Annotated in this window: 55 protein-coding genes, 1 tRNA gene and 3 pseudogenes (2 of these 59 running past the window's edge); 19 read left to right on the top strand and 40 right to left on the bottom strand. The window is 63.8% G+C overall.

The window, feature by feature from the left end; translation table 11 throughout:
• Positions 1–1475, bottom strand: partial view of a transketolase gene (gene tkt / locus FA85_RS14025; protein ID WP_036115817.1) — the 5' portion only. The gene continues 538 nt to the left of window position 1, outside the view; 1475 of the gene's 2013 nt are visible here — the first part of the coding sequence; it begins with the start codon at positions 1473–1475; its stop codon lies beyond the left edge, outside the window.
• Between the two features lie 225 nt (positions 1476–1700).
• On the opposite strand from tkt, the gene FA85_RS14020 reads away from it, so the two are divergent.
• Both FA85_RS14020 and FA85_RS14015 read left to right on the top strand, forming a co-directional pair.
• Positions 1701–2435 (top strand): outer membrane protein, encoded by a 735-nt coding sequence (locus tag FA85_RS14020; protein WP_036115820.1) that lies wholly within the window; start codon positions 1701–1703, stop codon positions 2433–2435.
• 224 nt (positions 2436–2659) lie between these two features.
• Positions 2660–3241 (top strand): porin family protein, encoded by a 582-nt coding sequence (locus FA85_RS14015; protein ID WP_036115822.1) that lies wholly within the window; start codon positions 2660–2662, stop codon positions 3239–3241.
• A 75-nt stretch (positions 3242–3316) separates the two neighbouring features.
• On the opposite strand, the gene FA85_RS14010 is transcribed toward FA85_RS14015, so the two are convergent.
• The 4 genes from FA85_RS14010 to FA85_RS13995 all read right to left on the bottom strand — a co-directional run bounded on the left by FA85_RS14010 (position 3317) and on the right by FA85_RS13995 (position 7307).
• The gene (locus tag FA85_RS14010) at positions 3317–4333 is read right to left on the bottom strand and encodes a class I fructose-bisphosphate aldolase (RefSeq protein WP_036115824.1); all 1017 of its coding nucleotides are present in this window, start codon (positions 4331–4333) and stop codon (positions 3317–3319) included.
• Positions 4334–4412: 79 nt separating this feature from the next.
• Entirely contained in the window at positions 4413–4859 is a 447-nt protein-coding gene (locus FA85_RS14005; RefSeq protein ID WP_036115826.1) for an energy transducer TonB, read from the bottom strand.
• A gap of 112 nt (positions 4860–4971) precedes the next feature.
• A complete protein-coding gene (pyk, locus tag FA85_RS14000) occupies positions 4972–6441 on the bottom strand; it encodes a pyruvate kinase (RefSeq protein WP_036115828.1) in 1470 nt (489 codons plus the stop codon).
• A gap of 41 nt (positions 6442–6482) precedes the next feature.
• Positions 6483–7307 carry a S1/P1 nuclease gene (locus FA85_RS13995; RefSeq protein ID WP_036115830.1) on the bottom strand — a complete coding sequence of 275 codons (825 nt, stop codon included), beginning with the start codon at positions 7305–7307 and terminating at the stop codon, positions 6483–6485.
• Between the two features lie 172 nt (positions 7308–7479).
• Here FA85_RS13995 and gap point away from each other — a divergent pair, with 172 nt between their 5' ends.
• Positions 7480–8496 (top strand): type I glyceraldehyde-3-phosphate dehydrogenase, encoded by a 1017-nt coding sequence (gene gap, locus FA85_RS13990; protein ID WP_036115833.1) that lies wholly within the window; start codon positions 7480–7482, stop codon positions 8494–8496.
• A gap of 94 nt (positions 8497–8590) precedes the next feature.
• Here the strand turns inward: gap and FA85_RS21955 are convergent, their stop codons facing one another.
• From FA85_RS21955 to hppD, 6 genes and pseudogenes are all read right to left on the bottom strand, one after another.
• Positions 8591–8917, bottom strand: coding sequence for a hypothetical protein (locus FA85_RS21955; RefSeq protein ID WP_156108796.1), 327 nt, complete (start codon positions 8915–8917; stop codon positions 8591–8593).
• 426 nt (positions 8918–9343) lie between these two features.
• Positions 9344–9574, bottom strand: a pseudogene (locus FA85_RS22430) (fumarylacetoacetate hydrolase family protein); the annotation flags it as partial.
• A 79-nt stretch (positions 9575–9653) separates the two neighbouring features.
• On the bottom strand, positions 9654–10238 hold the full coding sequence (locus FA85_RS13985) for a fasciclin domain-containing protein (protein WP_036115836.1): 585 nt from the start codon (positions 10236–10238) through the stop codon (positions 9654–9656).
• A 71-nt stretch (positions 10239–10309) separates the two neighbouring features.
• Positions 10310–11290, bottom strand: a complete 981-nt coding sequence (locus FA85_RS13980) for a fumarylacetoacetate hydrolase family protein (protein WP_036115839.1) — start codon at positions 11288–11290, stop codon at positions 10310–10312.
• Between the two features lie 15 nt (positions 11291–11305).
• Entirely contained in the window at positions 11306–12616 is a 1311-nt protein-coding gene (hmgA, locus tag FA85_RS13975; RefSeq protein ID WP_036115841.1) for a homogentisate 1,2-dioxygenase, read from the bottom strand.
• Between the two features lie 48 nt (positions 12617–12664).
• Positions 12665–13753: a 4-hydroxyphenylpyruvate dioxygenase gene (gene hppD / locus FA85_RS13970; protein WP_036115843.1), complete on the bottom strand. Its 1089-nt coding sequence runs from the start codon at positions 13751–13753 to the stop codon at positions 12665–12667.
• An 89-nt stretch (positions 13754–13842) separates the two neighbouring features.
• Between hppD and FA85_RS13965 the strand changes: the two genes are divergently transcribed.
• Positions 13843–14298 carry a MarR family winged helix-turn-helix transcriptional regulator gene (locus FA85_RS13965; RefSeq protein ID WP_036115847.1) on the top strand — a complete coding sequence of 152 codons (456 nt, stop codon included), beginning with the start codon at positions 13843–13845 and terminating at the stop codon, positions 14296–14298.
• 132 nt (positions 14299–14430) lie between these two features.
• Here the strand turns inward: FA85_RS13965 and FA85_RS13960 are convergent, their stop codons facing one another.
• Both FA85_RS13960 and FA85_RS13955 read right to left on the bottom strand, forming a co-directional pair.
• Positions 14431–15939: a peptide MFS transporter gene (locus tag FA85_RS13960; protein WP_036115850.1), complete on the bottom strand. Its 1509-nt coding sequence runs from the start codon at positions 15937–15939 to the stop codon at positions 14431–14433.
• Positions 15940–16009: 70 nt separating this feature from the next.
• Entirely contained in the window at positions 16010–16858 is an 849-nt protein-coding gene (locus FA85_RS13955) for a tryptophan 2,3-dioxygenase (RefSeq protein ID WP_036115854.1), read from the bottom strand.
• 229 nt (positions 16859–17087) lie between these two features.
• Between FA85_RS13955 and pdhA the strand changes: the two genes are divergently transcribed.
• From pdhA to FA85_RS13935, 4 genes and pseudogenes are all read left to right on the top strand, one after another.
• On the top strand, positions 17088–18167 hold the full coding sequence (gene pdhA / locus FA85_RS13950; RefSeq protein ID WP_036118354.1) for a pyruvate dehydrogenase (acetyl-transferring) E1 component subunit alpha: 1080 nt from the start codon (positions 17088–17090) through the stop codon (positions 18165–18167).
• Between the two features lie 12 nt (positions 18168–18179).
• Complete coding sequence (locus FA85_RS13945; RefSeq protein ID WP_036115856.1) at positions 18180–19160, top strand: alpha-ketoacid dehydrogenase subunit beta; 981 nt, start codon at positions 18180–18182, stop codon at positions 19158–19160.
• A 13-nt stretch (positions 19161–19173) separates the two neighbouring features.
• A pseudogene (locus FA85_RS13940) lies at positions 19174–20579 on the top strand (dihydrolipoamide acetyltransferase family protein).
• Between the two features lie 121 nt (positions 20580–20700).
• Positions 20701–21165 carry a YehS family protein gene (locus FA85_RS13935; RefSeq protein ID WP_036115864.1) on the top strand — a complete coding sequence of 155 codons (465 nt, stop codon included), beginning with the start codon at positions 20701–20703 and terminating at the stop codon, positions 21163–21165.
• 24 nt (positions 21166–21189) lie between these two features.
• Here the strand turns inward: FA85_RS13935 and FA85_RS13930 are convergent, their stop codons facing one another.
• From FA85_RS13930 to FA85_RS13915, 4 genes are all read right to left on the bottom strand, one after another.
• Entirely contained in the window at positions 21190–21510 is a 321-nt protein-coding gene (locus tag FA85_RS13930) for a hypothetical protein (protein WP_036115867.1), read from the bottom strand.
• Between the two features lie 42 nt (positions 21511–21552).
• Positions 21553–22974, bottom strand: coding sequence for a tryptophan--tRNA ligase (locus FA85_RS13925; RefSeq protein ID WP_051943958.1), 1422 nt, complete (start codon positions 22972–22974; stop codon positions 21553–21555).
• A 90-nt stretch (positions 22975–23064) separates the two neighbouring features.
• The gene (rocF, locus tag FA85_RS13920) at positions 23065–23985 is read right to left on the bottom strand and encodes an arginase (protein ID WP_036115869.1); all 921 of its coding nucleotides are present in this window, start codon (positions 23983–23985) and stop codon (positions 23065–23067) included.
• Between the two features lie 93 nt (positions 23986–24078).
• Positions 24079–25011, bottom strand: a complete 933-nt coding sequence (locus tag FA85_RS13915; protein ID WP_036115871.1) for an AraC family transcriptional regulator — start codon at positions 25009–25011, stop codon at positions 24079–24081.
• Between the two features lie 136 nt (positions 25012–25147).
• On the opposite strand from FA85_RS13915, the gene FA85_RS13910 reads away from it, so the two are divergent.
• Positions 25148–25978 (top strand): oxidoreductase, encoded by an 831-nt coding sequence (locus FA85_RS13910; RefSeq protein ID WP_036115875.1) that lies wholly within the window; start codon positions 25148–25150, stop codon positions 25976–25978.
• Positions 25979–25986: 8 nt separating this feature from the next.
• Here FA85_RS13910 and FA85_RS13905 read toward each other — a convergent pair.
• The 4 genes from FA85_RS13905 to FA85_RS13890 form a co-directional block, all read right to left on the bottom strand.
• A tRNA-Thr gene (locus FA85_RS13905) sits at positions 25987–26062 on the bottom strand.
• Positions 26063–26078: 16 nt separating this feature from the next.
• Positions 26079–26978 (bottom strand): SPOR domain-containing protein, encoded by a 900-nt coding sequence (locus tag FA85_RS13900; protein WP_036115878.1) that lies wholly within the window; start codon positions 26976–26978, stop codon positions 26079–26081.
• Between the two features lie 65 nt (positions 26979–27043).
• Positions 27044–27802 carry a type III pantothenate kinase gene (locus FA85_RS13895; RefSeq protein WP_036115880.1) on the bottom strand — a complete coding sequence of 253 codons (759 nt, stop codon included), beginning with the start codon at positions 27800–27802 and terminating at the stop codon, positions 27044–27046.
• Positions 27799–28779, bottom strand: coding sequence for a biotin--[acetyl-CoA-carboxylase] ligase (locus FA85_RS13890; protein WP_036115882.1), 981 nt, complete (start codon positions 28777–28779; stop codon positions 27799–27801). The genes FA85_RS13895 and FA85_RS13890 overlap by 4 nt, the downstream gene beginning before the upstream one ends.
• Positions 28780–28979: 200 nt before the next feature.
• Between FA85_RS13890 and FA85_RS13885 the strand changes: the two genes are divergently transcribed.
• Positions 28980–29327 carry a hypothetical protein gene (locus FA85_RS13885; protein ID WP_036115884.1) on the top strand — a complete coding sequence of 116 codons (348 nt, stop codon included), beginning with the start codon at positions 28980–28982 and terminating at the stop codon, positions 29325–29327.
• Positions 29328–29345: 18 nt separating this feature from the next.
• Entirely contained in the window at positions 29346–30110 is a 765-nt protein-coding gene (locus tag FA85_RS13880; RefSeq protein ID WP_036115888.1) for a M90 family metallopeptidase, read from the top strand.
• A gap of 6 nt (positions 30111–30116) precedes the next feature.
• Here FA85_RS13880 and FA85_RS13875 read toward each other — a convergent pair whose 3' ends face one another.
• The 6 genes from FA85_RS13875 to dusA all read right to left on the bottom strand — a co-directional run bounded on the left by FA85_RS13875 (position 30117) and on the right by dusA (position 35502).
• Positions 30117–31502, bottom strand: coding sequence for an ATP-binding protein (locus tag FA85_RS13875; protein WP_036115890.1), 1386 nt, complete (start codon positions 31500–31502; stop codon positions 30117–30119).
• 56 nt (positions 31503–31558) lie between these two features.
• The gene (locus tag FA85_RS13870; RefSeq protein ID WP_036115892.1) at positions 31559–32251 is read right to left on the bottom strand and encodes a response regulator transcription factor; all 693 of its coding nucleotides are present in this window, start codon (positions 32249–32251) and stop codon (positions 31559–31561) included.
• Positions 32251–32580, bottom strand: coding sequence for a PepSY domain-containing protein (locus FA85_RS13865; protein WP_156108797.1), 330 nt, complete (start codon positions 32578–32580; stop codon positions 32251–32253). The genes FA85_RS13870 and FA85_RS13865 overlap by 1 nt, the downstream gene beginning before the upstream one ends.
• 34 nt (positions 32581–32614) lie before the next feature.
• Positions 32615–33370 (bottom strand): hypothetical protein, encoded by a 756-nt coding sequence (locus FA85_RS13860; protein WP_036115894.1) that lies wholly within the window; start codon positions 33368–33370, stop codon positions 32615–32617.
• Positions 33367–34413, bottom strand: a complete 1047-nt coding sequence (locus tag FA85_RS21950) for a hypothetical protein (protein WP_156108798.1) — start codon at positions 34411–34413, stop codon at positions 33367–33369. Before FA85_RS21950 ends, FA85_RS13860 begins: the two co-directional genes overlap by 4 nt.
• Positions 34414–34488: 75 nt before the next feature.
• Complete coding sequence (gene dusA / locus FA85_RS13850) at positions 34489–35502, bottom strand: tRNA dihydrouridine(20/20a) synthase DusA (protein WP_051943960.1); 1014 nt, start codon at positions 35500–35502, stop codon at positions 34489–34491.
• A gap of 95 nt (positions 35503–35597) precedes the next feature.
• Between dusA and FA85_RS22560 the strand changes: the two genes are divergently transcribed.
• From FA85_RS22560 to FA85_RS13835, 4 genes are all read left to right on the top strand, one after another.
• Positions 35598–35732, top strand: a complete 135-nt coding sequence (locus tag FA85_RS22560; RefSeq protein ID WP_255349730.1) for a hypothetical protein — start codon at positions 35598–35600, stop codon at positions 35730–35732.
• 63 nt (positions 35733–35795) lie between these two features.
• Positions 35796–36485: a site-specific integrase gene (locus FA85_RS13845; RefSeq protein WP_239739892.1), complete on the top strand. Its 690-nt coding sequence runs from the start codon at positions 35796–35798 to the stop codon at positions 36483–36485.
• A 1051-nt stretch (positions 36486–37536) separates the two neighbouring features.
• Complete coding sequence (locus FA85_RS13840) at positions 37537–37986, top strand: hypothetical protein (RefSeq protein ID WP_036115900.1); 450 nt, start codon at positions 37537–37539, stop codon at positions 37984–37986.
• A gap of 173 nt (positions 37987–38159) precedes the next feature.
• A complete protein-coding gene (locus tag FA85_RS13835; protein WP_036115902.1) occupies positions 38160–39695 on the top strand; it encodes a hypothetical protein in 1536 nt (511 codons plus the stop codon).
• Positions 39696–40067: 372 nt separating this feature from the next.
• Here FA85_RS13835 and FA85_RS21945 read toward each other — a convergent pair.
• The 3 genes and pseudogenes from FA85_RS21945 to FA85_RS13815 form a co-directional block, all read right to left on the bottom strand.
• A pseudogene (locus tag FA85_RS21945) lies at positions 40068–41082 on the bottom strand (IS3 family transposase).
• Between the two features lie 227 nt (positions 41083–41309).
• Positions 41310–42593 carry a M35 family metallo-endopeptidase gene (locus tag FA85_RS13820; protein ID WP_036115906.1) on the bottom strand — a complete coding sequence of 428 codons (1284 nt, stop codon included), beginning with the start codon at positions 42591–42593 and terminating at the stop codon, positions 41310–41312.
• 535 nt (positions 42594–43128) lie between these two features.
• Positions 43129–44010: an NmrA family NAD(P)-binding protein gene (locus FA85_RS13815; protein WP_036115908.1), complete on the bottom strand. Its 882-nt coding sequence runs from the start codon at positions 44008–44010 to the stop codon at positions 43129–43131.
• Between the two features lie 118 nt (positions 44011–44128).
• Here FA85_RS13815 and FA85_RS13810 point away from each other — a divergent pair, with 118 nt between their 5' ends.
• Positions 44129–44536, top strand: coding sequence for a winged helix-turn-helix transcriptional regulator (locus tag FA85_RS13810; protein ID WP_036115910.1), 408 nt, complete (start codon positions 44129–44131; stop codon positions 44534–44536).
• Between the two features lie 26 nt (positions 44537–44562).
• On the opposite strand, the gene FA85_RS13805 is transcribed toward FA85_RS13810, so the two are convergent.
• A complete protein-coding gene (locus FA85_RS13805) occupies positions 44563–44859 on the bottom strand; it encodes a hypothetical protein (RefSeq protein ID WP_036115913.1) in 297 nt (98 codons plus the stop codon).
• A 29-nt stretch (positions 44860–44888) separates the two neighbouring features.
• Complete coding sequence (locus FA85_RS13800) at positions 44889–45269, bottom strand: hypothetical protein (protein ID WP_051943962.1); 381 nt, start codon at positions 45267–45269, stop codon at positions 44889–44891.
• Positions 45270–45698: 429 nt separating this feature from the next.
• On the opposite strand from FA85_RS13800, the gene FA85_RS13795 reads away from it, so the two are divergent.
• Positions 45699–46658, top strand: a complete 960-nt coding sequence (locus FA85_RS13795) for a YVTN family beta-propeller repeat protein (protein WP_051943964.1) — start codon at positions 45699–45701, stop codon at positions 46656–46658.
• A gap of 40 nt (positions 46659–46698) precedes the next feature.
• Here the strand turns inward: FA85_RS13795 and FA85_RS13790 are convergent, their stop codons facing one another.
• The 4 genes from FA85_RS13790 to FA85_RS13775 form a co-directional block, all read right to left on the bottom strand.
• Complete coding sequence (locus FA85_RS13790; protein ID WP_036115916.1) at positions 46699–47085, bottom strand: VOC family protein; 387 nt, start codon at positions 47083–47085, stop codon at positions 46699–46701.
• A 212-nt stretch (positions 47086–47297) separates the two neighbouring features.
• Entirely contained in the window at positions 47298–47633 is a 336-nt protein-coding gene (locus FA85_RS21015) for a J domain-containing protein (protein ID WP_051943965.1), read from the bottom strand.
• Positions 47630–48343 carry a hypothetical protein gene (locus FA85_RS13780; RefSeq protein WP_036115918.1) on the bottom strand — a complete coding sequence of 238 codons (714 nt, stop codon included), beginning with the start codon at positions 48341–48343 and terminating at the stop codon, positions 47630–47632. The genes FA85_RS21015 and FA85_RS13780 overlap by 4 nt, the downstream gene beginning before the upstream one ends.
• 5 nt (positions 48344–48348) lie before the next feature.
• Entirely contained in the window at positions 48349–49185 is an 837-nt protein-coding gene (locus FA85_RS13775; protein WP_036115919.1) for a DUF2167 domain-containing protein, read from the bottom strand.
• Between the two features lie 367 nt (positions 49186–49552).
• Between FA85_RS13775 and FA85_RS13770 the strand changes: the two genes are divergently transcribed.
• Positions 49553–50377, top strand: coding sequence for a hypothetical protein (locus tag FA85_RS13770; protein WP_036115920.1), 825 nt, complete (start codon positions 49553–49555; stop codon positions 50375–50377).
• Positions 50378–50450: 73 nt separating this feature from the next.
• Positions 50451–50969 (top strand): hypothetical protein, encoded by a 519-nt coding sequence (locus FA85_RS13765; RefSeq protein ID WP_036115922.1) that lies wholly within the window; start codon positions 50451–50453, stop codon positions 50967–50969.
• Here the strand turns inward: FA85_RS13765 and FA85_RS13760 are convergent, their stop codons facing one another.
• The 4 genes from FA85_RS13760 to FA85_RS13745 form a co-directional block, all read right to left on the bottom strand.
• The gene (locus FA85_RS13760) at positions 50970–51803 is read right to left on the bottom strand and encodes a methyltransferase domain-containing protein (RefSeq protein WP_051943969.1); all 834 of its coding nucleotides are present in this window, start codon (positions 51801–51803) and stop codon (positions 50970–50972) included.
• Entirely contained in the window at positions 51800–54847 is a 3048-nt protein-coding gene (locus tag FA85_RS13755; RefSeq protein ID WP_036115923.1) for a sensor histidine kinase, read from the bottom strand. Before FA85_RS13755 ends, FA85_RS13760 begins: the two co-directional genes overlap by 4 nt.
• A gap of 81 nt (positions 54848–54928) precedes the next feature.
• Positions 54929–55786, bottom strand: a complete 858-nt coding sequence (locus FA85_RS13750) for an alpha/beta hydrolase (RefSeq protein WP_051943971.1) — start codon at positions 55784–55786, stop codon at positions 54929–54931.
• Positions 55783–56489, bottom strand: partial view of a hybrid sensor histidine kinase/response regulator gene (locus FA85_RS13745; RefSeq protein ID WP_051943973.1) — the final stretch only. It continues 1456 nt past the right edge of the window; 707 of the gene's 2163 nt are visible here — the last part of the coding sequence; the start codon falls outside the window, past its right edge; its stop codon occupies positions 55783–55785. Before FA85_RS13745 ends, FA85_RS13750 begins: the two co-directional genes overlap by 4 nt.

Genomic DNA, 56489 nt, shown 5'->3' with positions numbered 1-56489 from the left:
GGGATCAGGCGCAGCGAACCGAGGTGTTCCACCGGCTGATGGGTCGGACCATCTTCGCCCAGACCGATCGAGTCATGCGTGTACACGTGGATCGCGTGAGCCGGGATCAGGCAGGACATGCGCACCGCGTTGCGGGCGTAGTCGGAGAAGACCAGGAACGTCGCGTCGTACGGCACGAAACCACCGTGCAGCGCGATGCCGTTGGAGATCGCCGACATGCCGAACTCGCGCACGCCATAGTGGATGTAGTTGCCTTCGGCACCGCCGTCGGCGATGTTCTTGGAACCCTTCCAGATGGTGAGATTCGACGGAGCCAGATCCGCGGAGCCACCGATCAGCTCGGGAAGAAGCGGACCGAACGCGTCGAGCGCCATCTGCGATGCCTTGCGCGAAGCCACGACCGGGCCTTCGGCCTGAAGCTTGGCGATGTAGGCGTCGGAATCCTTCTTCCAGTTACCCGGCAGCTCGCCCGAGGTACGACGCTTGAACTCGGCGGCGAGTTCCGGGAAAGCCTTCGCATACGCGTCGAACTTTTCGTTCCAGGCCTGCTCGCTCTGTGCGCCCTTTTCCTTCGCCGACCACGAATCGTAGATGGTCTGCGGGATTTCGAAAGGACCGTAGTTCCAGCCCAGGCGCTCGCGCGTGAGCTTGATTTCGTCCGCACCCAGAGCGGCGCCGTGTGAGGATTCCTTGCCTTCCTTATTCGGCGAACCGAAGCCGATGATCGTCTTGCAGATGATCAGCGAGGGCTTTTCGCTCTGGCCGGTGGCCGAGGCGATGGCTTTCTTGATGGCTTCGCCATCGTGGCCGTCGACCGGCTTGTCGTCGTCACCGACCACGACGTTCCAGCCGTAGGCGCGGAAGCGCTCGGCTGTGTTGTCGGTGAACCAGTCATGGACTTCGCCGTCGATCGAGATGCCGTTGTCGTCGTAGATCGCGACGAGCTTGCCGAGCTTGAGCGTACCGGCGAGCGAGGACACTTCGTGCGAGATGCCTTCCATCAGGCAACCGTCGCCGACGAACACGAAGGTGTGGTGATCGACGATGTCGTGGCCCGGGCGGTTGAAGCGCGCGGCGAGGACTTCCTCGGCGATCGCGAAACCGACAGCGTTAGCCAGACCCTGGCCGAGTGGACCGGTGGTGGTCTCGACGCCCGGGGTGTGGTGGTACTCAGGGTGGCCGGCCGTGCGATAGCCCAGCTGGCGGAAGTGCTTGAGGTCTTCGATGCCGAGGTCATAGCCCGTCAGGTGCAGCAGGGCGTACTGGAGCATCGAGCCGTGACCGTTCGACAGAACGAAGCGGTCGCGATTGGGCCAGTGCGGGTTCGTCGGGTTGTGATGAAGGAAATCTCCCCACAGAACCTCGGCGATGTCGGCCATGCCCATGGGCATGCCCGGATGACCGGAATTGGCGGCTTGGACACCATCCATGGCCAGGGCGCGGATCGCGTTTGCGCGTTCGCGGCGTGTCGTCATCGGCATTCTCCAGTTAACAGGCGGCGGAAAAACCACGATTGTCGCGCATCCGGCATGAGCTTGTCGTGGATGTTCATGCCGCGGCAGGGAAGTTAACCAAGCCTTAATCTTTTAGTTCTGCTTTTTGAATCTCTTCAGGTACGAAGGCCTCTAATCGTACAAGGCCAGCATCACTCCCCCTTCCCCCTGGGTGTTGGCCGCCCCGAAAATAAGAGGAACAGTCCCATGAAAAAGGCAGCCCTTGCCCTTGCAGTCTCTTGCGCCTCGTTTGCGGCCATTCCGGCCTTCGCACAGGATTCCAACCCGGCAGTGACCGGCAACTATCAGCCCAGCCAGGCCGTCGGTAGCGGTAACTGGTTCATCGGCGCCCAGGTCGGCCGCACCAATGGCAGCGACAATGGCGGCTTCGGTGACGGCAACAACGGCGGTTTCAATTTCCTCAAGGGAAACAAGGACCGTCGCACCGGCTACGGCCTGCTCGGCGGCTATCGCTGGAAGGTCGGCCCGGATCTCGGCCTGGGCCTTGAAGCCGGCTATGCGGATCTCGGCAACTACCGCGTCAAGAACGTCTTCGAAGACGGCCAGGACGTCGATCAGAAGGGCACGCGCAACGCGCTGCGCGGCTGGATGGTCGGTGTGAACGGTAAGGTCAACCTGGTTCAGGGCTGGTACCTCAGCGCGCATGGCGGCTACTTCCGCGCCAACGACAACAACCAGAACTACAACAACAGCGTTAGCCAGGATCTGGGCTTCTCCAACGGCGGCAAGGCCGACCGTGGCAGCTGGTACGGCGGAGTCGGCACCGGTTGGGATATCAACGAGCACTTCAGCGTTGGCGCCAACTACGACTACTTCCACGCTGACGCGGGCAAGGTCAAGAACAACGCTACCGGCGAAATCTCGCGCGGCATCAAGCGCTCGACCGGTATCGTCTCGCTGGCGGGTGAATACCGCTTCTAAGCGACACGTTCGCCACGTAACAACGTTTTACGCTCAACCTTTAAGCCGCGACGCCACCCCGTCGCGGCTTAAATTTTTATTAATACTGCACTGATCGGTATTGAATCTCGAAGGCCTGTCCTTATCTAATTTTTCACGCGAGGCACCCCGGCCCCGCGCCGTTGTCGATGGCACTCCCCCATGGCCGTCGCAGCGAACAAGAAGAAAAGCAGGAGAGATCCACCATGAAGAAGACCCTCATCGCGCTCGCCCTCGTCGCCGCCGGTTCCGTTGCGGCTCCGGCCTTTGCGCAAGACGCCAACGGCGCTGGCTGGTTCGTCAACGGCAACGTCGGTCGCACATCCGTGGACAAGGGCCGTTATGACGGCCACGACACCGGTTACGCGGTCAACGGCGGCTACCGCTGGGCCGTGAGCCCGTGGGCTGCCCTGGGTGTCGAGGCCGGTTACAACGACCTGGGCAACATCCACGCCAAGAATGTCTTCAACAGCGATCGCGTCGTCGATCGTCGCAAGTCCGAGCTGCACGGCTGGACCGCCGGCGTGAATGGCCACTTCAATATCGATCCGAAGTGGTACATCAGCGGCCGCGCAGGTATCTACTCGTGGAAGGGTCACGGCACCAGCAACGACGACATCAACCGCCACGATCTGGACAAGACCAGCTGGTATGCGGGTGCGGGCGTGGGCTATGACTTCAACAGAAACTGGAGCATGGGCATCAACTACGATCACTACGATGCCAAGAAGGATGGTCTGGATCTGTCGACCAACATGACGTCGGTGTCGGCGGAATATCGCTTCTAACCACGCCGCGACACGGGAAATAAAAAAAGGCGCCGGTTACCCGGCGCCTTTTTCATGTTCCGAAGCAGTCAAGGCTCAGCGCTTCTTCCACTGCCCCAGCGCAGCCTCGCCGTTTTCCTTGGCGCGCTCGTGCACCACGGCCTGGGCCTTGGCGACGTTGCCCTTCCGATCCTTCGACCAGACGTTCAGCGCCTCGGCGACGAGGGCGCGACCGTAGGAGAAGCTGACCGGCCACGGATGCGGGCCCAGCTTGTTGATCAGGTCCAGATGCTCGGTCGCCTGCGCGTCGGACTGGCCGCCGGACAGGAACACGATGCCCGGCAGCGACGCAGGCACGGTGGCCTTCAGCACGCGGACGGTGGCTTCGGCGACTTCCTCGGGCGAGGCCTGTTCCGGCGAATGCTTGCCGGCGATGACCATGCTGACCTTGAGGATCGTGCCCTCGAGCATGACGTTCTGCTCGTACAGCGCGTTGAACAGGCTGCGCAGGACGGCCTCGTGCACGTCGTAGCTGACGTCGATGTCGTGCGTGCTGTCCGGGCTGTCCATGACGACTTCGGGCTCGACCATCGGCACCAGGCCGGCTTCCTGGCAAAGCGCGGCGTAGCGGGCCAGCGCGTGCATATTGGCCTCGATGGCGGTCGAGCTCGGGTTGTCTTCGGTGATGTTGATCACCGCGCGCCACTTGGCGAACTGGGCACCGAGCTGGGCGTATTCCTTGAGGCGGTCGCGCAGGCCGTCGAGGCCTTCGGTCACGACGTCGCCCGGGAAGCCGGCCAGCGGCACTGGGCCCTTGTCCACCTTGATGCCTGGGATGATGCCGGCCTTCTTCATGGCGTCGACGAGCGGGGTGCCGTCGCCGGTCTTCTGACGGATGGTCTCGTCGAAGAGGATCGCGCCGGAGATGTGATCGCCCAGGCCCGGTGCGGTGAGGAGCAGCTCGCGGTAGGCCCGACGGTTTTCCTCGGTGTTCTCGACGCCGGCGGCTTCGAAACGCTTCCGGATGGTGTTGGTCGACTCGTCGACGGCAATGATGCCCTTGCCGGTGGCGACCATCGCCTGCGCGATTTCTTCGAGGTTTTCGATGCTCATGAGGACTCCATGGATTTAGTGGTATGCAAAGCCGACGGAGTATAAACGGCTACCCCGCGAATCATGTTGTGCGATGCGATCAAGTGGTCTGGTCGTAGCCGGGCAGTTTGCACTTATCGAGGAGGGCCGTCTTGGCGGCGGGGTCCTCGGGCAGGTTGAAGCCCGTGACGTAGTAGGTCTGCACGGGAACGGCGGTGCCGTTCTGGTTGCCCTTCACGTAGACCAGCTGGTTGACGATGCTCACGCCGACCTGACCGAGATCGCCGGCGGGGACCACTTTCTCGATCTTCGCGTTCTGGGTGCGACCGTCCGAGCCGATCATGTAGCTGACGGCGACGCAGGTCGGCTGATTGAGGTTCTTGCCGGTGTTCGGCACGTCCGGGCTGACGGACTTGTTGGTGAGGTACCAGTAGCCGGTCAGACGCTCGGGGGCGACACGGCGGAGGTTCTGCGCCTGCGCGGAGCCCGCGGCAAGGAGGAGGACGGCGGCGGCGATGGCGCCGGTGCGGGAAGAAATGCGGATCATGACGCCCTCGGTGGTTTACCAGGGCGTTGAGTTTAACCCTGTGGGCGTTTGCGTTGCGTGTGAAATCACACCCTGACGTGGGGGCGCGCGCGAGGCGCGCCCCCACGCGGTCTTACAGGTCGCGCAGGCTATCCGCGATACCGTCGTCCCCGATCACCAGCAACTTCAGAGTGTTGGTACCGCCGCCACGGCCGATGTGGTCACCGTGGGTCAGGATCACGCGATCGCCCTTGGTCAGCTTGCCCAGCGAGAACAGGTGCTGGAGCGCGGCGCGCGCGGTGTGCGCCGGATCGAGGTTGCCCTGGGCGAAGTCGACCGGCTGCACGTCGCGGAGCATCAGCATGCGGCGGCGGGCCATGTCGGACGGCGACATCGCATAGATGGGCACCGCGAAGCGATAGCGCGACAGCCACTGGGCGGTTGCACCCGACTCGGTCAGCGCCACGATGGCGCGCACGCCGACCTGAGCGGCCAGCGACATGGCGGCGAGCGCGATGGCCTGGTCGCTGCGGTCGAGCGACTGCACGTCCGGGCGCAGGTCGCCGCGCGGCTCGAACTGACGCTCGGCGCCGAGGCAGATGCGGCGCATGGCGGCCACGGCCTTGTCCGGGTGCGCACCGGCCGCGGTCTCTTCCGAAAGCATGACGGCGTCGGTGCCGTCGATCACGGCGTTGGCCACGTCGAGCACTTCGGCGCGGGTCGGAATCGGCGCGCGGACCATCGACTGCAGCATCTGCGTCGCGGTGATCACCGAGCGGTTGCGCTGCACGGACTCGCGAATGATCTTCTTCTGCAGGCCCGGGAGCTCGGCGTCACCGATTTCCACGCCCAGATCGCCACGTGCGACCATGACGACGTCGGACGCGTCGATGATTTCGCCGAGCACGGGGATGGCGTCGGCGCGCTCGATCTTGGAAACGATGGCGGCGTCGCCACCAGCCTCGCGGATCAGGCGGCGGGCTTCGTGCAGGTCTTCGGCGCAACGGACGAAGGAGACGGCGAGAAAGTCGGCGCCCATCTCGGCGGCCAGCTTGATGTCGTTACGGTCCTTGTCGGACAGCGCGGACACGCTGAGGCCACCGCCCTGGCGGTTGAGACCCTTACGCGCCGACAGGCGGCCACCGATGATGACGCGGGTGCGGATTTCGGTACCCGAAATTTCCAGCACCGACAGCGCGATGAGGCCGTCGTCCAGCAGCAGCACGTCGCCCGGGACGACGTCCTTGGGCAGGTCGTAGTAGCTGACGCCCACGTGGGTCTGGGTGCCGGCCGGTGCGTCCGGACGGCAGTCGAGGGTGAAGTTGTCACCGGCCATCAGGTCGATCGGACCGTCGGCGAACTTCTCGATGCGGATCTTCGGACCCTGCAGATCGGCCAGGATGCCGACTTCGCGACCGACCTTCAGCGCGGCGGCGCGCACGGCATTGGCGCGGGCGCGGTGGTCGTCAGGCACGCCATGCGAGAGGTTGAGGCGAACGATATCCACGCCCTCCTCCAGAATTTTCTCAAGCATGCCCGGCACGTCGGTGGCGGGTCCGAGGGTGGCGACGATCTTGGTACGGCGAACCTGGATATCGGTCATCTGTGTCTACCTTGTCTTCGAATGCGAATTCGGGGCGCGGGTCAGTCCAGCGTCTTGTTGAGCAGGTCGGCGAGACGCTTGCCCGCTTCACGCAGGCGGGTCTCGGCGACCGGGAGGTTTCTGGCGATGTAGGCGTCGTCGACCTTGTGCGAGTCCGGGTAGAAGCCGTCCTTCGCCACGATCTCGCAGGATTCCTCAGCCCACTGGGCGTAGGGGTTATCCAGCGGCGCGTGGGGCTTCGGGAGCGTGACCGGGCCTTCGGCGGCCAGGCGGTCGGCGTAGGCCTGCCACTTGAGGTCGCGGGTGTAGAGCATTTTCGAGTCCCACACGCTGTGCAGGTTGGTGCCCTTGCCGTCGAACTGGACCTGGTAGTCGTTGCCGCCCTTGTCGTCACGGTTGCCGGCATGCAGCGGCTGGTGCACGTCGCCCACGAAGTGGACCACGAACTTCAGCGCTTCGGCCCGCTCGGCGTTGGACTTGTGGCGGTCGCCCAGGATGGCGACGTACTTCTCGAGGCCGCCCACCACGCACTTGCCACCGGCGCACTGCCGGGCCGGCACGTAATGGCATTTACCGTCGACGAAGTCCATGTAATGCAGGGGGCCGGTGGCCTTCCCCAGTTCCTTCGTCTCCGGGTTGTCGCGCAGGCGGTCCGGCCAGCTGGCGACGTCGGGCAGGGAATCGTCCCCGTCGGCCTTGAGCAGGCGCTCCACCTCGGCTTTGGCCGAGGGGTCCAGCTGGCGGAAGGCCAGCTCGGCGACGATACGGTGGCCGATGTCGCCCCAGGCCTGAACGGTGGTGGCGAAGGCGGGGACGGCGAGGGCCAGCAGGGCGGCAATGGTGCGGCGCTTGAGAACGGCGTTCATGAGCCTGTAAACGATTCCGGACGGGGCGAACGGGCAAGTGTGCCACAGCCGGACTGAGACTCGGATGACAGATCGCGGCGGTGCAGCAAGCAGGCCCCTGCGACGTTCCGCTACCATGGAGGTTTACGCACCTGCCCTTACCTCGTTAGCAAATCCCACCCGGAGGCTGCACATGACCATCAAGGTCGCCATCAACGGTTACGGTCGCATCGGTCGCAACATCCTGCGCTCGCTCTATGAGTCGAAGAAGAACGGCCAGGACATCCAGATCGTCGCGATCAACGATCTCGGCAACGCGGAAACCAACGCCCACCTCACCCAGTACGACACGGCTCACGGCCGTTTCCCGGGTGAGGTCTCGGTCGACAATGGCGACCTGATCGTCAACGGCGACCGCATCAAGGTCTTTGCCGAGCGCGATCCGGCCAAGCTCCCCTGGGGCGAGCACGGCGTGGACGTGGTGCTGGAGTCCACCGGCTTCTTCACCTCCAAGGCCAAGGCCAGCGCCCACATCGCCGGCGGCGCCAAGAAGGTCATCATCTCCGCCCCGGGCGACAAGGACGTGGACGGCACCTTCGTCATGGGCGTCAACGACGACAAGCTGACCTCGAAGCTCGAGGTCATCTCCAACGCGTCCTGCACCACCAACTGCCTCGCGCCGCTGGCCAAGGTGCTGCACTCGAAGATCGGCATCGTGCACGGCCTGATGACCACGATCCACGCGTACACCAACGACCAGGTGCTGACCGACGTCTACCACTCGGATCTGCGCCGCGCCCGTAGCGCCACCCACAGCCAGATCCCGACCAAGACCGGCGCCGCCGCCGCGGTCGGCCTGGTTCTGCCGGAGCTCAACGGCAAGCTCGATGGTTTCGCCATGCGCGTGCCGACGATCAACGTGTCCGTGGTCGACCTCACCTTCACCGCCGCCCGCGCGACGACCAAGGAAGAGATCGATGCCGCCATCAACGAAGCCGCCAACGGCGCCCTCAAGGGCATCCTGGCCGTCAACACCGCCCCGCTGGTGTCGATCGACTTCAACCACAACCCGCACTCGTCGATCTATGACTCGACGCAGACGCGCGTGATGGAAGGCACCCTGGTCAAGGTCCTCTCGTGGTACGACAACGAGTGGGGCTTCTCGAACCGCATGCTCGACATGACCGAGGCGTTGATGGCTGCAAAATAAAAGCACCCGCGCAACGCGCACTTCCCCTGTAGGAGCGCGCCCCGCGCGCGATGCATTTAAAGAGAAGCCCCGCACGGCAACGTGCGGGGCTTTTTCATTCGTAGCGTTGGGATACGCCGATGACAAGCGTCTGCGCAAGCTGGAACAGTCCCGCAAGTGGCTTGGTGAACGGTCCTTTTGGATTGCCCGGTGCGACGCGAAACACGTAGGTGTCCATTCCGACCCAACGCACACTTGTTTCGTGATTACGGCCCGGAGCACCGCAATCCACGAGATGCACCTCGCTCTCCTTGCCTACACTCACCCAGAGACAGCCGTGCTGGCTAACCTCCTGCGTGGAAGATTGATCCCATCGCCAGTGGACAGTCACATTGCCGAGGGCGCCGACCGGCACGCTCACGACCTGAGGCGACGCGGTCACGCTACCTACCGGCGGCGGACAATTGTGGTAACACCGGACACCGCGGCCCCTCGTTGCTCGAATTCCACTTTCGCCAGATCTCAAAGACAGAGCATAAGCGAGCTCATCCCTTTGCTGCGGAAGAGGGTCGTAAGCGCGCGGCTCTCCGTCGACGCGTTTCCTGGTAAGCGAGAGGGCGTCGGCGATCGCATCATCACGCTCGCCGTCCTCCGGCCTTGTCGGTCCGCAAAACACAATGACCAGTGCGAACGCGGCACATCCGACGATCCAGCACACCGTCTTCATGAGTTGATCCAATGAAAGGATCGGCACACGGTACCGCGCCAAGCTTACTTCTGCTGTAGGAATTCCCTGCTTCGGAGCTAGGCATGTTCTCCTGTCATCAGGGAACAGTACTTCCTTCGCGCACAGCGAGTGATCGAGCGATTATGCTTTCTGGACCACTTGCTCGATCAAACTGAAGATCGATACGCCACGCTTGTCGGTGACCTCGATTTTCACCGTATGGCCAGAGGACAGGAACGGCGTCGCCCGCTTACCGTCGCGGAAGGTTTCGACCATGTACTGCTCGACCAGGCAGGACGCGCCCTTACCGGTGTGTTCGTTGGCGATGGTGCTTGAGCCGACCAGCGTGCCGGCGGTGAGCGGAGGGGTCTTTCTGTAGAAGCGCGCTCCGCGCGCGATGCTCTAAAAGTAAGCCCCGCACGGAAACGTGCGGGGCTTTTTCATACCTGACTTACGGCATCAGAACCTTGTCGACAACGTGGATCACGCCGTTCGATTGCAGCACGTCGCCAATGGTCACGTGCGCAACACCGCCCTTGGCGTCGGTCACTTCGAGTGTCTTGCCAGACTGCATCACCGTGAGCGGCTCGCCCTGAACCGTGGTCAGGCTCGCCTTGCCATTACCCTTGGTAATCAGTGCCATAAGGTCGGACGCAGTGTAGCGACCCGATACCACGTGATAGGTAAGAATCTTGGTCAGCGTCGCCTTGTTCTCGGGCTTGACCAACGTATCGACCGTACCGGCCGGTAGCGCATTGAACGCTTCGTTGGTTGGGGCGAACACAGTGAAGGGACCCGGTCCCGACAGCGTATCGACGAGCCCGGCAGCCTTCACGGCAGCAACCAGCGTGGTGTGGTCTTTCGAGTTGACGGCGTTCTGGACGATGTTCTTCGTCGGATACATCGCGGCGCCACCGACCATGACCGTCTTCTGCGCCCCCATGGCGTCGTCGGCGAAAGCAACATTGATCACGCCGCAAACGGCCGTGAGGGCAAACGCGACGTGAAGCGTGCGAGCAAGCATGCGACTTTTCATGGCGGATCCTCTGTCCCCGTGATTGGGGTACCAATAGATACGCACGCATGAGTCGCCCGGATGCGGGGCCGTCAGTTTTTTTGAATGCGCTGTTCGATCGAGCCGAAAATGCTCAAACCCTTCTCATCCGTGATGTCGATCTTCACGGTATCGCCGAAGGAAAGAAACGGCGTCGTCGGCTTGCCATCGCGCAACGTCTCAACGGTACGCTGCTCGGCAAGGCACGAAGCGCCCTTACCCGTGTCCTCATTCGCAATCGTGCCCGAGCCCACCAGCGTGCCGGCGGTCAACGGGCGCGTCTTTGCCACATGAGCAACGAGCTGAGAGAAGTCGAACTGCATATCGACACCGCACTCGGCCTCACCAAACCATTGGCCGTTGATCCACGTCCGCATCGGCAGGTGCAGCTTCTCGTCTTTCCACACGTCGCCCAGCTCGTCGGGCGTGACGAACACTGGCGACAGCGCGGAACGCGGCTTGGACTGCAGAAAGCCGAAGCCCTTCGCCAGCTCGCCGGGAATCAGGCCACGCAACGAAACGTCGTTGACCAGTCCGATCAGCTGAATGTGGCCAGCCGCCTGTGCGGGTGTCACGCCCATCGGCACGTCATCGGTGACGACCAGCACTTCGGCCTCAAGGTCAATGCCGAAGTCCTCGCTGGGCACGACGACCGGATCGCGGGGCCCAAGAAAGCCGGCGCTGGTCGCCTGATACATCAGCGGGTCGGTGTAGAACGACGCGGGCACCTCGGCACCACGGGCACGACGGACGCGCTCGACGTGAGGCAGATAGGCACTGCCGTCGACGAATTCATAGGCACGCGGCAGCGGCGCGGCGAGCTTCGTCACGTCGAGATCGAAAGCACCAGTCGCCCTGCCCTCGTTGAGATCTTCCGACAAGGCATTGAGACGCGGCGCGATGGCATTCCAGTCGTCGAGCGCGGCCTGCAACGTCGGCGCGATGCCCGCCGCTTTCACGGCGCGGGTTAGGTCACGACTGACGACGACCAGCGTGCCGTCACGGCCGCCTTCCTTCAGTGAAGCGAGTTTCATGGATGTCCTTTGCGATCAGACCGTCGGCGGCGTGAAGTGTTTCTTCAGGCCGCGCCAGCATTCGTAATAATCGCCCTGCAGCGCTTTGGATGCCAGCGCCTGGCGGGTGGGGCGGATGACCTTGCGGGTCTCGAACATGAAGGCCATCGTGCCCGTGATGTGATCGGGGCGCGAGACATCGGCGTTGGAGGCCTTCTCGAAACTCGCCGCGTCCGGACCGTGGCCGCTCATGCAGTTGTGCAGGCTCGACCCACCCGGCACGAAACCACCGGCCTTCGCGTCGTACGCGCCATCGATCAGGCCCATGAACTCGCTGGCCACGTTGCGATGGAAATACGGCGGGCGGAATGTGTGCTCGGCCACCAGCCAGCGCGGCGGAAAGATCACGAAATCCATGTTCGCCGTGCCCGGCGTGTCGCTGGCCGAGGTCAGCACCGTGAAGATCGACGGATCCGGGTGATCCACCGCGATCGAGCCGATCGTGTTGAAGCGGCGCAGGTCGTATTTGTAGGGCGCGTAGTTGCCATGCCACGCGACCACGTCGAGCGGCGAGTGGTCGATGGTGGCCGACCACAGCGCGCCCTGAAACTTCGCGATCAGTGCGAAATCACCGTCGAGATCTTCGTAGGACGCCACCGGCGTGAGGAAGTCACGCGGGTGGGCAAGTCCGTTCGCGCCGATCGGACCGAGGTCGGGAAGGTGCAGCTGCGCCCCGAAGTTCTCGGCGACATAGCCACGCGCTTCGCCGTCCGGCAGCTCGACCAGGAAACGCACGCCACGCGGGACCACCGCGATCTCGAGCGGGGCGACGTCGAGCACGCCCAGCTCGGTGCGAATGCGCAACCGGCCCTGTTGCGGCACGATCAGCAGCTCGCCATCGGCATCGTAGAAGTAACGACCTTCCATCGAGCGATTGGCGCAGTAAAGGTGGATACCGATACCCGCCTGCTCTTCCGCGCCGCCGTTGCCACCCATGGTGACGAGACCGTCGAGGAAATCCGTCGGGGTGGAAGGCATCGGCAACGGATCCCAACGCATCTGGTTGGGTGTCGCCGACGCTTCCTGAAACCGGTTATGGAAGGTCTCGTGGCCCAGCGCCGAGAACGGTGAGTGCTGCGCGGCGGGACGGATCCGGTACAGCCAGCTGCGCCGGTTGCGGTGACGCGGCGCGGTGAACGCGCTGCCGGACAACTGCTCGGCGTACAGGCCTTGAGCGACCTGTTGCGGCGAGTTCTGTCCGGTCGGCAACACGCCGGCGACCGCTTCGGTGGCGAACTCGTTGCCGAAGCCGGTCTGGTAGGCGCGGGTGTCTTCGATGTGGCTCATCGGGGTCCTGTCGCGCGCGAGGCGCGCTCCTACGTGTCGACGGTGATCTTAGAGTACGCCGCGACGCATCTGGTCGCGCTCGATGGACTCGAACAGCGCCTTGAAGTTGCCGTTGCCGAAGCCTTCGTTGCCCTTGCGCTGGATGATCTCGAAAAAGATCGGCCCGATGTTGTTCTGGGTGAAGATCTGCAGCAGCAGCTTCTTCTTGGTCTCGTCGTCGGCGTCGATCAGCAGCTTGTTCTTCTGCAGGCGCGGGATGTCTTCACCGTGGTCCGGCACGCGGATGTCGATCACTTCGTAATACGTGTCCGGGGTCTCGAGGAAAGCCACGTCCTGCGCACGCATCGCTTCCACCGACTCGTAGATGTTATCGGTGAACAGCGCGATGTGCTGGATGCCTTCGCCGTTGTATTCGCGGATGTACTCGTTGATCTGCGACTTTTCGTCCGACGACTCGTTGAGCGGGATACGGACCATGCCGTCCGGCGCGGTCATCGCCTTGGACACCAGGCCGGTCTTGGCGCCTTTGATGTCGAAATAACGGATCTCGCGGAAGTTGAACAGGCGCTCGTAGTAATCCGACCACTTCTGCATGTTGCCGAAGTGCAGGTTGTGGGTCAGGTGATCGATGAACGTGAGGCCGAAACCCTTCGGGTGCCGGTCGACGCCCGGAATCCACTCGAACTCCGAATCGAACACATCGCCCTTGGCGCCATAGGTGTCGATGAGATACAGCGCGCAGCCACCGATGCCCTGGATCGTCGGGACATTCAGCGCCAGCGTGTCGGCTTTGTCCGCGATCTTCTCAGCGCCGTTCGACAGCGCGGTGGCCTGCACGTCGGTCGCCGGACGGTTGAAACGGATCGCGAAGCCGCAGGCGCTCGGACCGTGCGCGGCTGCGAAATCGGACGCGAAGGAGTTCGGCTCTTCGTTGACCAGGAAATTGCAGTCGCCCTGGCGATACAGAGTGATAGCCTTGGTCTTGTGCTTCGCCACGGCCGTAAAGCCAAGCTTCGGAAACAGCGTGTGCAGCAGCGCGCTGTCGGGCGCGGCGAACTCGACGAACTCGAAGCCATCGACACCCTGCGGGTTTTCGAAGGTGGTGACTTCCATACCGATATTGGGCTGGGCGCTCATGGGCGATACTCCTGGCTTGGGCACGGCTTACGCCGTCGACTCGCACCTTATAGTTTCACTTGTAACCATTTGCAAGGATCAGCGCAGCAATGACCTTTGAACCCGTGCCCGCCCATGCCCCCCTGGAACTGGAGCACTTCCTGCCCTACCGCCTGTCGATCCTGTCGAACACGGTGAGCCAGTCGATCGCCGCGGAGTACGAGGACCGGTTCCAGCTCAGCATGACCGAATGGCGCGTGATGACGATTCTGGCCCGGTTCCCCGAGATTTCGGCGCGGGAGGTGGTCGAGCGGACGGCCATGGACAAGGTCGCCGTAAGCCGGGCCGTGGCGCGGCTGGTCGAGAAGGGGCGCGTGGATCGGGGCACCCATGACGGGGACAAGCGCCGGTCCGTGCTGCAGCTGTCCGAGGCCGGATGGGCGATTCATGACGAGGTCGCGCCGATGGCGCGGGCGCATGAGCGGGAGTTGCTCGCGAAGCTGGACGAGGGCGAGAGGGCCCAGCTCAACAGCATTCTGGACAAGCTTCTCGACACGGCGCGGTAAAACCACACCGCGACCGCTTACGTAGGAGCGCGCCCCGCGCGCGATTCGGTGATGCGAGGTGGCGGCATTACCGAATCGCGCGCAAGGCGCGCTCCTACAGTGACACGAGGCGTCGTGAAACGACGCCTCGTGTCATTTCACCCCGTGCATCAACCGGTTGATCAGCGGTGCGATCACGAACAACACGATGCCCGCCCCGATCAAGAGCTCGAAGCTGAAGGTGAACCCGCTCAGCGCGGAGCCCACGGTCATCCCTGTCTCGCCGCTGATATGACCCGCCAGCAGGCCGGACAGGTTGTTGCCGATCGCCGTGGACAGGAACCACCCACCCATCGCCAGGCCGACCACGCGCAGCGGCGCCAGCTTGGTCACCATCGACAGGCCGATCGGTGAAAGGCACAGCTCGCCGATGGTCTGCATGACGTAGCACAGCGCCAGCGGCCAGAACGGGATCAGGTTGTCCGCACCGACGAGCGCGCTCAGCGCGTACATCAGCACCAGGAAACCCAGTGCGTTGAACATGAGGCCGAGGCCGAACTTGCGCGGGATCGACGGTTCCTTGCGGTGCCGTGCCGACCAGCCCCAGGCCAGCGCCACGATGGGCGCAAAGACCAGGATCGCCGCCGAGTTCACCGACTGGAACCAGCCGGTGGGAAATTCCCAGCCGCCGAACATGTGACGATCGACGATGTTCTGCGCGAGGAAGTTGAACGAGCTGCCGGCCTGTTCGAAGAACATCCAGAACAGCACGTTGAAGGCGAACAGCAGCAGCATGGCGATGACGCGGTGGATCTGGATGCGGTCGTGCCGGACGGCCTCGACGACCAGCATCGCGGCCACGCCGATGAAGAGCACGCCGAGCAGCCACGCGATGAAGATCGCGCCCGCCTTGGCCATCAGCAGGTAGACCAGCGGAATGGCGACGAGGATGCCGACGATCACGGCGATCAGGCTCTTGCCCTCGTGGCGCTCCGGCGGCGGCACGCCGACGCCCTTGAGCTGTTTCTTGCCGATGAGGAACCAGATAAAGCAGATCACCATGCCGACGCCGGTGGAGGCGAAGACGGCGCGGTAGTTGTCCTGCAACGGCGTGTTGCTCATCACCGAGGCGATCCAGCCGGTGATCAGCGGGGCGAGGAAGCCGCCCATGTTGATGCCCATGTAGAAGATGGTGAAGCCGCGATCGCGGCGGTCATCGCCCTGCGGGTAGATCTGGCCGACCAGCGAAGAAATGTTCGGTTTGAACAGACCGTTGCCCACGATCACCGTGGCCAGACCGGCGAGGAACACCTGCTGGTTCGGCACCATCACCATGAACAGGCCCGCGCCCATCACGGCGGCGCCGACGAGGATCGAGCGCTGGTAACCGAGGATGCGGTCGGCGACCCAGCCGCCGAAGATGGCCGACGCGTAGACCAGCGCGAGGTACGCGCCGTAGGTTCGGCTGGCGTAGCCCTGCCCCGATGCATCGCCCTTGAAGAATTCGGCCACGATGTACAGCGTCAGCGCCCAGCGCATGCCGTAGAAAGCGAAGCGCTCCCAGAATTCGGTCATGAACAGCATCCACAAGGGGCGCGGATGCCCCAGGGTCTGCGGATAGTCGGGCACGGGCCGTGTCTGGCTTGGGGCGGTCGGTGTCATGGCTTCCCTTGGCGATGGATCGGTCGATCGATCAAGGGTGTTTAGCTGGACCGGGCGGGAACGTCAAATGTCAGGTGCCCAGGATGGTGCGTACTTCGATCAGCTCGGGGAAGAAGCTCTGCTCGAGCGCCTTGCGCAGGAAAGCCACGCCGGAGGAACCGCCGGTGCCGGTGCGGAAGCCGATGATGCGCTCCACGGTTTTCATGTGGCGGAAGCGCCAGAGCTGGAACGATTCCTCGATATCCACGAGTTGCTCACTGAGATGGTACTCAGGCCAGTGGCTGGCGGTGTTTTCGTAGATGCGCTTGAAGACCGGCAGCAAGGCGGGTTCGCGCTGCCACGGCTGGCTGGTATCGCGTTGCAGCACGCTCGACGGCACCGCGTGCCCGCGGCGTGCGAGGAACCGCAGGTATTCGTCGTAAAGCCCAGGTGCTTCGAAAGTGGCCCTGAGGCGCTCGTGGGCAAGCGGATCGTGCTCGAACACGCGCAGCATGTCGGCGTGTTTGTTGCCCAGCACGAATTCGACGATGCGGTACTGCAGCGACTGGAATCCGGAGGACGGACCGAGCACGTCGCGGAACTGCAGATACTCCGTGGGTGTCAGTGTTTCGAGCACGCCCCACTGCTCGTAGAGCTGGTGCTGGATATGTTTGACACGGGCAAGGATTTTCAACGCGCGGTCGACGTCGTCCATGCGGAGATGCACCAGCGCCGCGTCCAGCTCGTGGATCAGCAGTTTCAGCCAGAGCTCCGAGGTCTGGTGCTGGATGATGAAGAGCATCTCGTCATGCTGGGGCGGGTTGCTGCGGGGCTCCTGCGCGGACAGCACCTTGTCCAGTCGCAGGTAGTCGCCATACGTGAGGCGCCCGTCGAGGTCGGTGCGGATGCCCGGTTCGAGGTCGCGCTGAGGATTGGTCATGGGTGAGTCGATTCGCAAAAAGGGGTTTGGAAGCCCTGAAACCCGCGCCGCGCCGCCATTCCGGGGCTGCGACGGCCGGTCTCATGCTGCGCCGTGCCTTGCCGGGTGATAATACCCCTGATATCTAGTCCGGCTCGCAATGATCGAAAAGCCGCTCGTGCCCCGCTGGATGGGCCGTCCGCTTCCCCACTCGTGCGTGTCGTTTCTAACCTTCCCCTGGGAGCGAGTCGTGTCCGTCGCCGCCAAGTTCGAAATCGAATACCTGCAGTACCTTGACCAGGATGGCAAGGAAACCGGTAAGGAACTCCCTGAATTCGCAAAGGATCTCGACCATATGGTCGAGCTCTACAAGCTGATGGTCTCCACACGCGTCTTCGACGCCAAGTCGATCGCGCTGCAGCGCACCGGCAAGCTCGGTACCTACGCGTCGTGCCTCGGTCACGAGGCCGCGCACGTCGGTATCGGCAGCGCCATGCGCCGCGAAGACTCCCTCGCGGTGTCCTACCGCGAATACGGCGCGCAGCTGTATCGCGGCGTCAAGCCGCGCGAGGTCTACACCTACTGGGGTGGCGACGAGCGTGGCAACGACTTCGCCGATGCCCCCGCGCACGACTTCGCCTGGTGCGTGCCCATCGGTACGCAGTGCCTGCACGCCGCCGGTTCGGCGCTCGCCTTCAAGATCCGCAAGGAACCGCGCGTGGCGGTCTGCACGATCGGTGACGGCGGTTCGTCCAAGGGCGACTTCTACGGCGCGATCAACGTCACCGGTGCGCAGAACCTGCCGCTGGTCGCCGTCATCGTGAACAACCAGTGGGCCATCTCGGTCCCGCGCCGCATCCAGAGCGGTTCCGGCACACTGGCCCAGAAGGGCATCGCGGCCGGCCTGTTCTGCATCCAGGTGGACGGGAACGACATCATCGCCGTGCGCAAGGCGATGGAAGACGCGCTCGAGCGCGCCCGTTCCGGCCAGGGTGGCAGCGTGATCGAAGCGGTGACCTACCGCCTCGGCGACCACACCACCGCCGACGACGCCCGTCGCTACCGCGGCGAGCAGGAAGTGAAGGACGCCTGGGAGCGCGACCCCGTGCCGCGCCTGCGCAAGTGGCTCGAAGCCAAGGGCAAGTGGGACGACGCGAAGGAAGAGGCCTGGAAGGCCGAGTGCGATGACTGGATGGACAACGAGGTCAACGCGTACCTGGAGACGAAGAACCAGCCGGCCACGGCGATGTTCGACTATCTGTACGCCGAAGTCCCGGCCGACCTCGAAGCGCAGCGTGACTACGTCGCTTCCCTCGATCGCAAGTCGTAAGGATCTCTTCCCATGGCACAAATCACTCTGATCGAAGCAGTGACCCAGGCGCTCGCCTACGAAATGCGCAACGACGAAAGCGTCGTGGTGCTCGGTGAGGACGTCGGCGTCAACGGCGGCGTGTTCCGCGCCACCCAGGGCCTGCAGGAACAGTTCGGCGAAGAGCGCGTCATCGACACGCCGCTGGACGAAGGCACCATTGCCGGCCTGACCATCGGCCTGGCCGTGCAGGGCATGAAGCCGGTCGCCGAGGCGCAGTTCGAAGGCTTCATCTACCCGATGATGGAGCACATCGCCTGCCACGCCGCGCGCATGCGCAACCGCACCCGCGGTCGCATGACCGTGCCGGCTGTGTGGCGCGCCCCCTGGGGCGGCGGCATTCGTGCGCCGGAGCATCACTCCGAGGCCAACGAGCACCTGTTCACCAACATCCCCGGCCTGCGCGTAGTCATGCCGTCGTCCCCGGCGCGTGCCTACGGCCTGCTGCTCGCCGCCATCCGCGATCCGGATCCGGTGATCTTCTTCGAGCCCAAGCGCATCTATCGCCAGTACAAGGAAGAAGTGCCCGATGACGGCGAAGCGCTGCCGCTCGACGTGTGCTTCGTGCTGCGTGACGGCACCGACGTCACGCTGGTCACCTGGGGCGCGCAGGTCAAGGAATGCCTCGAGGCCGCCGACGAACTCGCGCAGCAGGGCATCAGCGCCGAAGTCATCGACGTCGCCACGCTGACCCCGCTGGACTTCGACACGATTGCCGAGTCGGTCGGCAGGACCGGCCGCTGCGTCATCGTGCACGAGGCTCCGAAGACGGCCGGTTTCGGTGCGGAGATCGCCGCCCGTCTGTCCGAGGAATGCCTGTACAGCCTGCTCGCGCCGGTCGAACGCGTCACCGGCTTCGATACCCACATCCCGCTGTTCCGCCTGGAAATGAAGTACCTGCCCAGCGTCGAACGCATCGTCGAAGCCGCCCAGCGCACGCTCGCCGCCTCCTGAGGAAACGATAGACATGGCCGACATCAAGACCTTTTACCTGCCGGACCTCGGCGAAGGCCTGCCCGACGCGACCGTCGTCGAGTGGCACGTCAAGGAAGGCGACACCATCAAGCTCGACGCCCCGCTGGTGTCGATGGAAACCGCGAAGGCCGTCGTCGACGTGCCGTCGCCGTTCTCCGGCACCGTGAAGAAACTGCACGGCGGCGTCGGTGACATCATCGAAACCGGCGCGTCGCTGGCTGACTTCGAAATCGATCCGAACGCCCGCCAGCGTGCCGAAGCCGAATCCACGGGTCACCACCACGGCCCGAAGAAGAGCGTCGGCAGCCCGGCACCGGATGATGCGTCCAAGGTCGTCGCCTCCGACGACGGCGGCGAGATCGAATCCGACGGCAAGGCCCCGGCACAGCGCGAAGACGAAGGCACCGTCGTCGGCGCCATGGTCAGCGGCAACGCCGTGCACACCGAGCAGGTCTCGAGCGCCGGTGGCGTCAAGGCCGTACCGGCCGTGCGCGCGCTGGCGAAGAAGATGAAGATCGACCTCACCCGCGTGTCGCCCACGGGCGCCGGTGGCGTGATCACCATGGCCGACGTGAAGAACGCCGCCGCCAACGGGGGCGCCGCGCTCGGGCATCCGGCTCGCAGCCTGCCGCACCCACGCGCCCCGCCTCGGCCCAGCACCTGGCACCCACGTTGCCCGAGCCGGGTCCCGCCCCCTCGCGTACGCCGGTGTCGCTCGCGGGCAAGGCCGTGCGCACGGCGCCTCCGGGCAAGGACGCGATGGGCCAGCCGGAACAGCTCAAGGGTGTCCGCCGCAACATGGCGCGCGTCATGGCCGATGCGCATGCCCAGGTCGTCCCGACCACGATCGTCGACGATGCCGATCTGCATGCCTGGATCGGCAAGCAGGACATCACCGCGCGTCTGATCCGCGCCATCGTCGTGGCCTGCAAGGCCGTGCCGGCGCTCAACGCCTGGTTCAACGGCAAGGACCTGACCCGCACGCTGCATCCGCACGTGGACATCGGCATCGCCGTGGACACCGAAGACGGCCTGTTCGTGCCCGCGCTGCGTAACGCCGACGTGCTCGACGGTGCCGGTGTCCGCGCCGCGATCAAGCGACTGCGTTCGTCGGTCGAGGATCGCAGCATCCCGGCATCGGAACTCTCCGGCTACACCATCAGCCTGTCCAATTTCGGCATGTTTGCCGGTCGTTACGCTACGCCGGTGGTGGTGCCGCCGACCGTTGCGATCATCGGTGCGGGCAAGCTGAGCCACGACGTGGTCGCCGTGATGGGCGGTATCGAAGTGCATCGCCGCATGCCGCTCTCGCTGACCTTCGACCACCGCGCCGCCACCGGCGGCGAAGCGGCGCGCTTCCTCAAGGCGATGATCGACGACCTCGGTCTGCCGCAGTAAGTCGCGGCGATCCTGTGGGTCCATTCGCGCGCGGGGCGCGCTCTTACACGATGGTGTAGGAGCGCGCCCCGCGCGCGATGCCTTCAGCCCTGCCGACCCCGCATCGCGCTATCCTAGGCCGATGCTCAATAACGACACCCTCCGCAGCATCCGCTACATGCTCGACCTCGGCGAGGTTCATGTGGTCGAGATCCTCAAGCTCACCGGCTTCGACGCCACCCGCGAACAGGTCGCTCCCTGGCTGCGCAAGGAAGACGAACCCGGCTTCGTCGAGATGCCGGACATCGCGCTGGCGCACTTTCTCGACGGCCTGATCATTCATCGCCGCGGCCGCGACGAGAGCCAGCCTCCCCGCCCGGTCGAGGCGCGCATCAACAACAACCTCGTGCTGAAGAAGCTGCGCGTCGCCTTCGAACTGAAGGAGGACGACATTCTGGCGCTGATGGCGAACGTGGGTTTCCGCGTGTCGCGCGGCGAGATCAATGCGCTGTTCCGCCAGCCTAAACACAGCAATTTTCGTCTGTGCGGCGATCAGTTCCTGCGGAATTTTCTCAAAGGCCTGACGGCGCAGGTACGCGGGGCGTGAGAGGGACGCATGGCGGCGAGCGCCTCAGCGCCGCCGCCATACCAGCTGCCGCACGATGAGCGCCACGACCAGCACGGCGACGAACGCTCCGTACGCCCAGAGCGCCGGCACCACCTGCTGCCAGATGGCGCCGCTCTTCGGACCGAACTGATCGGCCGCGGGCAATTGCACCGCGTCGAAGGCGATCAACGCCGACTGGATCGCCGCGGTCACGGCGGCTAGCAACGCCAGCACATCGAAGCTGCGCCGCGTGCCGTTGGTCAGCAGCGACTTCGGATAGCGCCAGTACGCCCAGCCCAGGACGATCAGCCAGGGCGCCAGCAGCATGAGCGCGAGATAGCGCATGCGTCAGGCGCCTTGCCCGATGTCGCCGGGATGGACCATGCCTCAGCCCGCCGCCTTGTTCGCGGCTTTAGCCGCCGCTTCGTCCGCCGTCACGGCGGCAAGCACGTCGAGTGCCGTACGCAGGCGAAGGACGAGGGCGGCGCGAGCCGCCTCATCCGGATACGACTGGCCTTCGGCGACGACCGCGCCGTCGACCAGCAGAACGATACGGTCGCCCTGCGACTCGAGCGCGGCCTGGGCGCCACCCAGCGTAGCGAGCGTCTGGCGCAGCGTCCCCGCGGCTTTGGGATCGGCGAAGGACCGTGACAACAACAGCTCTTCGCCGTCCGCGCCGAACAGGCGGAAACGGAAGCTGCCGTCATCCTCCCGGAAGCTGGCGAAACGCGGCGGCTTCGCTTTCGGCGCGGCAGCCGGCGCAGCCGCAGCGGCCGGCTCATCAGCCACCTTCCGACGATGCCGCGCGTTACGCAGGCCGACGGCCTCGCGCAGCGTCTCCACCAGCGGACCGGCGATGGCGCGTGCTTTGGCCGCACCGGCAAGAAGGATGTCCTCCATGTCGTCAGGGCGGGCCATCAGGTCTTCGTAACGCGCGCGCATCGGCGCGACGTCGGCCTCGACGCGCTCGAACAGCACCGTCTTGGCCTCACCCCAGCCGATACCGCCGTGCAGGGCTTCTTCGAAGGCCTGCGTCTCCGCCGGTGTGGCGAACGCCTTGAAGATGGTGAACAGCGCGGAGTTGGCGCTGTCCTTCGGCTCACCCGGCGCACGCGAATCGGTGACGATTTTCATGATCGCCTCGCGCATGCCCTTCGTGCCGCCCTCGAACAGCGGAATGGTGTTGTCGTAGCTCTTGGACATCTTGCGACCATCCAGGCCCGGCAGGGTCGCCACCTGCTCTTCGATGTGCGCCTCGGGCATCACGAAAAACTCGCGCCCGTAGGTATGGTTGAAGCGCTGCGCGATGTCGCGCGCCATTTCGATGTGCTGGATCTGATCGCGGCCGACCGGCACCTTGTTCGCGTTGAACGCGAGGATGTCCGCCGCCATCAGCACGGGGTACATGTAGAGGCCCGCGGTGACGCCGGCGTCCGCGTCTTCCCGCTGCTCGATGTTGCGGTCCACGGCGGCCTTATAAGCATGCGCACGGTTGAGCAGACCCTTGCTCGTCACGCAGGTCAGCAGCCACATCAGCTCCGGAACTTCAGGAATGTCGGACTGCCGGTAGAACGTGGCGACATCCGGATCCAGACCCGCGGCCAGGAACGACGCGGCAATCTGCAGACGGGACGCCTCGACGCGGTTGGCGTCGTCGCTCTTGATCAGAGCGTGGTAGTCGGCCATGAAGTAGAACGCATCGACGTTCGGATCCTTGCTGGCCAGCACGGCCGGGCGGATCGCACCGACGAAGTTGCCGAGATGCGGCGTGCCAGTGGTGGTAATGCCGGTGAGGACGCGGGTGTGCATAGGAACCTTATGAGCTACAGACGATAACCGTCCGAGTGTAGCCCGCGAGGCGGCCCGGGGGCGACCCGGGCCTGCGACGCGTCGCCGCGATCAGCGCATCAGGGTGGATTTACCGAACAGCGATTCCACCAGGTCCACCGCCAGCTTTGCGGTCTGGTTGCGCTTGTCGAAGGCCGGATTCAGTTCGACGATGTCCAGAGAACCTACCCGGCCGGTGTCGGCGATCATTTCCATCACCAGCTGGGCTTCGCGGTAGTTGGGTCCTCCGCGGACCGTCGTTCCTACACCCGGGGCGATCGACGGATCGAGGAAGTCGACATCGAAGCTCACGTGCAGATGGGTGTCTTCGTCGACGCCCGACAGAGCTTCTTCCATCGCGGCCTTGATACCGATCTCGTCGATGTAACGCATGTCGTAGATGTCGATGCCCACCTCGTGGACGAAACGCTTTTCGCCCTCGTCCACGGAGCGGATGCCGATCTGGCGGAAGACGTCCGGCGAGGTGGCCGGCACCGTGCCGCCGATATGGGTCAGGACGTCTGGGCCGTAGCCGCACAGGCAGGCCACGGGCATGCCGTGGATGTTGCCGGACGGGGTGATCTGGCTGGTGTTGAAGTCCGCGTGGGCGTCGAGCCAGAGCACGCGAAGCTTCTTGCCCGTGTCACGGCAGTGACGCGCCACGGCGGAAATTGAGCCGATCGCCAGGCAATGGTCACCGCCGAGCATGATCGGCAGGTGCCCCTCGGTGAGCGCGGCATGGATCGCGTCGTGCACCGCGGTGTTCCAGGCCACGACGGCATCGAGGTGGCGATAACCGTCCACCGGGGGCTCCCACGGATTCAGGGGGCCGACCAGATTGCCGCGATCGACGACATGCATGCCGCGCCTGGCCAGGCGCTCGGCCAGACGGGCGACGCGCAGGGCCTCGGGGCCCATGGAGCTGCCGCGGTGGCCGGCGCCGATATCGGTGGGGGCGCCCACGAGGGCAACCGAACGGGTGGTGGGACTCATCGGGATGTACTCAGCATCCGGTAAGTTTACACGGGCCTTTAAAACACCCACGTTGCAGCGCGTCAGGGCATGTGAAGACCGACAGGCCTCCGGTCAGTGCGATGAGACGTAGGGCGACGGCGTCATGGCCGCGGGCAGCGCGAAGTTCCGCTTCATGCGCTCGACCTCTTCGACCGGTGGCCTGCCGAACAGGCGCTTGAACTCGCGACTGAACTGCGACGCGCTTTCATAACCTACCGCCGTTGCCGCCGCCGCTGCTGTCGCGTGCTGGCGAAGCATGAGCAGACGTGCCTGATGCAGCCGTGTGGACTGCACGTAGCGCATGGGCGACGTCCCGGTCATCGCGCGGAAGTGGGCATGAAACGTCGGCGCGCTCATGGCCGCTTCGTCAGCCAGTTCATCGACGCTCAGCGCATCGCGGTAGCGGCTGTGGATCATCCGTATCGCTCTCGCCACCATGCCGAACTTGCCTTGCTGCGCGAGCGCGGCGCGCAGCGACCCCCCCTGCGCACCGGACAGTATCCGGTAGTAGATTTCGCGCACGAGCGCCGGGCCCAGAACGTCAGCTTCCGGCGGCCTGGCCAACGCTTCGAGCAGGCGAAGCACGGATACCGCGAGTGCGTCCTCCATCGGCGAGGCATAAAGCCCTCGCGGAGACGCGGTGGACGATCCCTGTCGTTCGTCGATCCGCATGCACAGGTCGGCCGCCATCCCGTGATCGAGGCGAAAGTAGATCGCCAGCAACGGCTCGTCGGCGGACGCATCGGTCTCCATCGTGAAGGGCACGGGCACCGAAACCACGAGGTAATGCTCGGCGTCGTAGACGAAGACCTCATCACCGAGAAGCCCCCGCTTGCGCCCCTGCACCACCACGACGATGCCGGGTTCGTAGAGCACGGGCGTACGACTCAGCGGCCGGTCGGACCGCAGGAGACGCACGTCGGACAGCGGCGTCAGGGTGTAACCCTCCGCGGGTGCGAGCTCGCGAAGCAGGTCGATCATGCGGCGTCGGAGGTGGGAATCCATGACGACATGGTCCGCCTTATCGCCTGTCCCGGCAATCGCCACTCATAGGATCAGGCAAGCACGCCACACCCCAGGCCATGGGAGGCAAGGGGTACGGAGCCTAGCATGGCTCCCCTACCTGACCAGGAGACCATCCATGTCCAGCAAGACCTTTTTCATCACGGGTGTCAGCAGCGGTTTCGGCGAGGCCCTTGCCCGCGAGGCCCTCGCTGCCGGCCATCGCGTGATCGGCACCGTGCGCAACGACGAGGCGCGCCGCGCGTTCGAAGGGCTCGACGAGACGCGCGCCCACGGCATGCTTCTCGACGTCACCGATATCGACGCGATTCCCGCTGTCGTATCCGACGCGGAAGCGCGCTTCGGACCGGTCGATGTTCTCGTCAACAACGCCGGTTACGGGCACGAAGGGATCTTCGAAGAATCGCCTCTCGATGAGATGCGCCGACAGTTCGAGGTCAACGTGTTCGGTGCCGTGGCGGTCACGCAGGCCTTCGTGCCACGGTTTCGCGAACGTCGCCGCGGCCACATCGTGAACATCACCTCGATGGGCGGCTTTATCACGATGCCGGGCATCGCCTACTACTGCGGCAGCAAGTTCGCTCTCGAAGGCATCAGCGAAGTGCTGGGCAAGGAACTGAGCCCCTTCGGCGTCCATGTCACCGCCGTGGCACCCGGCAGCTTCCGTACCGACTGGGCGGGCCGGTCGATGCAGCGTTCACCGCGCAGCATTCCGGACTACGACGCGACGTTCGATCCGATCAGGCAGGCACGCCAGGAGAAAAGCGGCAAGCAGCTCGGCGATCCGGCAAAGGCGGCGAAGGCGATGCTCGCGCTTGTCGAGTTGCCCGCTCCGCCAGCGCATCTCCTGCTCGGCAGCGATGCATTGGCTCTGGTCCGCGACAAGCTCAAGGCGATGGCGGACGACATGACGAGGTGGGAAACACTGACGCGCTCGACGGATGGTTGATCATCCGATGGTGCCGACACCCGGATTCGAACTGGGGACCTACCGCTTACAAGGCGGTTGCTCTACCAACTGAGCTATGCCGGCGAAGTCGCGAAGTTTATCAGAAGCAGCCCGTCGGTCGAGCACTCACCGCCGGATTGCGCAGGTTGCGGCGAAGGTCGGCGCCACCGTCATCCGGGACAACCACATCCAGCCACCAGACCGGCGTCGTCTCCGTACGCTCACTCATCCGTGCGGGAAACCCGGCGGCAACGACTTCGTCGCGGCGCTTGCGGGCGTTGGCGGGATCATGGAACAGGCCCAGCGCAACCGAGTTCTGCAACTCCCCCTGGGCCGTCACGACGAAATAATCCTTGATGCCCTTCGCTTCGAGCCGACGGGCCTGGGCCAGCGCCAGTTCGCGTGTCGACTGTGAAGGAAGGAAGACGCGCCAGCCGCGGGATTCGCTGGTCGTCTCCTGGCGCTGGCGGCTGCGGACCGTGCGCGGCGCGATGGCGGTACGCGCGGTCCGCAGGTCGACCTGATTGGCGAAGGGACCGATGGCCAGGCATTTGTAGCTGCGGCGGGAACTGGTCGGCGCGTCGGGCTGTGTCGGCGCGGTATCCACCGCCGCCCTGGGCGCCGTGGGTGCCGGTTTCGCCGCGGCGGCAGCCAGCGCCGCCGTCGCTGAGCTGCCGGAGACCGGCGTCACGGGCGACGACATGCCCGGCGTGCTCTTTGCAGCCGTCGCGGGTGGCGTTGGCGCTGCTACCGGTGCCGGTGCCGGTGCCGGTGCCGGTGCCGCCATGCTGGACGTGATCGTGCCGGCCGCAACCGGGCGCCCGGCAGCGGTCGCGGGCGCCGTGCTCGCGGCGGCGGGCACTTCGGCCAGCAATTTCAGTCGGGGCACGCCGCTGTCAGTGGGATCCACCGCGTGCTTACCGGTATCGCCCAGCAGCAGCCACGCGGCTACCGCGATATTTAGGGCGATCAGCAAGACGAAGAACAAACGCAGCAGCATGGTGGCCTTGGGCTTACGGTGGGGCCTGCTCGCGTTCCCCTGTAAGAACCGGCGGCGTCCGGATTCTAGGCGATCTTGGCGGTTACGGTGTGTGCTTTGGCCCAGACGGCCAGACCCCGAAGGACGGTGTCGGGCACGAGCAGCACCTCGCGCTCGAGCAATGGCGCCAGTACGGCCGCATCGCCGCCACCGAGGGTCACCGTGGGGTGGCCGCCAAGCAGGGGTGCCGAACGCTCGACAAAGCGGTCGACCAACGCGGCGCAGGCCTGCCAGCAGCCCGATGCCAGACCGTCGGCGGTGTTATCGGCAAGGTCGCGTACCGCACCTGCGCCACCGGGGCGTACCTGCACGGTCGCGCCCAGTACGGATTGCTGCATCAGCAACGGCCCCGGCGCGATCCATCCGCCGAGGTGCCTGCCGTCGGCATCCAGCGCATCGAGCGTCAGGGCCGTGCCGACGCTGGCGAGGACGCAGGGCGAGCGACCCGCCGCATGCGCATCGACGAGGGCGAGGAAGCGATCCACGCCGAGACGATGAGGTTCGGCATACGCATTGGTGACGCCGCAGGCTTGCGCGGGCGTACGGACCCAGACCGGCGGGAGGCCGAACGCCTTCTGCGCCGCCACGGCGACCGCGGTCTCACGGGCGGGATCCACCACCGACGCACCGACGACCCGAACCGGCGCCGGCCAGGACGCCCACAACGTCGCCAGTTCGTGCGCGATATCCGCGTCCCAGCCAAGGGCCCCGCGATGACTGAATTCGGCGCCATCGATCAGCGCGAATTTCAGTCGGGTGTTGCCGAGGTCGAGCAGAAGAATCACGCGCCACTCCTGCGGACGGAGACATCCGCACTATCGACGGTCACGGACTGGCCGTCGGCACGACGCACACGCAAGGCACCGCGCTCGTCGACACCCTCTCCGGTGGCGTTGTACTCGCCGCGAGGATCGATGACGCGCAGTGGCTGGTCGCGCAACAGGTCGTTGGCCGCGTATTCGTCGGCGAAGGCCGCGAAGCCATGTCGCTCGAAGGCGAGCAGCCCCTCCGCAAGCGCGGACACGACCGCCGTGGCGACGCGATTCCGTCCCGGCGGCTGGCCGCCGGTGAGTTCCGCCAGGTCGGTGATCGGTTGTCCCGCCCGCTCGTGCAGCGTGTCCGGGAGCCGGATGTTGAGACCGACACCGATGATCGCCGCGCAGGGACCGGAGTACTCGCCGGACAGCTCCACCAGGATGCCGGCCAGTTTGGCCTGGCCCGCCAGCACATCGTTGGGCCACTTGAGCCCGGCCGTGCGGACGCCGAGGTCGTCCAGCGCGCGGATCAGCATGACACCCACCGCCAGCGAGAGGCCCGACAACGACGCGAACCCCGAGTCGAAACGCTTCAGCACCGACAGGTAGAGATTCATGCCCGGCGGCGAGAGCCAGGTCCGGCCACGCCGCCCGCGCCCTGCCGACTGGGCTTCGGCCATGACGAAAGCCAGGTCGTCCAGCGTAGGAATACGCCGCGCCAGCTCGCTGGACGTGGAGTCGATATCCCAGTGCACCTCGAGCATGCCCACGTGCGACGAAAGCGCAGGCTCGAGCGCCGTGCGGATGCGCTGACCGTCAAGCAGTTCGGTCGCCCACGGAAGCCGGTAGCCGCCGCCCACCTTCGCTTCGACGGGCACGCCTTTCAGACGTAGCGACTCGATCTGTTTCCAGACGGCGGCACGGGTCACACCGGCCTGACGGGCCAGAGTGGCGCCGGACACGGCATCGCCGCCGGCAAGGGCTTCCAGGAGGTCGCGTGCGAGCATGGGCTGCCGTGAGGCCGTCAGGCGGCCGGTGTCAGGGGGAGGGAGAGCCGGGGCATCGGGTAATTCTAGGGCAGCCGCGAGGATTTCGCCCGCATGGCGCCGCAGAGCCCGATGACACACCTCCAGCACTGGCACCGTTTCGAAATATCTGAGAGGATCGGTCGGTCCCCCGGCACGTCCGGGGCCCACGGGGTATACCGATGAACGCCAGACCCTACATCTTCGGATGTCTGTGCCTCGTCGGTGCCATCGGCACCGCCGCCGCTTCCGACGTCAGCGTGACCAACAGCCTGCTTTCGCTGGGCCGGTCGGTGTCGTCGTCGTTCGATGCCGGATCCACCTCGCGCTCCAGTTCCAGCCAGAGCAGCCGCGACAGCGGCAGTGGCGACGTGACCACCGCGAGGCAGGTCAATAACGCGCAGGCCAGCCCGGGTCAGGCGCCCATGCCACCCCCCGTCGAGGCCGACGCCGATATGCATGATGGCTCTTCGAGCGGTCACGGCGCGGGGCCGACCTGGCAGTCCATGCTTCCCGGGTCGATCTTCTAAGAATCCGCCGGCCGTCGTGTGAGCGTTTTCCAGTCGTTGCTCGCGCGTTTTCGCGCCCCCGTCCCGCCCATCGACGACACACTCTGGGCACACGCGCTGACCCGCGTTCCGCTGGCGAACGCGCTGGACGCGCCGCGAGCCCACTACCTGCGCCAACTCGCTGCGTCTTTTCTCCACACCAAGCGATTCCACGCGCTGGGCGACGCCTCGCTGGATGATTTCTGGCGTCTGGCTATCGCCATGCAGGCCAGCCTCCCTGCCCTGCCGCACGGCCCGAAGGTCTTCAAAGGCTGGACCAATATCCTGGTCTACCCCGGCGAATTCAACGTCCGTCGCAGTCACCATGACGCACCCACCGGCGTGATCACCGAGAGCGACGACACGCTGATCGGCGAAGCGTGGGAGCGCGGGCCGATGATCCTTTCGCTGGCTGACGTAGCGCTGGATCTCGAAGCACCGTGGGATGGCGTCAACGTGGTGATCCACGAAATGGCCCATAAGCTGGACATGCTCGCCGGCCCCGCCAATGGCGTGCCGCCGCTACCAGGCGGCATCAACCGGCGCGAATGGATCGGCAGCATGCAACAGGGCTTCGAACGACTGTCGAAGGCGGTGGGTCGTCGACGCAAGACGGCGATCGATCCCTATGCGGCGGAAGCGCCCGAGGAATATTTCGCGGTGACAAGCGAAATGCATTTCTCGCAGCCCGCCTTGCTGCGTGAGGCGGAGCCGGACGTGGCGCGCCTGCTCGATGCCTATTACGGACCTTCGCCCGCCGACTGACGATCCTCAGGCGGGCGGAATACGCACGCTGAAACGTGCGCCACCGAGCTCTTCCGAGTGATCGACGTGCAGCTCGCCCTGGTACGCCTTGACGATGTCCTGCACGATCGACAGCCCGATGCCGTGGCCCTGCACGCGCTCATCGCCGCGCACGCCACGTTGCAGGATCTTCTCGATCTTTTCGTCCGGAATGCCCGGGCCGTCGTCTTCGACAATGAGTTCGAGACCCGCGCGCCCGCGCACCTTCGCCACGGAACGCGCGGTGAGCAGGACGCGATGCGAGGCCCACTTGAAGGCGTTCTCGACCAGGTTACCCATCAGTTCCAGCAGGTCGCCCTGCTCGCCCGGGAACGAGACACCGTCTTCGATCTCGAACTCGCACAGCACGTTCTTTGCGGCGTAGACCTTTTCCAGACTCTGCACCAGATCTTCCGCATGACCGGCGATCGGCTCGACCGAGGCGATGGTGCGACGACCGGAGGTGGCCGCGCGAGACAGCTGGTATGCGACCAGCTCGTCCATCTTGCGCACTTGCTCGAGGATGTCGCCACGCAGCGAACGTGCGTCGGCTTCGTTTTCCAGTTGCGAGCGCACGACGGCCAGCGGGGTTTTCAGGCTGTGCGCCAGATCGGCCAGGGTGTCGCGATAACGCGTACGCTGCTCGCGCTCGCTGTCGATGAAGGCATTGAGGCGCTTGGTGAGCACCGTCAGCTCCATCGGATACGGACCGTCGAGGTGGTCGCGCGTGCCGCGCTCGATGTGCGCGAGATCGCTCGATACACGGCGCAACGGCAGCAGGCTCCAGCGCAGCAGGAACAGCTGCAGCAGCATGAGCATCATGCCGAGCATGGCCAGCCAGAGGAACTGCGTCCGACGGTAGGTCGCCACCTGCCGCTCGAACTGATCTTCCGTCTGCGCGACGGCGAAGGTCAGCGGCACACTGCGTTTATCGGTACTGTCCAGCGACACGCCGTAGCTGAAGACATAGAGCTTGCCGCTGCGCGTTTCCACCGGCTCGAACGCCGTCTCGCCGGGCGACAGCATGCGCACGAAATCGAAATCGCGACCCAGTGCCGACGACGACTCCCAGCGGAAACCGTCGTTGCCGACGATGATCGCGTAGAGCCCCGAGCCCGGCCGCGAGAAATCGGGATTGGGCTGACTGTCGGGCGTGGTGACCTTTCCGGCGCGGGTGATGTCGGTGCCGGTGATATAGGCGATGGCGTAGTTGTGCAGCCGGTCGTGCATGGCCGACAGCTCGGACGCGTAGTTGGCCTTGTTCTGCGCCAGGCCCGTCAGGCCCAGAAAGGCGGCCAGCGCGAAGCCCGTCGCCAACGCCGCGCGCGCGGCCAGCGACAGCGGCCGGCGTTTGGTCGGTGGAGCGTTATCCATGCGTCCAGCTTACCTCGGGACGGTGCAGCGACTTTGCTGCACCGTCCACGGTTCGCTCAGTCTTCGTCCGCTTCGTTACGCGGAATCGCGAAACGATAGCCGCGACCGCGGACGGTCTCGATCGGCTTGAGCGCGCTTTCGGGATCCAGCTTACGGCGCAGGCGGCCGATGAAGACCTCCAGCACGTTGGAGTCGCGGTCGAAATCCTGCTGGTAGATGTGCTCGGTCAGGTCGGCCTTGGAGACCAGCTCGCCCGCATGCAGCATCAGGTATTCGAGCACCTTGTACTCGTAGCTGGTCAGGTCGACCTGACGGCCTTCGACGGTGACCGTCTGCGCCGTGGTGTCGAGCTTGATCGGGCCGCAGGCGAGGACCGGCTTGGACCAGCCGCTCGCACGACGAACCAGCGCATTGATACGGGCCAGCAGTTCCTCAACGTGGAAGGGCTTGACCAGGTAGTCGTCGGCGCCGTGCTTGAGGCCTTCGACCTTGTCCTGCCAGCTGCCACGCGCCGTGAGGATGAGGATGGGATAGCGCTGGCCGTGCTCGCGCAGGGCTTTGACCAGATCCATGCCCGAGAGCTTGGGCAGGCCCAGATCGATGATGGCCAGGTCGAAGGGGACCTCGCGACCGAGGTACAGGCCCTCTTCGCCGTCCTGGGCGGCATCGACGGCAAAGCCGTCACGTTTCAGCCGCGCGGCGAGGGTCTCGCGAAGCGGGGCCTCGTCCTCAACGAGCAGGATGCGCATCAATGTTTCTCCTTGTTGTCCCCGGCACTGACGTCCAGGGGCTTGGCGGTTTCGGTTCGGACGGGCACCACGCGGACGTGACCGTCCAGCGTAAGGACCTTGACCCGGTATTCGGTGATCCGGCCGCGCTCGACGAGTCGCGTATCCGCCGACAGCACTTTTCCCCCGGTGTCCTTCTGGACCTTGCTCACGGCCTGCTCCAGCGTCAGCGACTGGTCCGCCTGGGCGGCCACGGGCAAACTGATGCAGAGCGCGGCGAAAAGTAGCGGACGAAACGTGATTTTCATGTCTGGCGCGGGCAGCACGACGGGCAGTAGTCGACCGATCATGCCGAGGGGCGCCCCGCCTGAAGCTGAACGAAACCTAGGCTAACGCAACCTGGAGGCCGCAAAGTCGGCCGATACGGGCCAGCATCACCTCGAGGGGTTCGCCGAAATCTCTGGTCGGCGGCTCAATAAGGGCCGCCTGCAGGAACCGCCGCACGTCCTTACGAACTGATTCGGGCAGATCGATCGAAGCGTTTGCCGGGATGACCTGGGATAGCGCCAGCACGTCGAAAAGGTGCTTTCGTACTCTTTTCGAGTCGACCGAGGACGCATCCGCAGCCCTTCTTTCCCTGAGATCGAGCCAGGCCTTTGCCTTCAGCACGATCAGCCCCCTGGCATCCAACCAGCTCAGACCCTCCTTGGTCCGCGCCGCATCCCGAATCACGTTGTAGTAGGCATCGTCGAGGAGCAACCCGGACAAACTTTTGAGATCGCCGCCCAAGGTGACCGGGATGGCACGCTGACCGTGGTGAAGAACCAGGCCGTCCGGCGCGCGGGAGAAGATCTCCAGCATAGCCGGGGCGTCGCCTGCACATGGATCACTGAAACGGTAGAACTGCGGTCGACCGCCGACCTCTCGCCTTTTGTAGCCAGCCCGTTCAACGAACTCCATGAGTGCAGCTCCGAAACCTTCAGTCCGCGCTTCTATGAGAAGGACGAGGTCAAGGTCGTGTGTTGCCCGGAAAGATTCACCCACTTGCGCCATTTCCAGCATGGCCGCGGACCCGCCGATGAGTACGTACTGGTCATCGAATGATCGGAAGTGCTCCCTGAAAACATCGAGTCCTTTCATAGCCAATCCAACCGCTCCATGAGTTGTTCGAGGGCGCTTTCGAGGCGTGGGTCATCAACCGCCGCGTCACGCAAACTCAACCATACAGAGAGCGGATCGGCTCGCCCACCGGCAGCACGCGCCGTGGCGGGATAGGCCCATGATTCCAGCCTCCACGCATCGGCCTTCTCTATGTCGTCGTGATTGAGGCGTGCAGACAGGCTACGGAAGTTCGTAACGCGATACGCCGCGAATAGCTCTTTCTGCCCGGCGGGCCCCAGCGCGCGGACGGGAATCCGAGGGGGATTCAGCGACGACCATTCCGCAAGTGCGGACTCCCCCGACCACGGAAGGGACGACTCTAACGACACATGCCCCGCTACAGTGAGCGAAGCGCGCACCGGACTTTTTAACAAAGGCATCGCTCGAAACCATACGTCGCGAGAGCTCCCCACGGAAGTGAGCAAGAGCGACGTACCCCGCCGTTGTGGCTCGAACAAACCCGCTTCGATCAAGGAACGACAGGCCCGCCCGACCGTCATGCGCGTGTAGCCGAGTTCAAGCCCCCTGTCGTAAGGGGAGAACGATTTCTCGGGTGTATTCAGGAGACCCGCGATGAGGAGCGCCTGCGCGCTAGCCTCCAGCATCCCGCGCCCGGAAGCATGAGCCGCCGCCGCACGTTTTTGTCGGGCGTGTTTTCGCCAGTCGACGCCCACATCCGGGAGATGCACATATCGCCCCGGAACGACAAACGGGACGCCCTGGGCGATTAACGCCGAACGGCGGTGGGCGGGCAAAGCGTTGGCGACATATACAACCGGCGCACCCGCGGCTTCGGCAACTCGAGCAAGTCGCGAAAGGACATCACCAGAGGAACGAAGGTCATCACCGACGGACCGCATGAAGACGACCGCGAGCCCGCGGATATTCGCTTCTGCGAATTCCGTTTCCTTTCTTAGTACGACGGGAAGCGACGCCGCACCTGACCATGCCGTCATTCTTACTTCAACACCGAGGCTGGATCGAAGGGTGTCAGCCAATTGGCGATGAAAGGAGACATCCATGCGTCACTATATAACATTCATGTTAAACATAACAACATGGATGTTATGTTTAAGAAATAGTTGCTCTTCGCGGACTCATGCAGCTTGCCGCAGCGGTGCCATGGCGGACTCGATCAACCGCCAGTCGGCTCCCGGCAGGTGCGATCCCTCGCTCAGCTGGCGACGGAACCCGCGCGCTCCCGGCTCCCCCTGGAACAGGCCGAGGATGTGCCGGGCGATGTGCTTGAGCTGGGTGCCACGGGCCAGTTCGGCCTCTATATAGATGCGCATGCGATCGAGCACATCGGCCCGGTCGGGCAGCGCCGTGCCGTAGAGGTCCGACTCCAGTCGGGCGAGCACGAACGGATCATGGTAGGCGGCACGGCCAAGCATGACCCCGTCCACATGAGCAAGGTGCTCACGCACCGCCTCGACCGTGGTGATGCCACCGTTGATGACGATGGTCAGGTCGGGGAATTCGCGCTTCAGCCGGTAGACCCGCTCGTAGTCCAGCGGCGGAATTTCCCGGTTTTCCTTCGGGCTCAGGCCTTCCAGCCAGGCCTTGCGCGCGTGCACCAAGAGAATGCCGACGCCAGCCTCGACCATCGTGGTGGTGAAACGCTGAAGGTCGGCGTATTCGTCCTGGTCGTCCACGCCGATGCGGCATTTGACGGTGACCGGGACATCCACGACCTCCGCCATGGCCCGGACGCATTCGCCGACCAGGTCCGGCTCGCGCATGAGGCACGCCCCGAACTTGCCGGACTGGACCCGATCCGAGGGGCAACCGACGTTGAGGTTGATCTCGTCATACCCCGCCTGCGCGCCGAGGACCGCCGCCTTCGCCAGCTCGACCGGGTCGCTGCCACCGAGCTGGAGCGCCACGGGGTGCTCTTCGTGACTGTGCTCCAGGAGACGCAGCTGGTTGCCGCGTACCAGGGCCGCGCTGGTGACCATCTCGGTGTACAAGCGGGCATGGGGAGACAGGAGACGATGAAAGTACCGGCAGTGACGGTCCGTCCAGTCCATCATTGGCGCAACCGTCACCCTCCACGCGTCGTTTTGTTGCGCTTTAGCGCTATCTGACGCGGTTTTTAAGGAGTTTTCCATGTTGCACTTTCTCGGCAATAGACAGGGTTTTTTTTTGGGGGGGGGGCGTGAGCTCGGTGCTACACTCAGTGCTACACAGAGGGAAATGTAGCACCGTGGGCACCATCACTTCGCGCCGTCGCAAGGACGGCACCAGCGGGTATACCGCACAGATCCGACTAAAGCGGGCTGGCCAGGTCATCCATAACGAGACCGAAACCTTCGATCGTAAGCAGCACGCGCAGGAGTGAATACGCCGGCGAGAAGCCGAGCTCGATGCACTGAAAGCACGCGGTCACTTAAAGGGCGTCCGCATGACAATTGGCCAGGCTATCGAATGGTACATCGAGGAAGTCGGCAAGACCGCCGCCTGGGGCCGAACTAAGGCAGCTGACCTGCGCAAACTACTCAAGGACAAGATTACCGACACGCCCGTCAATGAGCTAACTGCAGCGCACTTCATCGCCCATGTCGTGGAGCGTCGCGAAGATGGCGCGGGCCCTGCCACTGTGTTGAACGACCTGGTGTGGTTCGGCCAAGTGCTCCGCTTCGCGCGCCCCTCGCTCGGAGTGCACGTCGACTTGACCGCGATCGAGGATGCCAGGCAGGAGCTCGCTAATCGCCGCCTCGTGGGTAAGAGCAAGGCGCTCACCAGGCGAGTGACGCCAACGGAGGAGGAGAAGCTCCTTCGGCACTTCGCCTCGCGTGATATGCGAGCCGTCATACCGATGCAGGACATCGTGAAGTTCGCCCTGCTTACGTCGCGGCGCCAGGAAGAAATCTGCCGCCTCAAGTGGTGCGATCTCGATCGCGAGAAAGGCGTAGGCTGGCTTGATGATGTTAAACACCCGAGACACAAGGTGGGAAATCGCCAAGCGTTTCGCATGCTCGAGAGCGCTTGGGAAATCATCGACAGAAGTCAATCAGCGCAGCCTTTACACGCGCAACACGCGTGCTTGATATCGAGGATCTCCACTTCCACGACCTCCGCCACGAGGCTGTAACCGACTGTTCGAACGTGGATATCAGATCTAAGAGGTAGCGCAGTTGTCGCTGCATCAGTCTTGGGAAACGTTGAAACGCTGTACGCATCTAAGGCCCGAAAATGTGGCCGTCAGATAAACGCCGTTCCTGCCGATAACCGTTTATCGGATGCCGCCGGCATGAGCTGCTGCGGCGCGCCCTTCAACTTTGGGCCGCGCACGCGGCCAAAAACCGTGGCGCACGAATCACGGAGTGGAATCATGACCCTAAACATTCTCAATGACCTTGACGAGCTCGGCGCACGCATCGATGCGCTGGGCGGACTTGGAGCAGCGATCGCCGCAGCCTTGGACACCGAGGTACTTAAGCACGGCGACGTCCACAACATGCTGGCCACCTACGCCGGCGGACTACTCGTGCTGCAGCGGAAAATCCGAAGCGCCGTAGACGCAGAGGCGCAGACAGTCGACGCAACTGCATCACCACCAGCGGTTGCACGGGTACCGCGGCCTCGAGCGGACTGCGTAACGCCCTGCCCTGCGATGAGCGCTAAGCGAGCTGCAGCAGCATGAGCGGATAGGGCCGCTACCGGCCAGACAGTCTCCCTCCCGCCATCCCCTTCCCAAAGTTCTTTATGTAGCACCTCAAAGGGAAGGCACCATCGGAAAGGTGTCATATGTATAACGTAGCCATCGATCCTTCGGCAAACGATTGATTGATGGTCATTTTCGAGCAATCCAAAGGTGTAACGAATAGCGTCGTTTGTTGCTGTGTTCCTACACCTATTATCTGTAATGAGAAGGCACCAAAAATCAATGACATAACAGCGAATGACACGGGAATACACCGATATGACATTTTTGCTTATGCTTACCGATCAACCACTTAACCCCTTTTTCCGGGACAATTTTTGGCGACATTACACGTTTGCGACGGCCTCCCCTTCGAACACTCGAAGGCGCTATTCTGAACCCGCCAAAAAATAGTTTTTACTTGAGAATTACTCTCAAGAAAAAACTAGATTACCGCGCTGTGGACGCCAGACCACGTGCGCCCAATGGAGAGCGAAGAATGTCCGCGACATACAACAACCAGATCTTTCGCACCAGGCTCGAGGCACGGTGGGCCGCATTCTTCGACCTCGCTGGATGGAAGTGGTCACTCACTCCGGCTCCTGTTGGTAATTGGGCACCAGAGTTTCGTGTGGAGTTCCCGTGTGGCCACTCTGAGTGCGCTCCGTCGCACGTGCTCCTGGTTGCCGTGCTACCGGTTGATGACTCTGAGGCCTTTGCAGCCCACCCGTCGCAGAAGCACGTCTACGGCATCAACACCGAGGGGCTAGACGAAAAACCATCGCTTGACCTCCACTCCGACGTTGATGCCGGCGCGGGATTTGGCAGCTTTCCAGAAGCCACGGTGTGGCAATTTGCACACGGCGCCGGCGGCGGCATATTCAGCGTAGCGGAGTGGGTCGATGACCCAATGAGGCTGTGGAAGAAAACGGAAGACTTGGTTTCCTAGTGCCCTCTACGCGTACGGCTGCGGATCGCGAACCGGACCCGCGATGCCGGTCTCAGTCGTGAGCACACCCACCTCGGCTGGGCGGACCAAAAATAATAGGAAATGTAGGGGTTCCCTTACAGAAACCAGCCAAGCCTCGATGTAGCATCCGCAGACGACCTTAGGGGGACGCTATGAACGATGCAAAAAAGCTGGAAAAGCTGCGCGAGATAATTGTCGAAAATCTTCGAGTGCAGACGGGCACCGAATCCGACTACATTGCCGTGGGCAGTGCGATGCAGGACGCCCGCATGAAGCAAAATCACACCATATTCGCGCGGCGCGGGTGCGGAAAGACTTTGCTCCTGCACAGCTCGGCACGAAACCTTCCTGACGGATACGTGGCCATCTACCTGAACTGCGAGGATTTCAAACGCCACTCCTTCCCTAATGTGCTAATCGAAATTTTGGTCTCGATATTCCGCGAGTTGGAGCGAAACCTCACTGCTTGGTTCGGCCCCAAGCGACGCGCAAGGGAAACGGTGCGACAGATCATCCACAGGCTGGGCGAACTGCGCGTCGCCGCAGATATTCACGATGAAGATGTCAGGCGAAAGCGAACCGAGGAATTCGCTTCCGAACTCGGCGGCCATATTGGCGCAGGACCCGCAAAGGTCGACGCCGCGCTTAAAGGCAAGGAGGTTGACGAGGTAGAACGTTCATTTAAGGTGCATCGCGAGAAGTTGGAGCTGCTAGATCGCTGGCTGCCTGATCTCAAACAGATGGTCCGCCAAGTGTTCGATCTGTCTAGCAAAGTTAAGACGCTGCTGATCCAGATAGACGATCTCTACCACTTGAAGCGCGCGGATCAGGCTTTTGTGGTGGATTACATCCATCGTCTATGCAAGGACCTGCCGCTTTACTTTAAGATTGCGACACTCCGCCATGCGTCAACTCTTTATCTCGATCGCGACGGTCAGCCTATTGGCGCTCAAGAGCGGCACGATTATCAGCCCATAAATATTGACTACACCTTTGACGATTTTAGCAAGACGTCTAAGCAAAACCTCGCAATCCTGGAGCACTTTGGTTCACGAATTAAAATGAGCAAGGCCGAGATCAGCGGCCTGTTTAAAGGGGAAGGATTCGAACGCTTAGTTATGGCGGGAGGCGGCGTTCCTCGCGACGTCTTGTCGCTTTTCTTGGAACTACTGAATGCTGTAGTTGTTGAAGGCAAAGCAAAAATAGGCAAGGACGAGGTACGTCAACTTTCCCGAACGAATTTTGAACAGAAGATTCAAGAGTTAAAGCAAGATAGCAAGGATGATGAGCAGGACGAACTAATTAAGGGCATATACGTGATCCGTCACTTCTGCCTAGAAAAACGCAGTAACATTTTTCTCATTGAAGAACGGCAGCTTCAGCAGCGTGACTCGTGGCGTGCGCTCGTATACCGCCTGTTGGACTACAGGATTATTCACAGCTGTGCGACAGCGCTCACGCACAAATCTACCAACGGCAATTATCACGCTTTTGCGGTAGACCTGGGCTGTTATGCGCACATGCGCAAGTTGGAGGGGCGCTTCAGTGAGATTGATGTCTCAGATAAGAACGCGAAAGACCTCATGCGATCCGCTCCCATATTGGAGTACGGCACACTGGAAAAGCTGCTCGCGGCCGTGCCGGCAAATGCCGAAGCCCTTCTTCTCTCGCACGACGAGGCAGCATAACGGTCCTCAGCTGCATCAAACTGCATCGCTCAAACTAGTTTGAGCGATGCCGGCGTCCGTTGGCGCGCTTAGGGTCCGGACACGCATCAGCCGCATCAAAAACGGAGAGGGAAGCGCGCAGGCGAGGAGGGGGGACTACCGCGCGCTGCGAGGTGCAGACCGCCTCCCCGGACTGGCCTCCGCGCCCCGGCGATCGACCAGCCCAGCGCCTGTGCCACTGCGCACCGGTCGCGGCCTCCCGCCTCCCCTGCCCGGCCCTATTGCTCAGGTCCGAGTCGCGCACACGACCACAGAGCACTTCTGACGGGAAGGCCTCTCTGGCGCTTGCGACGTCCCCCCGCCTTGAGTAGCGGTCCGATCTTGAGTTCAGGATTAATGTAACTGTTTCGCGTAAGCGGCGGGAGTCAACCCGCCGAGTGCCTTCTTGGGTCGCTCTTCGTTGTATTCCCGTCGCCATTTTTCGATCTCGGTTCGGGCATGCAGCAGGCTGGGAAAGCAGTGTTCGTTGAGGCATTCATCGCGAAGCCGTCCATTGAATGATTCGATGTAGGCGTTCTGATTCGGCTTGCCGGGCTCGATCAGGCGCAGCTGTACGCCGCGTTCGTGTGCCCATGCGACCATGGCCTTGCCACAGAACTCCTTTCCGTTATCGCTGCGAATGATCTTCGGCAGGCCTCGTGTGACGGCCAGGCGGTCCATGACGCGCGTTACGCCGACGCCTGAGATCGCCCGCTCAATCTCGATGGCGACTGCCTCATGCGTGGCGTCATCGACGATCGTCAGGCACTTCAAGACATGCCCTTCGGCGGTGCGGTCGAAGACGAAATCGATGGACCAAACCTCGTTCGCGGCCGCCGGCCGGAGCAGTGGCTGCCTGTCGGCCGGAGGCACCTTTTTCCGTTTGCGCCGGCGCACCTGCAGGTTCGCCTCCTAGTAAAGGCGCTCGACTCGCTTGTGATTGACCATCTGTCCGGCCTGGCGGAGTTTCAGGTAGATCATGCCGACGCCGTAGCGTTTATGGCGATTCGCCAGTGCGCAGATCATCTCGCGCAGCTCGACATTGGAGTCGGGTCGCGCTTCGTATCGGTAAGCGCTTGCGCTCATGCCAGCGATCGCCAGCGACCGGCGCTCACTCAGCTCCCGGCCGATCAGATAGCGCACCAGCTCGCGCCGGCCGGTGCGCTCACCATTTTTTTCGCAGCGCTTCCTTGATGACCTCATTTTCCAGAAGCTGTTCGGCCAGCAGTTTTTTGAGGCGGCCGTTCTCCGACTCCAGGTCCTTCAGCCGCTTGGCCTCGGGCACGCTCATGCCGCCGAACTTGCTTCGCCACAGGTAGTACGAGGCTTCGCTGAAGCCGTGCTTACGGCATAAGTGCTTGACCGGCATGCCGGCCTCGGCCTCACGCAGGAAACCGATGATCTGTTCTTCGGAAAAACGCTTCTTCACGTCCAATCTCCTTCTCGTGGGGGATTGAACTCGAAACCGGGGCGCTACTCAAATCTGGGCGGACGTCGCTACTTTAGCCCACCCGTTTCATCGAAGACGGCTTTCGTTACTGACCCGATCATGCGACGTCAGCCGCAAATCTGAAGACGTTCATTCTGTGAAATGCGTTACCACCCGGAGACTCCGTAATAGCGCATGACATCCAGTCCGAACTTCTCGTAGCTATCGGCATTGTTCACAGCTTGCGCCGGCTGCGTCTTTGCTAACGACTGATCGAAACTGGCGCCGTAGCCGTAATCCCAGGTTTGGCGCACTTGAGTTGTCCCGCCTCGCCCGTCGGCGATGGCAGACTTGAAATGCGTTAGCTCGTGGTAAAGCGTCAGAGCACGAGAGTCGTCGCCTCCGGTTGCTTTTAGGTTGAAAAAAGCTTCACATAGGAGAATTTGATAATTCCCTCGGGCTTTGGCCGCGACCTCAGGTAGCGTTCCCGCCGGGCACTGACACTCAGTCAAAGGCACGTATGATTGCCCGCCAGTATGCGTACTGCTTGCGTAGAGCGCTGACCGCATCGTAGCGACGACAACACCAGCACGACCAGCATAGTAATTACCGCCCTCTCCGGGCATCTTCCCGTCTCCGTCGTATTCTCCGAACCATTTCACGTAAGAGACAGATGCAGGCTTCGTTGCGTCAAAACCTGTTGTACCGAACATCGAGTTCACGTAGCCGAGTGAATTATTGATTACAGACTTAGCGTCCGAGAAAGCCGCAATAATTGCTGCTGTCTGAGGGACATTGCACGTATGGTTAGGATCATTAATTTCGCCAGCTGCGAGCTGACGAAATTCTAAAAGGGAAGCAGGGACGAACGCTGACGGCTCTGCGCTCGCTACAGCTGGATCAAGCGGAGAAGTGGCGTCGATATTGAGCGGAAGAACATTACTAGTTATGACTCTTATGCGATTTGGATCTACGGAATAGCTCGGCGAATTCTCATCTGGTTCAGTGCCTTCTTCAACAATACCGAGAGGAAGTGAGTATTGAACCGTGAAGTGATTACTGACTTGGGTGTCAAACCTGTAGGAATACCGAAGTTCCACGGTACCGGTAAGCGTCTGATGCGCACCGAGATGCACAAAGCTACTCGCCGGCCTACCGACCACCTTGTCCCAGCTACCGCTGTACTCTTGCTTCTGTCCCTGAAAATCAATGACGTCGAACTGTCTGTTTGGTAAGGGCCCGTGCCAGTCGAATGGCAGTTGGAACTTGCTGATTGTGACAGCCTGGTCACCGTCGTTCCTAATGGTGACGATTATGCTTGTCTTCCCAGTGGCTATCTGATCAGCCGACTGAGAAAGCACCACCGATACGGGCTCGGTCTCGGCCTCGGCGACTAGTGGCGCGATCATGTAAATGAGACCGAAAAAGCGAAAGATCCATCGGCTGTTCACTGGGGGTGCTCCGTCCATGCCTTTTGGGGCGAAGGCGCATATGTAGCAGGGCATCTGATCCGCGTCTGTAAGGTTCGGCCTACATCTGTGGAATTTGTGACTGCGGTCCCGGACAAGGTACCGTCTCGCCGGTTGGCACTCCACCGACGATGGACATGCCAACCGTGCTCCAAATGCCTCGCCCGGCGGCGGTCGCTCAGTACGCTGACTGGGCGAGCGCGCCGTGTCACTTCGAGCCCTCCAGCCTTACCGGCGACCTCCGGCGAATTTACGTGCTACGAAAGTGCAACATGCCCGATTAAAGAGAAAGAAATTGTCCCAAAAATCATGACGATAGATCAACCAACGATCCAGTCCATCATGGGAGCGACGGTGAGGCGGAAGGCTGAGGGATCAATGCGTTGCATACGGCCATTTTAGCAATCGCAGGTGGAGTGCGCTTGCCCGCCAATGTCACATGACGGGCAAACGCCTTCGTGCTTCGGCCGATGCTCCCCGTCGGAGTCATCCGATGATCCTTGCGCTGGCACGCCGCTTAGCTCCGCAGCGCCGCACTTCCTTCGATAAATGCTGCGAGAGACTTGCCCGGTCGACCGATCAGAAACCCCAGATCGCCCGTAACCGTAGCCAGAGTGCCCGACCGCGCGGCCGCTTCGACTGACACGAGCAGTTTGACGATCGCTTGCGGCACGTTGGCGGCGGCAAGGCCCTGCGCGAGATGCTCGTCGGTCACGTTGACGACTTCCAGCGGGCGCCCTGTGGCATCGCGGACCAACGATGCGATCGCATCCACGGAAAGTGCCTCCGATCCCGTCAGCGTGTAGGTCTTACTGCCGGCAGGTGGATTGGCAAGGGCGGCCGCGATGGCCTCGGCCATCTCATCGCGCGCGGCATAGGCCGTTTTCGCCCCTTCGGACGCCGTATACCAGTGCCCGCTCTGCAGAGCGGAAGGAAGTCCCATGAGCAAGTTTTCGTGATACCAGCCGTTCCGGAAAACCAGCGACGGCAATCCCGTTTCGGCGATAGCCTGCTCGGTCAGGGCGTGATCGGGTGCGAAGCTCAGCGGAGATGCCGTCGGATTCGGCAGCGAGGTGTAGGCGATGCGCTGAACACCCGCGACGACAGCTGCCTCTACCGCGTTGCGGTGCTGTCGGAGCCGGCGCCCGTCGGCCGTCAATTCATCGGTCGAAATAATCAGGACTGTATCGGCACCCTTGAAGGTCGAGACAAGCCCCTGCGCATCGTCAAAGTCTGCGCGCTGGACAGCAACGCCACTTTCCGTCAGATGCTGCAGCTTCTCCGGGTTGCGACTTCCCGCCACGATGCGTTCAGCTGCCACGCCGCGTGCCAGCAAATGCTTGATCACCGCGCCGCCCAGGTGCCCGGACGCACCGGTGATGAAGATGGTTTCGGACATGTTCCGCTATTCCTTTCGAGTGATACTCTCTTTTTGAGAGCATCTCTAAGATCGAGGTAGCAGCCGCTTCCGTAAAGGAGGCAGTTTCGCGGCACATAGGCACAAAAGGGTAACCACCATGTCGACAACAGGCACGCTCACCGAACGACTCACTCACGAGCGACTGAAGAACGACGGGAACATCCATAACTGCTCGGTCAGGGATGTCCTGGACGCCGTCAACGGACGGTGGAGCACACTTCTGCTTGTGGCGCTTGCCGAGCGGCCCTACCGGTTCGGCGAGTTACGCCGCCTGGTACCCGACATCTCTCAGCGCATGCTCACGCAGACGCTCCAAGAGCTTCAGCGCGAGGGCTACGTCCATCGTGAGGTGTTCCCCACACGGCCGCCTGCGGTGGAGTACAGCATGACCGACTTGGGAAGGTCGATATTCGAGCCCATCAGCCAGCTGATCGAGTGGGCCGACAAGAATCATGCGGCGGTACGTGACGCGCGACGTTCATTCGACGACGAACATGCGGCGTGATTTGCAACGGTTTGATACCCCGCGCTTTAGCGGCGGCCGGTGGGTCCGGTTAGCGGCGGATCGAGCGCCCAGGCCAGCCCCAACAGTCCGATCTCAGCCGGCACCATCCACAGCAGGATATGGCTAACGGGCGCATCGACCCCGTGATCCATCGCGTTGAAGGGATTGATATAACCCACGGGAAGCACGAAAGCAGCCAGTAAACAAAGGGCAGCAGCAAACCGTCGCGCATACCTGCACATCCCGAACAGGCCGACACGCAGAAGACACAGCGCCGCCGTCAACCATGCAGCTGCCCGGCGGACAAGCTCGATACGAGACATTCGTCCTCCGGGCGGCCGATCAAGCCCTGTTAGTGGATGTAGCCGCTTTCGGCCGGATTCGCTTCGATGCGAATCAGCTTCAGCGAGCCCATCTCACCCATGCCACCGCCGGAGAAGGTCAGCACGCCTTCGCCCTTGTAGTGGAATTCGGTGCGGTAGTTGTCGCTGCCGAAATGGAAAGGAATGAATGCCTTACCCGTCTGGTACGACTTCTGATCGGTCGGCGGTCCGATCAGGTCCATGATCTCTTTCGAGTACATGCCATCGTGGACCTTGGCGAACTTGCTGTCCGGCGCCGGCGTGCCGATGCGTTCGACCGCGTCGTCGGAACGGCCCGCGCTGAGCGAGATCGGGGCGTATACAGCGAGCACGGCGAGCGAAACCATCGCGACGAGTGATTTGAATTTCATGACGAACGACCTCTCCTTGAGTCTTGACAAAGCGACAGACAAAAGGGGAAGACGGCCGTCGGCGACGTGCCTGACCTGTGAGTGGCTCCCCCTTTAGGAAGAACGAAAAAAAGCCCCCTGAGGCCGCTTCGTTCTTCGACGCGATGGTAAGTTGTCGGGGCGGCAAAGGCAAAGATTGGCACGGCAAACGTGCCGTGTAGGATTTCCCCTACAAGCAAACGAGACGTACGTCTCACTCGACGCGTCACCGCCCTGGGACGGACGCTGCGTCTCTCGTACATGGACGGAACGGTACCCCTAGCCGCCCTATGGCGATTTGTCGGCGCCTCGGCTAACGTCGATGCCTGCATGGCCGGGGAGGCCATCCAAGGAGAAGGTTTCGCCACCCGCGCGGGATCACCGAAAGTAATCGTCTACAAGGACTTATCGATGACATTCGCTTCGACCGGCCTGCGCCGTCTGCTTGCCCTCGCCTTGGCCTGCACGGCCTTTCCCGCACTCGCCCGCAACGACAACGTGTACGTCGCCAGTCAATCGTCGGATACGGTTTCCGTGATCGATGCGGTATCCCATACGGTTACCGCCACGATTCCTGTCGGCAAAGCCCCGATCAGCCTCGCCGTCAGCCCGGATGGGTCGACGGTTTACGTCGCCAACGCCAATAGCGACAGCGTAAGCGTCATCGACGCCGCGACCAACACGGTGACCGCGACCATACCCGTCGGAAACACGCCGAACGCGCTCGCGGTCAGCCCCAACGGCGCGGAGCTGTATGTTGCCAACGCGAATGAAAGCAGCGTGTCGATCGTCGACACCTCCACCCACACCACGATGGCGACGGTGGCCGTAGGAAGCCTGCCCCTGACGATTGGCGCCAATGCCAGCGGCACGCGTGTCTACACCGGCAACGTGGGCGACTTTACGGTGTCCGTCATCGACACCGCCACTCACACGGTGACGGAGAACATGCCGGTAACGGCAAGTCCGGACTCTCTGGTCGTTGGTCCGCTGGGAGCACGGGTATACGTCGCCAGCTACAACGAGAACGTCGTATCCGTCATCGATACATTCAAGAATACGGTGACAGGCGTACTGAAGGCCGGTAAAGGCCCCGATGCCGTGGCAACGAGCCCGATCGGCATTCCGCTGTATGTCGCCAACGCGGATGACAACACCGTATCCGTGATCAATCCCGTTACGAAGACCGTCATCAGCACGATACCCGTCGGCACGTCACCCGCGGCGATCGCTTTCAACCGCCGCACGGGTCGTATCTACACCAGCGACTTCGGTTCCGACACCGTCACGGTGATCGACGCACGGACTAACACGGTCATAGCAACCGTTGGCACGGCCCACCATCCCTCGTTCGTGGCGGTTCAGCCGTAAGCCACCGCCGACGCGCATTACCGCCACGAAAATCGTCGAATCAGGCCTCGTGGCCGAGAGGATTTCCGATATTCTGCGCGATCCGCCACAAGACGCCGCTGGGATCGGTCAACGTAAAGTCCCGCATCCGCCACGGGCGATCTGCCGGTGGCTCTGACCGGACGCCGTAGCGACCGACGAGATCCTGCGCCTCCACATGCTGCCACCACGTATCCACATCGGCCACGAGCAAGTGCATCACGAAATTCGTGGCATGTTCCTCGACGTAGAAGCCTTGCAGAAGAAAGCTGCAGTTACCCGCATGGAGATACGCAAGGCCGTCGGATGACGATGCAACGGTGAAACCCAGGTCCCGGTAAAAACGCAGCGATAACTCGAAATCCTTCGCGGGGACGAAGGCCTTGATCTCCACCGTATCCAGCGTCACGACTCAACCTCGGCAGTCAGCGGATAGCTGATGGCCGTCAAAATGCTGCTTGCACCCAGGTAGCGAAGAACCAGCGCGAACCATTGCCGTGGCGTCATAACCTAACCCCTTCCTTATCAGTCATCCGATGTCTATCGACCGAAGATAGCCTAAGCAGGCATCGGACGCCACGCAACCAGGCGCTCGACTCAACCCCGGCTCGCGGTGCGTTTTCAGTCCGGTCGCAACGAGCAACCCAGGTAGTAAGCCGCGTTCAGTTCCTTGGCGCGCTTCTGTGCGATCTCCCGGATCTCATCACCGTGCTGGGTGAACTTGTCCGGGTGGTACTGGATGATCAGGGCCTGGTAGGCCGCATTGATCTCCGCGCGCGTGGCCTCGGGCGACACGCCGAGCACGTCGTACCACGGGCGGCGGGTATCGAGTTGCAAGGGCGGCTTCGTGCCCGTCGCATCCGGCGTATCGTCCCTGGGGGTCGCCATCATCGCGGAGACGAATTTGTAGCCGATCGCCAGGCAGATCCCGACGACGACGATCTCCATCACGTTCATGCCAGAGCGCCTTCGATCTGTTGTAGGTAAGTCTGAAGCTGCTGGTGTCTATCACTGCCCGCCTCTTCGATGTCGAGCTGGCGTTGCAGTCGCGTGCGGATGGCATCGCCGAGACACCCCCGCTCATCGGCGTCCAGCAGCGCATGGGCGACGGCGAAAAGGTCGAACCGCTCGGCGGCACGCGCGCCCTGTTTACGAACGAGGTTGAGCGCGTACGGTGCGCAGAGCAGCGCGTCGGACGCCATGCCCGAGAACGCCTTCCCGGCGAGGCCGGTGATCCTGCGCATGCGCCAGACACGCCACACCGCCGCGCCGATCGCCGCGTACAGGGCGATCATCCAGCCGAGCAGGCCATAGACGTTGCCCGCAAGTACCGCGGGCATCGCGGCGAACAGCAGCGCGACGACAAGCACGGGAAGCGCGGTGGCGGTCACACCGGCTCGCCACGCTCGCAGTCCGTGCAGCGGCGCCGGGTTGCCGGGCTCCTTCTGCGACGACCAGCGCAGACGGAGCAACGCACGTGTCGGTGCAAAAAGGGGGGGCACGTAAACATGCCGCCCCGCCAGTTCGAACTCCGTGCCGACGGAAAACGACCAGCGTCCGTCGCGGCGTTCGAAGAACACCACTTCGTTGTGATAGAGCAGCAGCGTGGCGTCGTAGACATACATGCCCACGACGCCCAGCAAAAGCCACTCCGTGTTCGGCAACATCGCGATCAGGAGCTCTTGCGCGTGAACAGACGCTTGATCGCTCCGCCCACCGCCGCGAAGCCGATGAGGATGAACTTCCACGCCGCCGCCAGGAACGTGCCGATGATGGCGAAGAAGCCCTTCTTGGCGGCGACGGCGGCGACACCGCCGGTGATCAGTGCGGCGAGGCCGTATTCGGCGACGCGGTCACCCGTGTGGAAATCGCTGTACGACTGACCCGGCGCGAATGCGAAGCCGCCCAGCGTGCCCTTGAAGTCGGTCACCGCCTGGTTGAGGACCTGGGGGTCGGACACCAGCACGACGTTCATGACGCCGCTGCGCCCCAGGATGCGCGCGTTGTAGTTCACCACGTCGCTGTGCGATTTATCGCTGCGCGCGAGGAACGACCAGGTCAGCGACTTGAACTGGGTGTCGTACTGCGGCTTGTTCTGCCAGCCCACGAGGGTGAGCGTTTCCCAGCCTCGTGAACGACGCTCCTTGTTGCTCTCCTCGGTGCCCTGCTTCACGGACGCCAGAATGTCGTCGGGATCGAGTTTCTCGTCATCCTTGACGTAGCCGACATCGTCGTAGTCGAAGAACGCGGTCCATTTCATGTCCGTCGGCGCAAGCGTGTACGTGTCCGCTTCGTCCGGCGGATTTTCCATCAGTTCGTTCAGGCGCCTGGTACCCGCGGGATCGAGGAAGGCATAGCCGTCGGGTACATCGAGCGTGGCCTGCGCGCCGAGCTGCACCTTGGTCGGGCCGACTTTCCACGGCAGGTCGGACAATTCGTTGGCGCTGGCAAGCGCGCTGACGAGGGACAGCGCGAGCGCGACTGCCAACTTCCTTGCAAATCCAGTCATGCGGGCTCTCCAGCGAGCTCAGAATGCCGAGGTAAAAGATAGAGGCGGACCACGAGAAGCTCCTTCCGGTGAGCAGGCGCAAGCGCGACGAAACTCGCGCCCCTGGCGCGAATTCATGATTCCAGTGAAAGTCGCGCGAGCCCCCGGCACGACGTGCGAGAGTTTGCGACCAGGGCAACGGGAGCGTCAAGGCGATGTTCCGGCACCGGCCTTTTGCCGGATTCCGACCGTCCTCCGACGTGTGCAGCCAGACGCTCCAGCAAAGTCAACCGGATCAACGGCTTTGCGCATGTGAACGACGGGACGAGCAGCGAAGCCGCGCACCCACTAGAATGCGCCCCCTCGTCTTCACCGCCCTGCCCTCCCCATGCATATCGTCGTCAACGAAGAACTCAAGGCTTACATCGACCCGCTGTCGGCGGACGAATACGAGGCACTGGAGCGCAGCTTGCTCGCCGAGGGTTGCCGCGATGCGCTGGTGCTCTGGGGCGACACGCTGGTGGACGGGCACAACCGCTACGGCATCTGCCGCAAGCACGATATTCCTTTCAACACCGTGCAGAACGAGCGCTTTCAGTCGATCGACGACGTGCACCTGTGGATGATCGAGCAGCACCTGGGCCGGCGCAGCGTGTCCGATTTTCAGCGCGGCGTGCTGGCCCTGCGCAAGCGCGAAATCCTCGCCGAGCGACGCGCACGCATCGAGGCGAACGGCGGTGAAGAGAGGTCCGAGGTGCCCTTCGACACCGAAGGCGCTCAGCCAGCGGCCGCGAAGCCCGCCCGCGTCAACCCGAACGAGAGCCGCAAGGAAATCGCCCGCGAGGCAAGGATCAGCAGCAATCAGGTCGGCATGATCGAGAAGATCCGCAAGGAGGCCGCGCCGGAGGTGGTCGCGGCGGTCAAGTCGGGCACGCTGTCGATCAGCGCCGCCGCGGCGGTCGCCACCTTGCCCGAAGAAGAACAACGCGCGGCCGCGACCGGCGGCGATGCCGAGCTGAAGCAGGCCGCCAAACGGGTGCGCGAGTCGAAGCGCAAGCCGCGCGAGAAACCGAGTGACGACGTGCTGGCCTTGCGCGAACAGATCGCCGACCTGGAAGCGGAAAACCGGAACCTGCGCCGCGAAATCGAGACATTGCGGGTCCGTCTGGGCGAAAGCGTACCCGAGGACGCCGATGAGGCCATGGCGGAGTAAGGTGGATGCAAGGGGCCGGGAACTAGCATGGCCCCTCAGCGATCCAAGGCGTAGTCCCCGGAGTTTGCCCCACATGAAACCGATCGTCGTCCTCGCCACCCTGTTCCTCGCCGCCTCGACCGCGATGGCGCAGGACGCTACGAAGCCGCTGAACCTGCGTTTGCCCGCCGACTACACGCCGGCTCCCGCCAGCAGCGCCCCCGCGCCTGCCCCGGCCGCCGACGCCAGGGTCTCCGCCGATCCCAAGGCCCCCACGGTGGCGCCCAAAAACGGCGGCGAGAACATCGCGGTCACGAAGTCCCGCCCGCTGGATCCTCCCGGTACCTACTACGGCGACACCACTGGCCGTATGGACGGTGTGGAAGCCGACGATGGCACGCCGCGCTGCGACGACGCCACCTACAACAAGCCCCAGGTGCATGGCAGCGTCACCACCGGCGTCGTCAGCGCCAGCCATGGCGGCAGCGGCAACTACCAGGCCGGGGCGGTCAACCTCAGCCAGGCCTTCGGCAGCTGTGAGCATCCCACCGGCGGCGTCAGCATCTCCGTCGGTGCCGGCCAGGGCCACTTCGGCGGCGGCCGCATCCGCTGATCAGACCGAGCGGAACAGCACGATCCGCTCCGCTGCCTCAGGGTCCGGGTCGTCACTGACCAGCCACGGCTGCCGCGCGAACGTACGCGTACACGGGCCCAGAGCCACCACACGCACGGCACGCCGGGCCGCCTCGGCTTCGATCCTGGCGACGACGTCGCGCAGGACGGTGCCGATGAACGGCGTGAACAGATAGAAGACGTCGACGCCGGAAAAATCCGCCTCGCGTGCATCGCCTTCGACGAACCGCACTCCCGTCAGCCCAAGTGACGTCGCCGCACGCGTCGCGACATCGACATAGCCCCCGTCGCGCTCGATGCCGATGCATCGCGCGCCCGTCAGGATGTGTACCAGCAAGGGGACGTGACCCAGTCCCGAGCCAAGATCCAGTACGACGTCGCCTGCCGTGATTCCGCCTCTGGCCAGGCCGTCGACGATATGCCGGGCGGGTGTGGGCTGGTAGAAGACCATCTCGGGCGGCAGCGGCCTGGCATCCGGAAGCGGCTCGTCCAGGGCCAGCACGCCTGCCAGGAGCGCGTCGAGCGGATCGTAATGCTGACCCGAGGGGATTCCGACGTCGAGCCAGGGCGCGAGCGCCTGCCTGCCTTCACCCGCGCGGATTCGTTCGCGCAGCGCGTCGTACAACTGACGATCCACGGCATCGAGCGCGTCGAGGAGACGCACCACCCGACGAGTCAGCGTCGCATCGCGCAGACCGACCTGCCCGAGGTCGAGCCGGTCCGCCGCATCGGCTCTTACGAGGAAGGCATCGGGCCGGTGCCAGTCCGTGCGTTCATCGAGTTCATCGAGGTAGGCCACCAGTCGCTCGTTCAATAATGTCTCTCCGGAAAACGGCGCCACCATCGACGCAGCCAGCTCATGCGCGACGGAAAGGCCCGATCCATCGGCACGCGCACGGCTACTTCGGTACCTCCCTGGAGACAGGCCGCAATGGTGGCGATGCCACCCATCGCATGCGCGCGCTCGCGTATACCGCGCAGCCCCCAGTGACCCGCACGACCGTCGCGGGAAACGGCATCCTCGATGCCGCGTCCGTCGTCGCGCACGTAAAAGAGCAGCATACCGTCATCTTCCTCGAGGACGACGTCGATGCGACTGGCCCCGGCATGCGTCACCGCGTTGTGCACGGCTTCGCGTGCGATGCCGTGCAGTTCGTCGCGCGCCAGCGGATCCAGATCGAGCACGTCGAGCCGCACACTGACGATGACCGGCACCGTGTGATCGGACGCGTACAAGCGCGCCATCGCTTCCAGAACGTCATTCAGCGGCATGTCGTCCGTGCCGTGCGCACGCAGGTCGCGGACGCGGTCACGCGCTTCGACAAGCGCTTCCTCCGCCCGGTCGAGCGCGCCTTCCATCGCCGTGCGTACCGGATCGTCCGGCGCGACACGATTTGCGATCGCCTGGAAGCGCATGGTCAGACCGTGAATGCTCTGTAGCAGCGTGTCGTGTAGTTCGCGCGCGATGCGTTCGCGCTCCGCATGGCGCTCGTCCAGGCGCCCCCGCACGAGCGCCGCGACGCGCCGGCCCCTGAGCAGCAGTGCGATCCAGATGGCGAGGAGCAAGGCGGCGGTACAGACCAGCGCGAACCACAGCGTCTGATAGAACGCCGGCGACACCGTGACCGCAATCGAGGTGCCCTGCTCGTTCCAGACACCGTCCTCGTTGGACGCGGTCACGCGAAACACGTAATGGCCTGGCAGCGGATCGGTGTACACGGCTTCGCGATCCGTACCCGCTTCACGCCAGCGCGTATCCAGACCATCCATCCGGTAGCGGAAGCGCACGCGCTCGGGCATCGACAGGCTGGTCGCGGTATAGGCGATGCGCAGACGCTCGGTGTTCGCCGGAAGCGTGACGCTGGACGATGCCGGCCAGGTTCCCGCATCCGTGGAAATTTCCCGGACCATCACCGGCGGCGCGACCGGGTTGCGCCGTATGGCCGACGGATCGATCGACACGACGCCGCTGGTCGTCGCGAACCACAACCGTCCATCGTCGGCCGCCACCGCGGTGGGCAAGGGACGAAACTGCGCCGGCGTACCTGGCAATCCATCGAGCGAATCGAACAGCATGACCGGCGGACGGTAGCCCGGCTCGTCGAGGGCCTGGCGCATGTCGGCCGAGGCGATCCGCGCGACGCCTTGCGCGGCGTTCATCCAGAAATCCCCGCGACGGTCGCGCACCAGTCCGGACACGCCGCGCAGCGGCTCGCCAGCCGTCGGAATGCTGCGGACGCTGCCGCCGCGAATGGCGGCGATACCCAGCTCGCCGCCCACCCATACGGTGTCGTCGTCGTCCAGCAGCGCGGTGACGTTGCCCACCTGCAGACCATCGGCCGCGCCGATCACCTTGTCCCGGCCCCCGTCGCGGACGATGAGCACGTTGCGCGCGAAACCCATCCACAGCCGCTGCCGGGCGTCACGGAGCAACACCAGCGGCGAGGGGTCGTTGGACACGCTGGGCAGTGTGTCGTGAATCCAGCCCTCGCCCGTGTAGTGGTAGATGCCGGGGCGATTGATCGACAACCAGGCGCCGCCGTGGCCGTCGCCGACGATGGCCTGGACGCCCGTGTAATCGTCCGCGGGGAGCGATGCGAACGGCCGCGGGACGCCATCCACCATATGCCACAGACCGCGCGGTCCACCGAGCCAGGTCGCGTCGCCGTCGCGGGCCGCCGCGGTGATCGCTTCCGGGAAGGCCGTGCCGGTTATGTTGGTCGCGTCGACATGCGTCAGCGGACGGTTCTTCGTGCCTACCCACACGCCATGCCCGGGCGCTGGGACCAGCGCGAAGTCGGTGGCGCCGGGTGACAGCGGCGCGGGAAGCAGGCGTCCACGGCGGAAGCGGTCGAGGCCGCGGCTCCCGCCCATCCAGATGTTGCCCTCGCGATCCTGGATCACCGCGCTGAAATAATCGGAGCTGAGACCGTTACGTTCAACGAAACGCTCGGCCGCCGCGCTGTCCGCTTCGATCGTCTGGCTGGCGAGCCAGTCGATGTGCGGAACGCGACGGATACCTTCGCCGAGCGTCGGCACCCAGAGCGCGCCGTCGCGATCGAACAGGAGGCCCGCCGACGACATGTGCAGCTTCGGTCCTGACAGCGCCGGGTCGCGTCCGCCGTTCCATGCCGGCCGTACGCCATCGTCGGCCTCGGCGACCCAGATGCTGCCGTCGGGGGCCTCGGCGATGCGGTTGATCCGGCCGACCGATCGCGTGGCGACCTCGAAACGCTGAGCACCCGGTGCCAGCCACGCCAGCGCCTGCTCCGTCGCGACCCAGAGGCGACCCGCGCGATCGACCGCGAGGTTACGCGCGCGCACCCCGGGCAGCCCCATGGCGGGACCGATCACCCGCCACCGATTGCCCGCGAGCGTAACCAGCCCGTTGAAGGTCGCCGCCCAGACCCGCCCATCGGGCGTGCTGGCCATCGCGTAGATCGTCGCGGTCGGCAGGCCGGAGCCCGCGGCGTAGTGCGTGGCACGGTCGTGATCGATGAAGCTGGCCACACCGTAACGGAAGCCCACCCACAAGCCGCCTGACGGGGGTGCGTACAAAGAGGCCACACTGGACGCAAGGAAGTCACCGCCTTCGCGTGGGCGGTAGCGTTCGAAGCGCACGCCATCGAACCGGTACAGCCCCGTCTGCGTGCCCAGCCACAGGTAGCCGTCGGCCGTCTGCGCCAGCGCCGTGACCTGTCCGGGCGCACCTTCGCGCACCGTCCAGGCGGTGTGATAGAACTGCTCGATACGACGGTCGCGGCTGTCCCTCGCGACGGCGTCCGAGGTGGGCCACCACCCGACCATGACGCCGAGCAACAGCGATATGCACGCGGCGAGCGCGCGTCCGGAAACCACCCCTGATCACCCCTCTCCGACCCGGTGGCAACGATACCTCTTAAGAGGTACCCGCGTCGCCCGGGCCGGAGGTGAGACGTCTTAGCCGGCGAATCCCAGCTCGCCGACAAAGGCGACGGCGTCGGCCAGCACCCGGGCCGCCGCGGGGGAACGCTGCGGGGAAGCAAGCACGTGCGCCGCGTGATCGTAGGCGATCAGGCGGCGGCCTGGCTCGGGCGAGCCCAGCCAGTCGAACGCCTCGCGCATGGCGGCGACCGACGTCAGCGTGTCATGGTCATCGGCACCGCCGTCCCACACGCCGAACAGGACCGGGCAGACGACATCGCGCAGGTGCCCGGGCTGCATCGTGCCGAGGAAGAGTTCGGCGACGGCGCGGTATCCGTCGGAGTGAATCACGGACGACCAGTACCGCCGTTGAAACGGCGTGCGCTCACCCGGCACGTCCACCGCCCCGCGCAGGAGCACCGCGGCATTGAGTTGTACGGGATCGTAAACGCGGATGCCGGGAGACCAGGCCACCACGCCCGCGATCTGAGACGCGTGTCGCGCGGCGAGGTCGAGCGCCAGCGACGCGCCCATGGAGGTGCCGACGAGCAATACCCGCTCACCGAGTTCCAGACCGATGCGCAGGGCCTCGTCGGCGTCCGCGCGCCAGCGCTCCGCCGAAGCGCCGGCCATCGCGGAGGGCAGATCGCTGCCGTGGTCACTGAGTCGGTTGAGGAACAGATGGGCGCCACACGCCTCGGCGATGGCCCGGTGCGCGGGATCCCCCTCCGCCTGACTGGCGGTGAATCCGTGCAGATAAACCACCGCGAGCGGCAGCCGGCTACGGGGTTTCTGCGGGTGAAACACGATGCGTGCCTCGTTGTCCGGCTTGAGGCCGGGCGTCGAGCGCTCGCGCCCGGCGACGTCCTCGGCCAGTGCCTCCAGATCGTTCACGCGCTGGCGGCCGCCTCGGCGTAACGCCGCTGCACGTCGACGAAACGGTGTACCGACCGGGAGAGCGTGTCCAGCTCTTCGGTGACGCGCTGTACATCCGCACCGGCATCGATCAGCAAGGCAATGTCGCCGCAGACGTGGTCGGCTCCTGGTACCCCCAGATTGCCCAGGACGTTGCGCAATGCATGGATGGCCTCGGAGGCGGCTGCGATATCGTGCGAATGGATCGCCGAGCGAAGGGAAACGCAATGGTCGTCCGCCGTACGCGAGCACAGGTCGACGAAGGCCTTGAAGTCTTCCCGCGTACTGAGCGCGCGCATTTCGTCCAGCGGCGAACTCTCCTGCCGGCCGGTGGGCAGGCCAATGGCGGGATGCCAGTGGCGCGCCGCGTCATCGAGACGACGCTCGTCGGCGATGGACTCGATCACGTCGAGCAGCCGCTGCGCCGCGATCGGCTTGGTAAGGTACGCGCGTGCACCGGCCTTGAATGCGATCCGTACGGCGTCGTGACTGGAGTCCGCGCTCAGCATGACGATAGGCGGCACCGCCTCGGTACGACGCGCCACTTCGATCCGTCCCAGCACATCCCAGCCGGAGCTGCCCGGCATGTGCAGGTCCATGAAGATCAGATCGAACGTCTCGGTCGACAGACGCGCCAGCGCCTCGTCACCGCTGGCACTGAAGGTCGGCACATGCCCCGCAC

This window comes from Luteibacter mycovicinus (genome assembly GCF_000745235.1).
Lineage (GTDB): Bacteria > Pseudomonadota > Gammaproteobacteria > Xanthomonadales > Rhodanobacteraceae > Luteibacter > Luteibacter mycovicinus.
Note: the sequence above shows the minus strand (reverse complement) of the source record. Positions and strands in the feature narration are given on the sequence as shown.

What these genes read in the sequence shown, in the direction of transcription:
- FA85_RS13865 (WP_156108797.1), bottom strand. Translation starts at nt 32,580, where the DNA reads ATGATCGGTCGACTACTGCCCGTCGTGCTGCCCGCGCCAGACATGAAA.
- gap (WP_036115833.1), top strand. Translation starts at nt 7,480, where the DNA reads ATGACCATCAAGGTCGCCATCAACGGTTACGGTCGCATCGGTCGCAAC.
- hmgA (WP_036115841.1), bottom strand. Translation starts at nt 12,616, where the DNA reads ATGAGCCACATCGAAGACACCCGCGCCTACCAGACCGGCTTCGGCAAC.
- FA85_RS13835 (WP_036115902.1), top strand. Translation starts at nt 38,160, where the DNA reads ATGAACGATGCAAAAAAGCTGGAAAAGCTGCGCGAGATAATTGTCGAA.
- rocF (WP_036115869.1), bottom strand. Translation starts at nt 23,985, where the DNA reads ATGAGTCCCACCACCCGTTCGGTTGCCCTCGTGGGCGCCCCCACCGAT.
- FA85_RS13795 (WP_051943964.1), top strand. Translation starts at nt 45,699, where the DNA reads ATGACATTCGCTTCGACCGGCCTGCGCCGTCTGCTTGCCCTCGCCTTG.
- FA85_RS13885 (WP_036115884.1), top strand. Translation starts at nt 28,980, where the DNA reads ATGAACGCCAGACCCTACATCTTCGGATGTCTGTGCCTCGTCGGTGCC.
- FA85_RS13770 (WP_036115920.1), top strand. Translation starts at nt 49,553, where the DNA reads ATGCATATCGTCGTCAACGAAGAACTCAAGGCTTACATCGACCCGCTG.
- hppD (WP_036115843.1), bottom strand. Translation starts at nt 13,753, where the DNA reads ATGAGCGCCCAGCCCAATATCGGTATGGAAGTCACCACCTTCGAAAAC.
- FA85_RS13875 (WP_036115890.1), bottom strand. Translation starts at nt 31,502, where the DNA reads ATGGATAACGCTCCACCGACCAAACGCCGGCCGCTGTCGCTGGCCGCG.
- FA85_RS21950 (WP_156108798.1), bottom strand. Translation starts at nt 34,413, where the DNA reads ATGGATGTCTCCTTTCATCGCCAATTGGCTGACACCCTTCGATCCAGC.
- FA85_RS13935 (WP_036115864.1), top strand. Translation starts at nt 20,701, where the DNA reads ATGCTCAATAACGACACCCTCCGCAGCATCCGCTACATGCTCGACCTC.
- pyk (WP_036115828.1), bottom strand. Translation starts at nt 6,441, where the DNA reads ATGACCGATATCCAGGTTCGCCGTACCAAGATCGTCGCCACCCTCGGA.
- FA85_RS13955 (WP_036115854.1), bottom strand. Translation starts at nt 16,858, where the DNA reads ATGACCAATCCTCAGCGCGACCTCGAACCGGGCATCCGCACCGACCTC.
- FA85_RS13945 (WP_036115856.1), top strand. Translation starts at nt 18,180, where the DNA reads ATGGCACAAATCACTCTGATCGAAGCAGTGACCCAGGCGCTCGCCTAC.
- FA85_RS13910 (WP_036115875.1), top strand. Translation starts at nt 25,148, where the DNA reads ATGTCCAGCAAGACCTTTTTCATCACGGGTGTCAGCAGCGGTTTCGGC.
- FA85_RS13840 (WP_036115900.1), top strand. Translation starts at nt 37,537, where the DNA reads ATGTCCGCGACATACAACAACCAGATCTTTCGCACCAGGCTCGAGGCA.
- FA85_RS13815 (WP_036115908.1), bottom strand. Translation starts at nt 44,010, where the DNA reads ATGTCCGAAACCATCTTCATCACCGGTGCGTCCGGGCACCTGGGCGGC.
- FA85_RS13995 (WP_036115830.1), bottom strand. Translation starts at nt 7,307, where the DNA reads ATGAACGCCGTTCTCAAGCGCCGCACCATTGCCGCCCTGCTGGCCCTC.
- FA85_RS13845 (WP_239739892.1), top strand. Translation starts at nt 35,796, where the DNA reads ATGACAATTGGCCAGGCTATCGAATGGTACATCGAGGAAGTCGGCAAG.
- FA85_RS13800 (WP_051943962.1), bottom strand. Translation starts at nt 45,269, where the DNA reads ATGAAATTCAAATCACTCGTCGCGATGGTTTCGCTCGCCGTGCTCGCT.
- FA85_RS13900 (WP_036115878.1), bottom strand. Translation starts at nt 26,978, where the DNA reads ATGCTGCTGCGTTTGTTCTTCGTCTTGCTGATCGCCCTAAATATCGCG.
- FA85_RS13765 (WP_036115922.1), top strand. Translation starts at nt 50,451, where the DNA reads ATGAAACCGATCGTCGTCCTCGCCACCCTGTTCCTCGCCGCCTCGACC.
- FA85_RS14010 (WP_036115824.1), bottom strand. Translation starts at nt 4,333, where the DNA reads ATGAGCATCGAAAACCTCGAAGAAATCGCGCAGGCGATGGTCGCCACC.
- FA85_RS13960 (WP_036115850.1), bottom strand. Translation starts at nt 15,939, where the DNA reads ATGACACCGACCGCCCCAAGCCAGACACGGCCCGTGCCCGACTATCCG.
- FA85_RS14015 (WP_036115822.1), top strand. Translation starts at nt 2,660, where the DNA reads ATGAAGAAGACCCTCATCGCGCTCGCCCTCGTCGCCGCCGGTTCCGTT.
- FA85_RS13860 (WP_036115894.1), bottom strand. Translation starts at nt 33,370, where the DNA reads ATGAAAGGACTCGATGTTTTCAGGGAGCACTTCCGATCATTCGATGAC.
- FA85_RS21015 (WP_051943965.1), bottom strand. Translation starts at nt 47,633, where the DNA reads ATGAACGTGATGGAGATCGTCGTCGTCGGGATCTGCCTGGCGATCGGC.
- FA85_RS13915 (WP_036115871.1), bottom strand. Translation starts at nt 25,011, where the DNA reads ATGGATTCCCACCTCCGACGCCGCATGATCGACCTGCTTCGCGAGCTC.
- FA85_RS13890 (WP_036115882.1), bottom strand. Translation starts at nt 28,779, where the DNA reads ATGCTCGCACGCGACCTCCTGGAAGCCCTTGCCGGCGGCGATGCCGTG.
- FA85_RS13965 (WP_036115847.1), top strand. Translation starts at nt 13,843, where the DNA reads ATGACCTTTGAACCCGTGCCCGCCCATGCCCCCCTGGAACTGGAGCAC.
- FA85_RS14005 (WP_036115826.1), bottom strand. Translation starts at nt 4,859, where the DNA reads ATGATCCGCATTTCTTCCCGCACCGGCGCCATCGCCGCCGCCGTCCTC.
- FA85_RS13980 (WP_036115839.1), bottom strand. Translation starts at nt 11,290, where the DNA reads ATGAAACTCGCTTCACTGAAGGAAGGCGGCCGTGACGGCACGCTGGTC.
- FA85_RS13780 (WP_036115918.1), bottom strand. Translation starts at nt 48,343, where the DNA reads ATGTTGCCGAACACGGAGTGGCTTTTGCTGGGCGTCGTGGGCATGTAT.
- FA85_RS13870 (WP_036115892.1), bottom strand. Translation starts at nt 32,251, where the DNA reads ATGCGCATCCTGCTCGTTGAGGACGAGGCCCCGCTTCGCGAGACCCTC.
- FA85_RS13925 (WP_051943958.1), bottom strand. Translation starts at nt 22,974, where the DNA reads ATGCACACCCGCGTCCTCACCGGCATTACCACCACTGGCACGCCGCAT.
- FA85_RS13985 (WP_036115836.1), bottom strand. Translation starts at nt 10,238, where the DNA reads ATGAAAAGTCGCATGCTTGCTCGCACGCTTCACGTCGCGTTTGCCCTC.
- FA85_RS13810 (WP_036115910.1), top strand. Translation starts at nt 44,129, where the DNA reads ATGTCGACAACAGGCACGCTCACCGAACGACTCACTCACGAGCGACTG.
- FA85_RS14020 (WP_036115820.1), top strand. Translation starts at nt 1,701, where the DNA reads ATGAAAAAGGCAGCCCTTGCCCTTGCAGTCTCTTGCGCCTCGTTTGCG.
- FA85_RS13805 (WP_036115913.1), bottom strand. Translation starts at nt 44,859, where the DNA reads ATGTCTCGTATCGAGCTTGTCCGCCGGGCAGCTGCATGGTTGACGGCG.
- dusA (WP_051943960.1), bottom strand. Translation starts at nt 35,502, where the DNA reads ATGGAAAACTCCTTAAAAACCGCGTCAGATAGCGCTAAAGCGCAACAA.
- FA85_RS13930 (WP_036115867.1), bottom strand. Translation starts at nt 21,510, where the DNA reads ATGCGCTATCTCGCGCTCATGCTGCTGGCGCCCTGGCTGATCGTCCTG.
- FA85_RS13775 (WP_036115919.1), bottom strand. Translation starts at nt 49,185, where the DNA reads ATGACTGGATTTGCAAGGAAGTTGGCAGTCGCGCTCGCGCTGTCCCTC.